At 68.6% G+C, this 56816-nt stretch carries 52 protein-coding genes and 1 pseudogene; 34 read left to right on the top strand and 19 right to left on the bottom strand.

Annotation, left to right across the window (positions count from 1 at the left end):
- The first annotated feature begins 294 nt into the window (after nucleotides 1-294).
- The 6 genes from FFS23_RS09580 to FFS23_RS09555 all read left to right on the top strand — a co-directional run bounded on the left by FFS23_RS09580 (nucleotide 295) and on the right by FFS23_RS09555 (nucleotide 7509).
- Nucleotides 295-1068 carry a DNA-binding response regulator gene (locus FFS23_RS09580; RefSeq protein WP_137898430.1) on the top strand — a complete coding sequence of 258 codons (774 nt, stop codon included), beginning with the start codon at nucleotides 295-297 and terminating at the stop codon, nucleotides 1066-1068.
- Nucleotides 1065-1652 (top strand): hypothetical protein, encoded by a 588-nt coding sequence (locus FFS23_RS09575; RefSeq protein ID WP_137898429.1) that lies wholly within the window; start codon nucleotides 1065-1067, stop codon nucleotides 1650-1652. The genes FFS23_RS09580 and FFS23_RS09575 overlap by 4 nt, the downstream gene beginning before the upstream one ends.
- Before the next feature lie 3 nt (nucleotides 1653-1655).
- Complete coding sequence (locus tag FFS23_RS09570) at nucleotides 1656-5060, top strand: ATP-dependent helicase (protein WP_137898428.1); 3405 nt, start codon at nucleotides 1656-1658, stop codon at nucleotides 5058-5060.
- An 82-nt stretch (nucleotides 5061-5142) separates the two neighbouring features.
- On the top strand, nucleotides 5143-5895 hold the full coding sequence (locus tag FFS23_RS09565) for a multiubiquitin domain-containing protein (RefSeq protein ID WP_137898427.1): 753 nt from the start codon (nucleotides 5143-5145) through the stop codon (nucleotides 5893-5895).
- The gene (locus FFS23_RS09560; protein ID WP_137898426.1) at nucleotides 5870-7051 is read left to right on the top strand and encodes a ThiF family adenylyltransferase; all 1182 of its coding nucleotides are present in this window, start codon (nucleotides 5870-5872) and stop codon (nucleotides 7049-7051) included. The genes FFS23_RS09565 and FFS23_RS09560 overlap by 26 nt, the downstream gene beginning before the upstream one ends.
- Entirely contained in the window at nucleotides 7048-7509 is a 462-nt protein-coding gene (locus tag FFS23_RS09555; RefSeq protein ID WP_137898425.1) for a ubiquitination-like system serine protease family protein, read from the top strand. The genes FFS23_RS09560 and FFS23_RS09555 overlap by 4 nt, the downstream gene beginning before the upstream one ends.
- A 181-nt stretch (nucleotides 7510-7690) precedes the next feature.
- Here FFS23_RS09555 and FFS23_RS09550 read toward each other — a convergent pair whose 3' ends face one another.
- A complete protein-coding gene (locus tag FFS23_RS09550) occupies nucleotides 7691-8662 on the bottom strand; it encodes a glycosyltransferase (protein WP_249340608.1) in 972 nt (323 codons plus the stop codon).
- Between the two features lie 372 nt (nucleotides 8663-9034).
- Nucleotides 9035-9529 carry an outer membrane protein assembly factor BamE gene (locus FFS23_RS09545; RefSeq protein WP_038667428.1) on the bottom strand — a complete coding sequence of 165 codons (495 nt, stop codon included), beginning with the start codon at nucleotides 9527-9529 and terminating at the stop codon, nucleotides 9035-9037.
- 123 nt (nucleotides 9530-9652) lie between these two features.
- On the opposite strand from FFS23_RS09545, the gene FFS23_RS09540 reads away from it, so the two are divergent.
- Nucleotides 9653-10159: a ubiquinol-cytochrome C chaperone family protein gene (locus tag FFS23_RS09540; protein ID WP_249340607.1), complete on the top strand. Its 507-nt coding sequence runs from the start codon at nucleotides 9653-9655 to the stop codon at nucleotides 10157-10159.
- Nucleotides 10156-10674 carry a YceD family protein gene (locus tag FFS23_RS09535; RefSeq protein WP_137898424.1) on the top strand — a complete coding sequence of 173 codons (519 nt, stop codon included), beginning with the start codon at nucleotides 10156-10158 and terminating at the stop codon, nucleotides 10672-10674. The genes FFS23_RS09540 and FFS23_RS09535 overlap by 4 nt, the downstream gene beginning before the upstream one ends.
- A 142-nt stretch (nucleotides 10675-10816) precedes the next feature.
- On the opposite strand, the gene FFS23_RS09530 is transcribed toward FFS23_RS09535, so the two are convergent.
- From FFS23_RS09530 to FFS23_RS09520, 3 genes are all read right to left on the bottom strand, one after another.
- Nucleotides 10817-11887 (bottom strand): AI-2E family transporter, encoded by a 1071-nt coding sequence (locus FFS23_RS09530; protein ID WP_137898423.1) that lies wholly within the window; start codon nucleotides 11885-11887, stop codon nucleotides 10817-10819.
- Between the two features lie 396 nt (nucleotides 11888-12283).
- On the bottom strand, nucleotides 12284-12823 hold the full coding sequence (locus FFS23_RS09525) for a SixA phosphatase family protein (RefSeq protein WP_137898422.1): 540 nt from the start codon (nucleotides 12821-12823) through the stop codon (nucleotides 12284-12286).
- A complete protein-coding gene (locus tag FFS23_RS09520) occupies nucleotides 12820-15549 on the bottom strand; it encodes an ATP-dependent DNA helicase (RefSeq protein ID WP_171009439.1) in 2730 nt (909 codons plus the stop codon). Before FFS23_RS09520 ends, FFS23_RS09525 begins: the two co-directional genes overlap by 4 nt.
- Nucleotides 15550-15645: 96 nt before the next feature.
- On the opposite strand from FFS23_RS09520, the gene FFS23_RS09515 reads away from it, so the two are divergent.
- From FFS23_RS09515 to FFS23_RS09485, 7 genes are all read left to right on the top strand, one after another.
- Nucleotides 15646-15954, top strand: coding sequence for a hypothetical protein (locus FFS23_RS09515; protein WP_038664126.1), 309 nt, complete (start codon nucleotides 15646-15648; stop codon nucleotides 15952-15954).
- Nucleotides 15955-16011: 57 nt separating this feature from the next.
- A complete protein-coding gene (locus FFS23_RS09510) occupies nucleotides 16012-17592 on the top strand; it encodes a lysine--tRNA ligase (protein WP_137898420.1) in 1581 nt (526 codons plus the stop codon).
- A gap of 335 nt (nucleotides 17593-17927) precedes the next feature.
- Entirely contained in the window at nucleotides 17928-19136 is a 1209-nt protein-coding gene (locus FFS23_RS09505; RefSeq protein WP_137898419.1) for an MFS transporter, read from the top strand.
- Nucleotides 19123-20352, top strand: a complete 1230-nt coding sequence (locus FFS23_RS09500) for an MFS transporter (protein WP_137898418.1) — start codon at nucleotides 19123-19125, stop codon at nucleotides 20350-20352. Before FFS23_RS09505 ends, FFS23_RS09500 begins: the two co-directional genes overlap by 14 nt.
- 133 nt (nucleotides 20353-20485) lie before the next feature.
- Entirely contained in the window at nucleotides 20486-21454 is a 969-nt protein-coding gene (epsC, locus tag FFS23_RS09495) for a serine O-acetyltransferase EpsC (protein ID WP_137898417.1), read from the top strand.
- Entirely contained in the window at nucleotides 21454-22233 is a 780-nt protein-coding gene (locus tag FFS23_RS09490) for a gamma-glutamyl-gamma-aminobutyrate hydrolase family protein (RefSeq protein WP_171009438.1), read from the top strand. The genes epsC and FFS23_RS09490 overlap by 1 nt, the downstream gene beginning before the upstream one ends.
- The gene (locus tag FFS23_RS09485) at nucleotides 22230-22466 is read left to right on the top strand and encodes a hypothetical protein (RefSeq protein WP_038664143.1); all 237 of its coding nucleotides are present in this window, start codon (nucleotides 22230-22232) and stop codon (nucleotides 22464-22466) included. Before FFS23_RS09490 ends, FFS23_RS09485 begins: the two co-directional genes overlap by 4 nt.
- A 157-nt stretch (nucleotides 22467-22623) precedes the next feature.
- Here FFS23_RS09485 and FFS23_RS09480 read toward each other — a convergent pair whose 3' ends face one another.
- The 3 genes from FFS23_RS09480 to sucC form a co-directional block, all read right to left on the bottom strand.
- On the bottom strand, nucleotides 22624-23553 hold the full coding sequence (locus FFS23_RS09480; RefSeq protein ID WP_137898416.1) for an electron transfer flavoprotein subunit alpha/FixB family protein: 930 nt from the start codon (nucleotides 23551-23553) through the stop codon (nucleotides 22624-22626).
- On the bottom strand, nucleotides 23550-24296 hold the full coding sequence (locus tag FFS23_RS09475; protein ID WP_137898415.1) for an electron transfer flavoprotein subunit beta/FixA family protein: 747 nt from the start codon (nucleotides 24294-24296) through the stop codon (nucleotides 23550-23552). The genes FFS23_RS09480 and FFS23_RS09475 overlap by 4 nt, the downstream gene beginning before the upstream one ends.
- Nucleotides 24297-24508: 212 nt before the next feature.
- The gene (gene sucC, locus FFS23_RS09470; protein ID WP_137898414.1) at nucleotides 24509-25708 is read right to left on the bottom strand and encodes an ADP-forming succinate--CoA ligase subunit beta; all 1200 of its coding nucleotides are present in this window, start codon (nucleotides 25706-25708) and stop codon (nucleotides 24509-24511) included.
- Between the two features lie 131 nt (nucleotides 25709-25839).
- Between sucC and FFS23_RS09465 the strand changes: the two genes are divergently transcribed.
- On the top strand, nucleotides 25840-26358 hold the full coding sequence (locus FFS23_RS09465) for a sterol desaturase family protein (RefSeq protein WP_137898413.1): 519 nt from the start codon (nucleotides 25840-25842) through the stop codon (nucleotides 26356-26358).
- Between the two features lie 24 nt (nucleotides 26359-26382).
- Complete coding sequence (locus FFS23_RS09460; protein ID WP_137898412.1) at nucleotides 26383-26718, top strand: PilZ domain-containing protein; 336 nt, start codon at nucleotides 26383-26385, stop codon at nucleotides 26716-26718.
- A 71-nt stretch (nucleotides 26719-26789) separates the two neighbouring features.
- Here FFS23_RS09460 and FFS23_RS09455 read toward each other — a convergent pair whose 3' ends face one another.
- The gene (locus tag FFS23_RS09455; RefSeq protein ID WP_137898411.1) at nucleotides 26790-27725 is read right to left on the bottom strand and encodes a ribose-phosphate pyrophosphokinase; all 936 of its coding nucleotides are present in this window, start codon (nucleotides 27723-27725) and stop codon (nucleotides 26790-26792) included.
- A 117-nt stretch (nucleotides 27726-27842) separates the two neighbouring features.
- Between FFS23_RS09455 and gltX the strand changes: the two genes are divergently transcribed.
- From gltX to ribH, 7 genes are all read left to right on the top strand, one after another.
- Nucleotides 27843-29171 carry a glutamate--tRNA ligase gene (gene gltX, locus FFS23_RS09450; protein WP_137898410.1) on the top strand — a complete coding sequence of 443 codons (1329 nt, stop codon included), beginning with the start codon at nucleotides 27843-27845 and terminating at the stop codon, nucleotides 29169-29171.
- A gap of 138 nt (nucleotides 29172-29309) precedes the next feature.
- Complete coding sequence (locus FFS23_RS09445; protein WP_137898409.1) at nucleotides 29310-29984, top strand: energy transducer TonB; 675 nt, start codon at nucleotides 29310-29312, stop codon at nucleotides 29982-29984.
- Nucleotides 29985-30058: 74 nt separating this feature from the next.
- Nucleotides 30059-30406, top strand: coding sequence for a hypothetical protein (locus FFS23_RS09440; protein ID WP_038664169.1), 348 nt, complete (start codon nucleotides 30059-30061; stop codon nucleotides 30404-30406).
- Nucleotides 30407-30429: 23 nt separating this feature from the next.
- Nucleotides 30430-31461, top strand: coding sequence for a bifunctional diaminohydroxyphosphoribosylaminopyrimidine deaminase/5-amino-6-(5-phosphoribosylamino)uracil reductase RibD (ribD, locus tag FFS23_RS09435; protein ID WP_137898445.1), 1032 nt, complete (start codon nucleotides 30430-30432; stop codon nucleotides 31459-31461).
- On the top strand, nucleotides 31446-32063 hold the full coding sequence (locus FFS23_RS09430; RefSeq protein ID WP_137898408.1) for a riboflavin synthase: 618 nt from the start codon (nucleotides 31446-31448) through the stop codon (nucleotides 32061-32063). Before ribD ends, FFS23_RS09430 begins: the two co-directional genes overlap by 16 nt.
- Nucleotides 32053-33192 carry a 3,4-dihydroxy-2-butanone-4-phosphate synthase gene (gene ribB / locus FFS23_RS09425; protein WP_137898407.1) on the top strand — a complete coding sequence of 380 codons (1140 nt, stop codon included), beginning with the start codon at nucleotides 32053-32055 and terminating at the stop codon, nucleotides 33190-33192. The genes FFS23_RS09430 and ribB overlap by 11 nt, the downstream gene beginning before the upstream one ends.
- A gap of 1 nt (nucleotide 33193) precedes the next feature.
- Nucleotides 33194-33613 (top strand): 6,7-dimethyl-8-ribityllumazine synthase, encoded by a 420-nt coding sequence (ribH, locus tag FFS23_RS09420; protein WP_137898406.1) that lies wholly within the window; start codon nucleotides 33194-33196, stop codon nucleotides 33611-33613.
- A 356-nt stretch (nucleotides 33614-33969) separates the two neighbouring features.
- On the opposite strand, the gene FFS23_RS09415 is transcribed toward ribH, so the two are convergent.
- The 3 genes from FFS23_RS09415 to FFS23_RS09405 form a co-directional block, all read right to left on the bottom strand.
- Complete coding sequence (locus FFS23_RS09415) at nucleotides 33970-35331, bottom strand: ammonium transporter (protein WP_137898405.1); 1362 nt, start codon at nucleotides 35329-35331, stop codon at nucleotides 33970-33972.
- A gap of 13 nt (nucleotides 35332-35344) precedes the next feature.
- On the bottom strand, nucleotides 35345-35683 hold the full coding sequence (locus tag FFS23_RS09410) for a P-II family nitrogen regulator (RefSeq protein WP_137898404.1): 339 nt from the start codon (nucleotides 35681-35683) through the stop codon (nucleotides 35345-35347).
- Nucleotides 35684-35815: 132 nt separating this feature from the next.
- A complete protein-coding gene (locus FFS23_RS09405) occupies nucleotides 35816-36022 on the bottom strand; it encodes a putative signal transducing protein (RefSeq protein WP_038664189.1) in 207 nt (68 codons plus the stop codon).
- A gap of 77 nt (nucleotides 36023-36099) precedes the next feature.
- Here FFS23_RS09405 and FFS23_RS09400 point away from each other — a divergent pair, with 77 nt between their 5' ends.
- Both FFS23_RS09400 and FFS23_RS09395 read left to right on the top strand, forming a co-directional pair.
- On the top strand, nucleotides 36100-36336 hold the full coding sequence (locus tag FFS23_RS09400; protein ID WP_081974439.1) for a type II toxin-antitoxin system CcdA family antitoxin: 237 nt from the start codon (nucleotides 36100-36102) through the stop codon (nucleotides 36334-36336).
- Nucleotides 36336-36632, top strand: coding sequence for a CcdB family protein (locus FFS23_RS09395; protein ID WP_038664191.1), 297 nt, complete (start codon nucleotides 36336-36338; stop codon nucleotides 36630-36632). Before FFS23_RS09400 ends, FFS23_RS09395 begins: the two co-directional genes overlap by 1 nt.
- Nucleotides 36633-36640: 8 nt before the next feature.
- Here the strand turns inward: FFS23_RS09395 and tldD are convergent, their stop codons facing one another.
- On the bottom strand, nucleotides 36641-38071 hold the full coding sequence (gene tldD / locus FFS23_RS09390; protein WP_137898403.1) for a metalloprotease TldD: 1431 nt from the start codon (nucleotides 38069-38071) through the stop codon (nucleotides 36641-36643).
- Between the two features lie 18 nt (nucleotides 38072-38089).
- Complete coding sequence (locus FFS23_RS09385) at nucleotides 38090-38323, bottom strand: zinc-finger domain-containing protein (RefSeq protein ID WP_038664196.1); 234 nt, start codon at nucleotides 38321-38323, stop codon at nucleotides 38090-38092.
- A 116-nt stretch (nucleotides 38324-38439) separates the two neighbouring features.
- On the opposite strand from FFS23_RS09385, the gene FFS23_RS09380 reads away from it, so the two are divergent.
- Both FFS23_RS09380 and nadB read left to right on the top strand, forming a co-directional pair.
- The gene (locus FFS23_RS09380; protein WP_137898402.1) at nucleotides 38440-39363 is read left to right on the top strand and encodes an ABC transporter ATP-binding protein; all 924 of its coding nucleotides are present in this window, start codon (nucleotides 38440-38442) and stop codon (nucleotides 39361-39363) included.
- Entirely contained in the window at nucleotides 39360-40952 is a 1593-nt protein-coding gene (gene nadB / locus FFS23_RS09375) for an L-aspartate oxidase (protein ID WP_137898401.1), read from the top strand. The genes FFS23_RS09380 and nadB overlap by 4 nt, the downstream gene beginning before the upstream one ends.
- Nucleotides 40953-40970: 18 nt before the next feature.
- Here the strand turns inward: nadB and FFS23_RS09370 are convergent, their stop codons facing one another.
- Nucleotides 40971-42755 (bottom strand): thiamine pyrophosphate-requiring protein, encoded by a 1785-nt coding sequence (locus FFS23_RS09370; protein WP_137898400.1) that lies wholly within the window; start codon nucleotides 42753-42755, stop codon nucleotides 40971-40973.
- A gap of 209 nt (nucleotides 42756-42964) precedes the next feature.
- Here FFS23_RS09370 and FFS23_RS09365 point away from each other — a divergent pair, with 209 nt between their 5' ends.
- The 3 genes from FFS23_RS09365 (at nucleotide 42965) to FFS23_RS09355 (ending at nucleotide 48580) form a co-directional block, all read left to right on the top strand.
- Nucleotides 42965-44044, top strand: coding sequence for a serine hydrolase (locus FFS23_RS09365; RefSeq protein ID WP_137898399.1), 1080 nt, complete (start codon nucleotides 42965-42967; stop codon nucleotides 44042-44044).
- A 131-nt stretch (nucleotides 44045-44175) separates the two neighbouring features.
- The gene (gene polA / locus FFS23_RS09360; RefSeq protein ID WP_137898398.1) at nucleotides 44176-46932 is read left to right on the top strand and encodes a DNA polymerase I; all 2757 of its coding nucleotides are present in this window, start codon (nucleotides 44176-44178) and stop codon (nucleotides 46930-46932) included.
- A 133-nt stretch (nucleotides 46933-47065) separates the two neighbouring features.
- Complete coding sequence (locus FFS23_RS09355) at nucleotides 47066-48580, top strand: lipopolysaccharide biosynthesis protein (protein WP_137898397.1); 1515 nt, start codon at nucleotides 47066-47068, stop codon at nucleotides 48578-48580.
- A 38-nt stretch (nucleotides 48581-48618) separates the two neighbouring features.
- On the opposite strand, the gene purH is transcribed toward FFS23_RS09355, so the two are convergent.
- From purH to FFS23_RS09335, 4 genes are all read right to left on the bottom strand, one after another.
- Complete coding sequence (purH, locus tag FFS23_RS09350; RefSeq protein ID WP_137898396.1) at nucleotides 48619-50181, bottom strand: bifunctional phosphoribosylaminoimidazolecarboxamide formyltransferase/IMP cyclohydrolase; 1563 nt, start codon at nucleotides 50179-50181, stop codon at nucleotides 48619-48621.
- 58 nt (nucleotides 50182-50239) lie between these two features.
- Nucleotides 50240-51994 (bottom strand): heparinase II/III family protein, encoded by a 1755-nt coding sequence (locus FFS23_RS09345; protein WP_137898395.1) that lies wholly within the window; start codon nucleotides 51992-51994, stop codon nucleotides 50240-50242.
- Nucleotides 51991-52662 (bottom strand): ribulose-phosphate 3-epimerase, encoded by a 672-nt coding sequence (rpe, locus tag FFS23_RS09340; protein ID WP_137898394.1) that lies wholly within the window; start codon nucleotides 52660-52662, stop codon nucleotides 51991-51993. The genes FFS23_RS09345 and rpe overlap by 4 nt, the downstream gene beginning before the upstream one ends.
- Before the next feature lie 391 nt (nucleotides 52663-53053).
- A complete protein-coding gene (locus FFS23_RS09335) occupies nucleotides 53054-54337 on the bottom strand; it encodes an RsmB/NOP family class I SAM-dependent RNA methyltransferase (RefSeq protein WP_052075677.1) in 1284 nt (427 codons plus the stop codon).
- 60 nt (nucleotides 54338-54397) lie between these two features.
- Between FFS23_RS09335 and FFS23_RS09330 the strand changes: the two genes are divergently transcribed.
- The 3 genes and pseudogenes from FFS23_RS09330 to FFS23_RS09320 form a co-directional block, all read left to right on the top strand.
- Nucleotides 54398-54559 carry a DUF1674 domain-containing protein gene (locus FFS23_RS09330; protein WP_137898393.1) on the top strand — a complete coding sequence of 54 codons (162 nt, stop codon included), beginning with the start codon at nucleotides 54398-54400 and terminating at the stop codon, nucleotides 54557-54559.
- A 93-nt stretch (nucleotides 54560-54652) separates the two neighbouring features.
- Nucleotides 54653-56494: an AsmA family protein gene (locus FFS23_RS09325; RefSeq protein WP_283214450.1), complete on the top strand. Its 1842-nt coding sequence runs from the start codon at nucleotides 54653-54655 to the stop codon at nucleotides 56492-56494.
- A gap of 71 nt (nucleotides 56495-56565) precedes the next feature.
- Nucleotides 56566-56816 (top strand): annotated as a pseudogene (locus FFS23_RS09320) (hypothetical protein); the annotation flags it as partial.

Raw genomic sequence — 56816 nt, 5'->3', positions numbered from 1 at the left:
TGCCGCGCCTCCGTGACCCAGTTTCGGTCGTTCGGCGCCGGTTGAAGGCGTCTCGAAAGCGGTCGCTCGTTCAGGTGAAACGGTGCGGCAGGAAGTGGGCCGATTGCCGACAGTCCGGTCCTCGGTGCTTCTCCGCGGAAAGCTGCCGTTGAGTTGTCAGCGCAAGAGGTGCGATGATCTGGTCGGGCACACGCCGACGCGTTCCAAATAATCCATTCTGCCGTTCCGGTTTCAGTTTCCATGGCGATTACCCCTGAAACGCAGTTATGCTGATGCTTCGAAAGGGAGGACAAGTTGATCGCCCCGCTCACCCGGAAGAAGAAGGACGGGACGCTGTATACGCGCCCCGACAAAGTCGAGGCGCTCCTCCCCGCCCTTGGCGTCCTGTCGCGCGATGGACTGCTCGAGCGGGCCCGGATCCGCAATCGAAAGGATCCTGGCTACGTGCCCAGCGAATGTCTGGTTCATTTCATCCGCGCCAGTCGTTGCGAAAACTCCGACGCTTCGTTCGAGCGCCTCTACAAGGCGCTCGCCGAGCGCGTCATGCGGGCGGTGCCGATCGCTTCGGGCGGCACCGTGTCCGCCACTGACGAGCGCATCCGCGACGCGGTCTTCGACAACTTCGTCGACTTGCTCGCCAAGGACCGCGCGGAGCCCGACGACAGGCTCGACTTCTTTGAGGCGCGGTTCGATCTCGCCATCAAGCGGCTCCGGCTCGACGCCCAAGAGCGGGTGTGGCGCGAAGCGAACCGCGGCGTTTCCATGGACGACGAGGAGGGCGGCGCCGCTGAGGCGGCAGCCTCCGCCGGCACGACCGACCCGCTGGACGCCGAAATTTTTTCCGATCCGCTTTTCCGGGAGAGGCTCTACGTCGCGATTGACGCCCTGCCACCAGAACAAAGCAGGACCATGCATCTCCTGCTGATCGGGTGGCAGATCCATTCGAGCGACCCGTCGGTCATGACGATCGCTAGGGCCCTGGACTGCTCGGATCGGTCAGTTCGCAACTATCGGGACCGGGCGCTAAAGACGCTTGGCGCCCTTTTCAATCCTGGGGACGACGAATGACCGCCACCAACCCGCCGCTCGCGCTCGACGCCGTGCTCGACCTGTTCCAGATGGAGGAGGTCCACGACGGCGATGTCCTCGCCCGCTACGTCGCGGCCCATCCTCAGTTCGCGCTGCAGCTGATCGACTTCTCCCGTCTAATCGCCACGCCCGACACCGAGGACGAGGGCGGCCTGACCGCGACCGAGCAGTCCCGCGTCGACGCGGCGTGGATCAGGCATCAGGCAGCCCGGCCCAAAGCCGCGACTGACGCCGATCCCTTGGCTCGCCTTTCCGGCGACGTGGGCAAGGCTCTCGCCGTTAAGCTCGGCGTGCCGCGGCAGGTGATCACCTGCATCCGCGAGCATAGGGTGCTCGCCTCCAGCGTCCCGACGCCCGTGACGCGCGAGCTGTCCGTGGCGCTGGGCGTTCCTCAGCCGCACGTGATCGCCGCAATGGCGCGACCTCCGGCGGGGATGGCGGCGACCAGAAGCTACAAGTCGAACGGTCCACCCGGGTCCGTCGCGCAGACCACGTTCGAGCAGGTGCTGACGGATGCCGGCGTATCCGAAGCCGACCGCGTTCGGCTGATGGCCGACGGCTGACCCGTGGACGCAACTGAGCTAGGACGCCGACGCGCGGCGGAACTGCACGCCAGCGCGGTCGCGCGGGGACTCGATCCGACGGATCCCTACGCCTTCGCGGTCGCGATCGCGAAGGATCGCGGCCTCGACGTCGATTCAGCGAATCCGGGTGCCACGGTCCTCGACAACGGACGCGCGACGCTGGTTCCGGAGGATGACCTCATCATCCATGAGAACATCGGGTCGCCCTTCGAGCGGGCGTTCCTCGTCGCTCATGAGATCGGGCATCACGAGCTGGGGGACGGAACCTCGTCCCCGACGGTCACTGAGGCGGATCCGGCCCGTGGCTCGGAGCCCTCGCCGACCGGCATCGACCGCGTGGTGGACTACGGCCGCCGGCAAAGGCGCGAGGTCCAGATGGACCTCTTCGGCCGGGAGCTCCTCCTACCCCGTGAAGTGGTGTGCCGCCTCCACCTCGAAGATGGTCTGACCGCGTCTGACATCGCCGAGCGGATGCAAGCCCCGTTCGACGTCGTGGCGCAGCAGCTGTTCGACGGTCTCCTACTCCCCGTGATCGAACCCGACGACAAAGTCCGCGAGTTCCATCCGCTGAATGAGGCCCAGGCGATCGCTGCGGCCCATCGCGGCGGCCCCTACTTGCTCGAGGCAGGGCCCGGCACCGGCAAGACTCAGACCTTGACCGCGCGGGTCGTTCAGCTGCTCGACGAGGGCGTCGATCCCAAGCGGCTCCTCGTGCTCACCTACTCGAACAAGGCAGCCGGGGAGATGGCCGACCGCATTGCGGCCGAGTGTCCCGAGAAGGCAGCGGCGATGTGGATCGGCACGTTCCACGCCTTCGGGCTCGACCTCATCCGACGCCTCAGCGCCGAATTCTCGCTTCCCGACAATCCGCAGTTGATGGACAGGGTCGAGGCGGTCGAGCTGCTCGAGCGGGAGTTCCCGAAGCTGGCGCTCGAACACTATCAGGATCTTTATGACCCGACGCGGCTGATCGGCGACATCCTCGCGGCGATCTCGCGAGCGAAGGACGAGGTGGTCACCGCCGAGGAATATGCGCGGCACGCGGAGGCCATGCGCGTCGCTGCGGTCGGAGACGAGGCACGGACGACCGAGGCGCTCAAGTCCACCGAGGTGGCGCGGGTCTATGCGCTATACGAGAGGATCAAGCGCGAACGGCGGGCGGTCGATTTCGGCGACCTGGTATCGCTCCCCGTCGAACTCCTCGAGCGGCGCACTGACATCGCCGCGAAGCTCGGCGGAATGTACGACCATCTGCTCGTCGACGAGTATCAGGACGTCAACCGCGCCAGCGTTCGGCTACTCAAGGCGATCCGCCCAACCGGCGATAACCTCTGGGTCGTCGGCGACGCTCGGCAGTCCATCTACCGGTTCCGGGGAGCGTCCCCGATCAGTACCTCCAAGTTCACGACGGAGGATTTCCTTGGTGCCGCGTCGGGCAGGCTGAAGGTCAACTACCGCTCGTTCGACGAGATCGTCACGGCCTACTCCGCCTTCGCGGTCAGAATGACGGCGAGCAAGACGGAGACGCTGCTTAAGGCGGACCGTGGTCATTCTGGGATCCCGATCGAGCTCAGGACCCGCGCCATGAAGGACGAGCAGTCGGTCGCGATCGCCGACTGCGTCGCCGAGATGCACGAGGCCGGCTTCGCCTACCGCGACCAAGCCGTGCTGTGCACCGGCAACGAGCGGCTCGGCGTGATCGCCCGGGACCTCGAGCGCATGGGCGTCCCAGTTCTATTCCTCGGCAGTCTGTTCGAGCGCGGCGAGGTCAAGGACCTTATGTCGATGTTGTCGCTGCTCGCCGACCGCCGGGCGATGGGCCTCGTTCGCGCCGCAGGCATGACTGAATTTGCCATGTCGCTCGACGACGTCGGCGCCATACTCGCGACTCTGCGCGACGACGAGCGGGAGCCGCTCGATTGGCTTGCCGCGCGACGGGACCTGCCGATCTCCGCGGACGGCCATGCCGCGTTGGACAGCCTCGCGGAGGCGCTTGAGGGCTTCGACGCCGACACGCCGCCTTGGCGAGTCCTCGCCGTGATCCTCCTCGACCGAACCCGCATCGCCGCCACTATCGCCGTGGCGCAGTCGGTCGGCCAACGCAGCCAGGGCATCGCGCTTTGGCAGCTGATGAACTTCCTCCGCGTGCAGCCGCGCGAGCAGGGAAAGGCCGTTCCCCGCCTATTGGACCGGATCAGGCGGCTCGTGGCGATCGGCGACGATCGCGACCTTCGCCAGCTACCTGCCGCCGCGCAGGGACTGGACGCGGTGCGGCTCATGACGATCCATGGCGCTAAGGGCCTCGAGTTCCGGTGCGTCCACCTCCCGGGCCTCAACCAGGACACGCTCCCAAGTCAGTCAAAGGCGCCCGCATGCCTCCCGCCGGAGGGCGTCATCGCGGGATTGACCGGCGATGTGAAGACGGCCTTGCGCGATGGGGACGCGGAGGAGCGGGAGTGCCTATTCTACGTCGCGCTGTCGCGCGCGCGCGACCGACTCGTCATGTATGCGGCCACGGAGAAGGCCAACCACTCTGCCAGACCCCTGTCCGAGTTCCTCAACCGCCTCGGGGCGGCCGTTGCGCGGTCCACGCCCGATCTGCTCCGCAAGCTGCCTCCCGCCCCGGAGGACGAGCGGGTCACGCTCGTGATCGACGGGACGATCCGGCTGCGGGATTCGCAGGTGGCGATGCTGGACAAGGACAAGTGCAGGCGACGCTTCTTCTACACACACGTGCTCGGCATTGGGGGGCGCCGGACCGAGACCGACTACATGAGGATGCACGAGGCGGCTCGGTCCGTCGTCCGCGCGGCGGTGCGGGAGGGGCTCGACGTGTCGGATGACGCGCACCTCCGTGCCGCCGTCGAACAGGCCTGCGACGATCATGGTCTCGACACGCCCGGCAGCTTTGCGGAGCTGCGGACGATGGCGATCACGCTGGTGACGCGGTTCCGGCAGTCTCGCTTGGCCCACCCCGCCGAGATCCCGGCAGCGGTGCCGCTCAATATCGGCTCCGATCAGATCGTCTTCAACGCCGACGATGTCCTTGTCGACGCGCGGGGCGTCCGGATCTACCGGCGCATCCGAACGGGAGCTTACCGCAAGTCGGACACCGAGAACCTCGGCGTAGCCACCGCGCTGCTCGCCCTCGCGGAGAGTGCACCCGGCGCGGCCGCGGAGGTGGTGCACCTGATGAGCGATCAGGTCACCGCGCTCGACATGACGACGCGCGTGCTCGGCAACCGACGTGAGCTGCTGGATAAGGTCGTCGCGGGAATCCGCGACGGTTCGTTCCCCGCATCCCCGTCACAGCGCATCTGCCCGGGGTGCCCCGCCTTCTTCATCTGCGGGCCCGTCCCCAGCGGCTCGCTGCAGAAAGTTTTCTGATCGCCTTTCCGGTCGGCAGTGTCCGTTCCGATTGTCCCTTCGTGACCGGGTTGACCCGGCTAGACACGAAGGAAAAAGCAAGATGAACACCCCCGAACTCCCCGAATACGACGACGTCGGCGACGCGATCCGCGAGGGCCGCCCCCTGCTGGCGGCAAAGGCCTACCGCATCCAGTTCGCGCTCGACGGCCTCGACTTCCGCCCGCTCGGCATCGCCGACCCGATCCCGGTGGGCCGCCAGATCCTCGAGGCCGCGGGCCTCGAGCCCGAGCGCGGCTACAGCATCTTCGCGATCCTCGACACCGGCGATTTCGAGGATGTGCGCCTCAACGAGACGTTCGACCTCCGCGGGGCCGGCGCGGAGCGCATTGTCGCCTTCCTGACGGACCGCGACTTCAAGTTTGAGGTCAACGACCACGAGGAACGCTGGGGCAAGCCGACGATCAGCGGCCGTATCCTCGAGCAACTCGCCAAGCCGGGCCCCGACGAAGCAGTCTTCCTCGAGGTTCGCGGCGGGACGGACGTCCTGATCGAGCCCGCGATGCTGGTCGACCTCAGCGCGCCGGGCATCGAGCGCTTCTACAACGCGAAGCGCCCGACGGTGGAGATCGAGATCATCGTCAACACCCGTCCGCGCACCGTGCCGGGGCCGGAGGTGACCTTCGAGCAGATCGTCGAAATGGCCTTCCCCGGTCCGCACGAGCCGAACGTCGTATTCTCCATGACCTACCGCAAGGCGGCCTCGACGCCGCATGCCGGGGAGCTTGGCGCCCACGGCTCGGTCACCATTAAGCAGGGGACGGTCTTCAATGTCACGCGCACTGTTCAGTCGTAACGCCGACCTCGCGAAGCTGCGCGAGGAGGGCTATTTCGTCCAGATCGTCGGAGGGTTCCTCGTCATGCGCGAGGTCCCCTACGTCGACGCCGACCGCAAGGTGCGCAAGGGGACCTTGATCTCAAGCCTGGCGCTGGCCGGCGACCAGACCAGGCCGCCCGACACGCACGTCGTGCATTTCGACGGCGAGTACCCTTGCTTTGCCGATGGGGCCCGCATCGCCGCGATCGCCAACCAGACGACCCACTTCGACCTCGGCCACGGTCTGACCGCCGAGCATGCGTTCTCGAGCAAGCCCGACGGCGGCTATCGCGACTATCACCACAAGATGACGACATACGCGTCGATCATCGCGGGGCCGGCCGCGGTGCTCGATGCAACTGCGACACCCCGGCCCTATCGCGCGCTCGACGAGGAGGACGCCGACAGCGTGTTCAACTACGTCGAGACCGCGTCGGACCGCGTCGGCATCGGCGCGTTGACGGCGAAGCTGGCGGGGCACCGTATCGCAATCATTGGGCTCGGCGGCTCGGGCAGCTATATCCTCGACATGGTCGCGAAGACGCCGGTGGCGGAGATCCGCATCTTCGATGCCGACGAGTTCCTCCAGCACAATGCTTTCAGGGCACCTGGCGCGCCGAGCCTCGACGAACTCCGCGAGGCGCCGCTCAAGGTGGACCACTTCAAGGGGATCTACGAGCGCATGCATCGCGGCATCACCGCGGTGCCAGTCGCGATCGCGCCGGGTAATCTCGACCTGCTCGACGGCATCGACTTCGCGTTCCTGAGCCTCGACGCAGGCGAGGCCAAGGCGGCGCTGGTCGAGCGGCTCCACGCGCGAGGCGTCGGTTTCATCGACATCGGCATGGGGCTGGAGCTAGGCCACCGAGGCCTCAGCGGGATCCTTCGCGTGACGACCAGCACCCCGGAGACGCGGGAAACCGTCGCGTCGCATGAACGGATCCCGCTCGCCGGGGGCGGTGCCGGCGACATCTACGCGTCCAACATCCAAGTCGCCGACCTCAATGCGCTGAACGCGGTGTTCGCGGTCATCAAGTGGAAGAAGCTGTGCGGCTTCTACTGCGACCTCGAGAACGAGCATCATTCGACCTATACGCTCGATGGAAACATGCTGCTGAACGAGGATCAGTCATGATGCGGCATTCCGACCTCGAACACCGGTTCGTCGAGACGTTTCCGGAAACGCTTGAACCTGGCGTGCTCTACGTGTCGATGGAGTTCGGAAGCGCTGCGCACAGCTGCTGCTGCGGCTGTGGCGAGGAGGTCGTGACACCGCTCACGCCGACGGATTGGAACATCAGCTACGACGGCGAGACGATCACGCTGCACCCGTCGGTCGGTAGTTGGACGCTCCCATGCCGATCGCATTACGTGATCCGCCGCAATCGGGTGATCGAAGCGCCTCCTTGGTCGGATGCGGAAGTTGCAGCTGAACGTCGACGCGACCGTTGGGCGAAGGCGGCGCATTATGGTTTGAATGAAGTTTCCGAGGTGGCCGTATTAAAGGTGAATGTCGAACGTTCTCAAACACTACCAGCCGCCTCCGGATGGAAAAAGCGCTTCCTCGGTTGGCTGATGGGATCAAAATCTTAGGCGACCGCTTGTCAGGGTTCTGCGCGCTTCAACCGCGCGCAGAACCCAACCAATTTTCATTCGATGAGTCGATCCAAGCGACCGGAGCGAATGGCAGCTTTAGGACACGTTCACAGAAGCGGCGCGTGACCGAAATTGGGGCGCGTAGCTGCCGTCGCGAGCTTTATGAACAAGCGTCCGCTTACGTTGTCTGCGCGCCCGAAAGCGGACCGGCGGCTCTCCACCAATTTTGGCGGCGCCGAACCGCATTATCGGCAATTATTATATGGAACGGCTGCAGCCCGCATCGGGCTGTTGGCCTCAAGACGAGCTGCCAAGTCGGTATAAATATCTTGCCGACATAATACGTTTTATCTTGGACTCCATATAGCTCATAATCCTCGGTGAGGCAGGACGCATCGAACGGCGCGCCGCCCCGCTCGATGGCGATCTCGCCGAGGACGTCGGCGCGGATCGCGCATCCGGTTCCCGCCAGCGGCAAGGGCGCACCCAGCATCGCGCGCACGGGCTGCTGCATGCCATGCGCGTAGGCGAATTCGTCGGCGTAATGGCCCGACACCAGCGATCCCGATCGGATCAGCGGCAATACCGGCACCTGCACCACCGCATAGCTCTGCAACAATGCGTCGAAGACCCGCAGTTCCGCCGGATGAACCACGTCCTCGGCATCGTGGATGACGATCGCCTCGGTTCGCCGCTCCGCCGCGGCATCGTCCCGTTCCAGCGCAGCCCACAAGATATTGAGGCAATCCGCCTTGGTCGTCGGGCCATCGCGCGGGCCGACGATCATGCGAATGCGCGGATCACGTTCGACGAGTTCTCGCGCCGCCTCGATCGTCGCGGGATCGTTGGGATAGACCCCGACGTACACGCGATAGCCGGAATCACCGAACCGCGCCGTCGTCGCCGCCAGCATCGCGCCGATCACCGCCTCCTCGCGCCAGGCCGGGACGAATATCGCGAACGATGCGGGCACCGCCCGTCCGGGCAGATCGCTCACCCACCGGCGCGGTGCCTGCCAGTGTCGCAGCCGATCGACGAAAAAGCAGAGGTCGACACCGAGATCGTCGACCCCGCCGATCAGGAACCAGGTCGCCGCGAACAACATCGACTCGCGCACGGCGCCGTCCAGGACGACCATCAGAAAATCCAAGACCCCCGCCCCGCATTTCTAGGCGACAACATCCGCAACGGATGCTTTTGAGCAAGGAGAATTCGTCAAGCCATTAGGAATATTGAGGTCGCACGGCCAACCCCGCATGCAAATCGCACTACGGCGGCATGGATATTTCGACTTATCAACAGGATGCCTGACGGGGCGGGAAATATGGGTCACGCAAGCGGCGCCGGACCCGTCCTGCCGCGCACATAAATCGCGCCCGCCCATCGTAACGGTGCGAACCATTCCGTGGTCGGCGCGTTACTCGCCACTGATCCCTTTTCCCCTTTCGGGATCAGTGCCGGTCCAAGCACGGCACGGTCGCGCCGATGCGTAGCAGGCGGCGCGGCCAACGTGCTGGGCGGGTTACGGCGTGTCGCGACCGCCGCCGGTGCCACGGCCCGCGCCGCCACCCGCACCCGCCGCACCGACCGTGCCGATGTTGCCGAACAGATCCTCGAAGAAGCCGCGCTTGCGACCCAGCGTCGGCGTCGTCTTGCCATACGGATCGATGCTGGCGATCTGCTCGACGCCGGTGCGCGTCACCGACTTGACCGTGCCGTTGGGATCGAAGCTGATCTTCAGCGCGATCTGGTCCTTCGCCTTGGGCTTCTGGAAGTTGAGGTTGCGGCTGTCGCGCGCGACATAATACCAATCGCGCGTGCCGAACTGGCTGGCGATCGTCGGCTGGCCGAGCGTGCTCGCCACCGACTGGCGGTTGTCGACACCCGGCTGCACCGAATTCACCAGATCGGCATCGATGATATAGCCCTGATGCGACCGCAGCGGCGCGCAGGCGCCCATGGCGACGGTCAGCCCGAGGGTCAGCCCGAGGCCGATACGGGCAAAGGATACGCTCATCACTATCTCCAGCGGCAGCGCCACGCCATGTCGATTGCATCGCCCGCCGATCGCCTCGATATGCGAAGCACGGGCGGGCTTCAAGCGCCGGGGCCATGTTGGCGCGAATGGTGAGGATATGCCGTGGGTTGGTGGGGACGATTGTTTGGCGAACGCCGTGAAGAGGCGTTGCCGCTGTACAATGCGGTGGTGACGCGCGGACGCGCCGAACATTGGTATCTGGCCGGCGGCGTACCCGACACGGTCGACGGCCGCTTCGACATGATCGCCGCGGTGCTGGCGATGGTGCTGCTGCGGCTGGAGCGCGAGCTCGCCGCGGCGGCGCTGTCGGCGCATCTCACCGAGCGGTTCGTCGACGATATGGACGGGCAATTGCGCCAGATGGGCATCGGCGACATCGTCGTCGGCAAGCATATTGGCAAGATGATGAGCATGCTCGGCGGCCGGATCGGCGCCTATCGCGACGGGCTGGCGAGCGGCGATCTCGGTCCGGCGCTGGTCCGCAATCTCTATCGCGGCGTGGCTCCGGCGCCGCAGGCACTGGCCGCAGTCGCCGCCGACCTGATCGCGCTGCACGACGCGCTCGCCACCGCCCCGCTCGACCGCCTCGTTGCCGGAGACCTGCCATGACCCCCGAATTCAGCCGCCTGGAACGACTCGATGCGATCGGCGCGGGCGAACGTGAAGTGCGCATCGCCGCGACCGAGGCCGAACGCGCCGCGCTGGCGGTGCGCTTCGGCGTGCTGGCGGTCGAACGGCTCGACGCCACGCTCCGGGTCAAGCGCGAGGCGGCAGGGATCGTCGTGCGCGGCCGCGTCACCGGTGCGGTGGTCCAGGCCTGTTCGGTCACCGACGTGCCGCTCGACGCGACGATCGACGAGCCGGTCGCGCTGCTGTTCGTCGAGGCGCTCGACGAGCAGGAGGAGGTCGAGCTCGACGCCGGCGCGCTCGACACGGTCGAGATCGAGGGCGGCGCGGTCGACCTCGGCGAGGCGGCGGCGGAGACGATGGCGCTGGCGCTCGATCCTTTCCCGCGCAGTCCGGATGCCGAGACGGTGCTGCGCGAGGCCGGCGTGATCAGCGAGGACGATCATCGCCCGTACAGCGCGTTGCAGGACCTCAAGTCGCTGCTGGGCAAGGGGTAGCGCTTCCGCCCCTTCGTCATCCCGGCGAAGGCCGGGACCCATGGACACGGGCGGCAGATAGAACGCACCGCACCAGCGTCCCCGCATCCGTAGGTCCCGACTTTCGTCGGGATGACGAGAGGGCGGGTGGTGCGGGCGCCCCCTACGCTTCGCCGCCGCGCCCGCCATGGCGCTGCTCGGTGAGGATCTGCCAGCCGGTGATGAACAGCGCCGCGACCAGCGGGCCGACGACGATGCCGCTGATCCCCGCCACCTCGATCCCGCCGAGCGTCGTCACCAGCACCAGCCAGTCGGGGATGCCGGTATCGCGCCCGACGAGGACCGGCCGCAGGATATTGTCGGCGAGCCCGATCACCGCGACGCCCGAGACGATCACCACGACGCCCTGCCACACAGCGCCGGTGGCGAGCAGGTAGATCGCGACCGGCACCCACACCAGGGCCGGCCCGATCGCGGGCAGCAGCGCCGCCAGCGCCATCAGCAGACCCCAGAGCAGCGCCGCCGGCACCCCGACGATCCAGAAGGTCACCGCGCCCAGCGCACCCTGCACGAGGGCAACGACGACCGACCCCTTGATCGTCGCGCGGACGACGGCGACGAACTTGTCGATCAGCCGGTCGGCGACCGGCCGTTCCAGCGGCAGCGCGTCGCGGATCACCGGCCCGAGCCGGTCGCCGTCGCGCAGCAGGAAGAAGGTGACGTACAGCCCGACGCCGAAGGCGAGCAGGAACGCCGCGGCATTGCGCCCGATCGACAGCGCCTGCGACGCGATCGACTGAAAGCTGCTGCGCAGGCCCTGCGCGATCCGCGCCTGTGCGGTGTCGAAGCTGCCGAGCCCGGCGCGGTCGAGCGGATGCTGCACCCATTGCGGCAGCGCGTCGTGCACCTGTTCGAAATAGCGCGCGAAATCGATCTGGCCGCTCTGCACCTTGGCATAGACGCCCGCCGACTGGTCGACGACCATGCCGGTGATCGCCAGCGCCGGGATGATCACCGCGACGAGGATGATCAGCAACGTCGCCGCCGCCGCCCAGTTGCGCCGCCCCGGCATCTTGGCGAGCAGCCAGTGGAACAGCGACTGGAACAGGATCGCCGCGAGCAGGCTCCACAGCAGCGCCGCGACGAACGACGACACGACGAGCAACAGCCCGCCGGTGATCAGCGCCAGGAACAGGATCAGCCCGCCCGATTCGAGCCGTCGTCTATCGATCACGTCATTCCCCTTCGTCGTCCGTCCCCGTGCGGACCGGGGCAAGAACCCGTCAGGACCGTTTCGGGTCCGTCTCGGTCCTGCGGTGAATCACGCAAAGGCGCGAAGGCACGAAGAAGAAGGAAGATTTGGTTCGCGCAGAGGCGCGGAGGCGCGGAGAGGTTGCGCCTGTGGAACGGTCACCGCGTACCACAAGCGTGGTCGTGACCAAATCGGCGCGCGAAGGCGCAGAGGAACGAGCGCGATGCCGATCTGCGCCGGAAAGATGAAGCGCCTTCGGCGCAACGGGCGCGCCTCTCGGCGCCTCTGCGCCTCTGCGCCTCTGCGCGCAAAACCTACTTCTCTCCGCGCCTCCGCGCCTCAGCGTGAACCGGTCTTCTTCGCGCCTTCGCGTGAAAATCAGCGCTCGTCGGGTCCGAGGCTCGGATCGAGGTCGCGCGGCCGTACGAACCGGCGCAGATCGCCGCCGCCCTCCGCCACCGCCGACCAGTCGGCGATATCGAAGGTCATCTCCGCCAACGTCGCGGTCGGATATTTCTCTTCGACCAGCACCCGCAACCCGTCCGGCGCCGCCGGCACCAGCATCAGCACCAGATCCTCGAGCCCCGGATTGTGCCCGACGAGCAGCACCCGCTCCGCCTCCGCCGGCAGGTCGTGCACCACGTCGAGCAGCGTCGCCGCCGAGGCGAGATAGATACGCCGCTCCCACGCAGGCGCCAGGTCGCGGCCATAGCCCGCCACCACCGCATCGAGCGTCTCGCCGACGCGCACCGCCGGCGAGGCGACGACGTGATCGAAGGCGAGGTCGAGGCTGCGCATCTTCCGGCCCACCGTTTCGGCGGCGCGCCTGCCCTTGGCGTTGAGCGGGCGGTCGAAATCGCGGCTCACCGGATCGTCCCAGCCGGACTTGGCGTGGCGCAGCAGCGTCAGCGTCTTCAACCGGCGTCTCCGTGATGTGTCGCGAGCGCCGCCTCATGCCCGATGTGAGTCGGTAAGGAAAGCCGCGCCTGCACCCGCGCCACCGCCTCGTCGAGCGTCACCCGCGCGATGCCGACGCCGGGCGGAAACGCCGACAACAGCCGCGACGGCATCGCCGACGACAGCATCACGAACGCGCCGCGATCGTCGGCGCGGCGGATCAGCCGCCCGAACGCCTGCGCCAGCCGCGCCCGCACGATGCGATCGTCATAGGCCGACCCGCCCCCCGCCAGCCGCCGCGCGGCGTGCAGCACGCTCGGCTTGGGCCAGGGCACGCCCTCCATCACCACCAGCCGCAGCGACGATCCCGGCACGTCGACGCCGTCGCGCAGCGCATCGGTGCCGAGCAGCGAGGCGTGCGGGTCGTCGCGGAAGATATCGACGAGCGTGCCGGTATCGATCGGATCGACGTGCTGCGCGTGCAGCGGCAGCCCCTCGCGCGCCAGCCGGTCGGCGATGCGGCCATGCACGCCGCGCAGCCGCCGGATCGCGGTGAACAGACCGAGCGTGCCCCCGCCCGCGGCGACGATCAGCCGCGCATAGGCGTTGGCGAGCGCGGGCAGGTCGCCACGCTTGACGTCGGTGACGATCAGCACCTCGGCATTGGCGGGATAGTCGAACGGGCTCTTCGCCTCGAACCGTGAGGCGGCGCGGGCGAGATGCGGCGCCCCGACGCGCGCCTCCGCGGTTTCCCAGTCGCCGCCGCCGGTGAGCGTCGCCGAGGTGACGAGCGCGCCATGTGCCGGCTTCAGCACGATCTCGGCGAACGGCCGCGTCGGGTCGAGCCAGTGGCGGTGCAGGCCGATATCATATTCGCGCCCCTCGACCCGGTCGACCGCGAGCCAGTCGACATGCGCCGGATCGACCGGGCCGCCGACGCGCGCGAGCAGCGACAGCCACGCCGCCACCGTCTCGGCGCGCCAGCCGATCGAGGCGATCGCCCCCTCGACGCGCGCGCGCGCCGGCGCATCCATCCAGTCGGGCGCCTCGGCGAGCACCGCCTCCAGCCGCCGGCCCAGCGTCACCAGCGGCCGCACCAGCGCATCGAGCGCCGCCGCGGCGGGCGCCGCCGCCTCGATCAGCTCGGGGGTCGGCTCGGCGAGTTCGGTCTCCAGCCCGTACCCGGCGTCGCCCGGCTGTTCGGCGCGCGCATAGGTCAGGCCGCGCACCGCGGCGAGCAGATGCTCGATCGGCCCGAACGGCGCGCCTTCGTTGATCCGCCCCAGCCAGCCGTCGCTGGCGAGATGCCGCGACGCCTCGATCGCATCCTGGATCGCGATCCCGCCCTGTTCGTCGTAGCTGGCGACGTCGGACAGCCGCGCCTGCAGCCCGCGTCGCCGGCCGCGCCCGCCACTCTCCGGCCCGAGGATCCAGCGCCGCAGCTCGATCGTCTCCTGCCCGGTCAGCGCGGTGGCGAACATCGAATCCGCCGCCTCGAACAGATGATGGCCCTCGTCGAAGACGTAGCGCGTCGGCCGTGTCGTCGTCTCGCGGCCGCGCGCCGCATTGACCATCACGAGCGCGTGATTGGCGATCACCACGTCCGCCTCCGCCGAGGCGCGCGCGGCGCGCTCGATGAAGCATTTGCGGTAATGCGGGCAGCCGGCATAGACGCATTCGCCGCGCCGGTCGGTCAGCGCGGTCGGGCCGTTGCGCCGGAACAGCGTCGGCAGCCAGCCGGGCAGGTCGCCGCCGACCATGTCGCCGTCGGCGCTATACGCCGCCCAGCGCGCCACCAGTTGCGCGAGGATCGCGGCGCGGCCGGCGAAGCCGCCCTGCAACGCATCCTCCAGATTGAGCAGGCACAGATAATTCTCGCGGCCCTTGCGCGTCACCACCTTCTGCCGGCGCAAGGCAGAATCGGGGAACAGCCGCTCGGTCTCCTTCGACAATTGCCGTTGCAGCGCCTTGGTATAGGTGCTGATCCACACCGCGCCGCCGGCCCGCTCCGCCCACAGCGAGGCGGGTGCGAGATAGCCCAAGGTCTTGCCGATCCCCGTCCCCGCCTCGGCGAGCACCAGATTGGGCGCGTCGCGTATCGCGCGCGGGGCGAAGGCATCGGTCGCCGCCGCGGCGAAGGCGCGCTGGCCGAGCCGCTCCTCGGCGCCATGGCCTGTGAGGTCGGCGAGCCGCGCCTCGGCGTCGGCGGGTGGGATCGCGACGGTCAACGGTGCCGGCCGCGGCGCCTGTTCCTCCCATTCGGGCAAGGTGGAGAACAGCCAGCGCTCGTTGACCTGCGGCTTGGCGAGCAGCGGTGCGAGCGCGGGTCCCCACGGCCAGCGCAGCCGGGTCAGCGACTGTGCTGCGGTCCACGCGCCCTCGCGCTCGGGCCAGTCGCCTTGCGTCACCGCGAGCAGCGCCGCCGCCGCCTCGCGCAGGAAGGCGGCGACGCCCTCGTCGGTGTCGGGCGGCGACAGATCGACCGCGCGCGCCAGCCCCCTGGGCGTCGGCACCGCGAACCGCGCCGGATAGAGGAAGGCGAACAGCTCGAGCAGGTCGAGCCCCGACAATTCGGGATAGCCGAGCCTTTGCCCCACCAACGGCGCGTTGAGCAGGATCACCGGCGTGTCGGCGGCGATGCGGATCGCCTCGCCGCGCCCGATCGGCCGCGTTCCCTCCGCGGTGGCGATCCAGATGCCGCCATGGCTGGCGTGAAGGGCGGGATAGGGGATCACCCGTGCCGCCATAGCCCGCCGGAACAGAATGGCAACCGGACGGCGGTGCAACTCGGCGGCGCATCGCACGTTCGGCACGGGTCATCCGCCTGATAAGGATCAGTCTTCATGCGTACTCTGCTGTTCGCGCTCGGCGCCGTCTCGCTCGCCCTTCCCGCCAGCATCGCGCTGCCGGTCAGCAAGGCCGAGGCACGCCATCATTACCGCAATTCGCACGAGCGCGGCTATCGTCACGTCAAGCGCTGCCGCCATTCGAGCGGCACCACCGGCCTCGTCGCGGGCGGCGTCGGCGGCGCCTTGCTCGGCAATTCGGTGCTCGGCCATGGTGCGCTCGGCACCGTCGGCGGCGCCGTCGGTGGCGCTTTCGCCGGCCGCGCGATCGACCGTACGATCACCGCGAAGGACCGCTGCCGCTAAGTCCCGCTGTCAAGAGAGTTGCCGTGAGCGCGCGGGGTGCTTAGTCCCGCGCGCACCATGACCGATATCGACCTGCGATCCGCCGCCCTCGACTCCAAGGCTTGGCCCTATGAGGAGGCGCGCAAGCTCCTCAAGCGCTATCCCGACGGCAAGGCGGATGGCAGTCCGATCCTGTTCGAAACCGGCTACGGCCCGTCGGGCCTGCCGCATATCGGCACGTTCAACGAAGTGTTACGCACGACGATGGTGCGCAACGCCTTCCATGCGCTCTCCGACCAACCGACGCGGCTGATCGCGTTCAGCGACGATATGGACGGCCTGCGCAAGGTGCCAGACAATGTCCCCAACGGCGACATGCTGCGCGAACATCTCGGCAAGCCGCTGACCCGAATCCCCGATCCGTTCGGCAAGTTCGACAGCTTCGCCGCGCACAACAATGCGATGCTGCGCCAGTTCCTCGACCGCTTCGGCTTCGATTACGACTTCGCCTCGTCCACCGACTATTACGAGGGCGGCCGCTTCGACGACGCCATCAAGGGCGTGCTGCGCCACTATCGGGGCATCCTCGACGTCATGCTGCCGACGCTGCGCGCCGAGCGCCGCGAGACCTATTCGCCGGTGCTGCCGGTCAGCCCGATCACCGGCATCGTGCTGCAGGTGCCGGTCGAGGTGGTCGACCCGCAAGCCGGCACGATCGCCTTCACCGACGAGAGCGGCGAGCGCATCGTCCAGTCGGCGCTCGGCGGTCTTTCGAAGCTGCAATGGAAGGTCGACTGGGCGATGCGCTGGGTCGCGCTCGGCGTCGATTACGAGATGGCGGGCAAGGACCTGATCGATTCGGTGACGCAAAGCTCCAAGATCGCACGCGTGCTCGGCGGCCGTCCGCCCGAGGGCTTCAACTATGAGATGTTCCTCGACGAAAAGGGCGAGAAGATCTCCAAGTCGAAGGGCAACGGCCTCAGCCTCGACCAGTGGCTGACCTACGGCCCCGAGGAGAGCCTCGCCTTCTTCGCCTATCGCGAGCCCAAGAAGGCCAAGGCGCTGCATTTCGGCGTCATCCCGCGCGCGGTCGACGATTATTGGCAGTTTCGCGGCAATTACCCGACGCAGGAGATCGCGCAGCGGCTCGGCAATCCGGTGCATCATATCCACGACGGCAAGGTGCCGACCGCGACACTGCCGGTCACCTTCGGCCTGCTGCTCAACCTCGTCGGCGTGATGGGCGAGGCGAGCAAGGAGCAGGTCTGGGGCTATCTGCGCAACTACGTCCCCGACGCGACGCCGGAGCGCGACCCCGAACTCGACCGGCTGATCGGCTATGCGCTGGCCTATGCCCGCGATTTCGTCGCGCCGACGCTCAAGCGCCGTGCGCCGGAAGGCGTCGAGGTCGCAGCGCTACGCCGGCTCGACGCCGATCTCGCCGCCTTGCCCGCCGAGGCGAGCGCGGAGGATATCCAGAACGTCGTCTACGAGATCGGCAAGACCGCCGGCTTCGACACGCTGCGCGACTGGTTCAAGGCGCTCTACGAAACGCTGCTGGGGTCCGAACAGGGTCCGCGGATGGGCAGCTTCATCGCGCTGTACGGCATCGCCAACAGCCGCACGCTGATCGCCGAGGCATTGGCGAAGACCTCTTAATTCCTCCTCCCCGCTAGGAGTGCCGGGTTGAACGGCCCCCGGCCGTTCAAGATCATGCCGGGGGCATGATCGACCCGGCACTGTGGCAGGCCCAAGGCCTGACGGAGGGGGAGGATACGGCGAACGTGGTCGTATGCGGAGACGCCCCCTCCACCACGGCCTGCGGCCGCGGTCCCCAGTGCAAGGTCGATCATGCCCCCGGCATGATCTTAGATTGCCGGGGGCAATCCAACCTTGGACTCCCGCTAAAGCGAGGAAGGATTTCCTCACGGAACCACCCCCGCCCGCCGGCCGTTGATTTGCTGCAACGCAGCAACGGCGGCTAAAAGATCCACATGACCCTACGCCAAACCGCCGAGGCCCATCCGGGCCTCGTCCATCTCGCGCTCGCCGTCGGCGGCTTCGCGATCGGTACGACCGAATTCGCGGCGATGAGCCTTGAACCCGATCTCGCGCGCGGGCTCGGCATCGATGCGCCGACCGTCGGTCACGTCATCAGCGCCTATGCGCTCGGCGTCGTCGTCGGCGCGCCGACGATCGCGGTGCTCTCAGCGAAGATGTCGCGACGCACGCTGCTGATCGGGCTGATGGCCTTGTTCGCGATCGGTAATTGCCTGTCCGCCCTCGCGCCGAGCTATGGCTGGATGCTCGTCTTCCGCTTCCTCGCCGGCCTGCCGCACGGCGCCTATTTCGGCATCGCCTCGCTCGTCGCCGCGTCGCTGGTGCCCGCCGACCGGCGGACGCAGGCGGTCGGAAGGGTCATGCTCGGCCTCACCGTCGCGACCATCGTCGGCGTGCCCTTCGCCACCTTGCTCGGCCAGATCGCCAGCTGGCGCTGGGTGTTCGGGCTGGTCGCGCTGCTCGCGCTCACCACCGCCGGCCTCGTCGCGTTGCTCGCGCCGGTCGACGCGCCCGATCGCGATGCCAGCCCGGTGCACGAACTCACCGCGCTGCGCCGCCCGCAGGTGTGGCTGACGCTCGGCATCGGTGCGATCGGCTTCGGCGGCATGTTCGCGGTCTACACCTATCTCGCCGCGACATTGGTCGAGGTCACCGGCCTCACGCCGCGCAGCGTGCCGCTGATGCTCGCCGTGTTCGGCACCGGCATGACGCTCGGCAACCTCGTCGTGCCGCGCTTCGCCGACCGCGCGCTGATGCCGACCGCAGGCGTGCTGCTGCTCTGGTCGGCGGCGGCGCTGTTGCTCTACCCGCTCGCCGCCGGCAACGTCTGGACGATGACCCTCGACGTCTTCGCGATCGGCCTCGGCGGCGCGCTTGGCGCGGTCCTCCAGACGCGGCTGATGGACGTCGCCGGCGATGCCCAGTCGCTCGCCGCCGCGCTCAACCATTCGGCGTTCAACACCGCCAATGCGATCGGACCATGGCTCGGCGGCCTCGCCATCGCCGCCGGCTTCGGCTGGACCTCGACCGGCATCGTCGGGTGCGGGCTGGCGCTCGGCGGCCTGGCGATCTGGGTAATCGCGCTGATCGTCGAGCGCGGCCTGCCGGCGTTCGCGATCGGGCGGCGTCATGCCCGCCAGTGACCCGCGGCTGGCGAAGGGGACGCCCGCCTACCGGCGGCTGACCCTCGCCATGCTGTTCGCCGGCTTCTCGACCTTCTCGCTGCTCTATTCGGTGCAGCCGCTGCTGCCGCTGTTCGCCGCCGATTATCACCTCAGCGCCGAGGCGGCGTCGCTGGCGGTGTCGCTCGCCACCGGGCCGCTGGCGATCGGCATCCTGTTCGCCGGCATCCTCTCCGATCGCGTCGGGCGGCGACCGTTGATGGTCGCCGCGATGTTCGCCGCCGGCGCGCTGACCCTCGCCGCCGCGCTGGTGCCGGGCTGGACGACGTTGCTCGCGCTGCGGCTGCTCACCGGCGTCGCGCTCGCTGGCGTGCCCGCGGTGGCGATGGCCTATGTCGCCGAAGAGGTCGACGTCGCCTCGGTCGGTGCGGCGATGGGCCTCTACATCGGCGGCAGCGCGATCGGCGGCATGGGCGGGCGCCTCGTCGCCAGCCTCGTCGCCGATGTCGCCGACTGGCGCTGGGCGCTGGGCAGCGTCGGTCTCGCCGGCCTCGTCATGGCCGAGGCGTTCCGCCGCCTCGCGCCGCCGTCGCGCGGCTTCGTCGCCGGCGCCGGCGGCAGTCCGCTCGCCGGCGCCGCGGCGCTGTTCCGCGACCGCGCATTGCCGCTGCTCTATGCCGAGGCGTTTCTGCTGATGGGCGTCTTCGTCACCATCTACAATTACGCCGGCTTCCGCCTGCTCGCCCCGCCCTACGGGCTCAGCCAGGCGGCGGTCGGCGGCGTCTTCCTCCTCTATATCCTCGGGTCGGCGAGTTCGGCGCTGTTCGGATCGTTCGCCGGCACCGTCGGGCGGCGGCGCGTCTTCTGGCTGCCGATCGTGCTGCTGATCGCCGGCGTCGCCGCGACCGAGGCACGCGCACTGGTCCTCATCATCCTCGGCATTGCTTTGGTCACGATCGGCTTCTTCGGCGCGCATTCGATCGCGAGCGCTTGGGTCGGCCGCCGCGCGCGGGCCAATCGCGGCCAGGGCGCCGCTTTCTACCTGTTCTTTTATTATCTGGGGTCGAGCGTGCTCGGCTCGGCCGGCGGCTTCGCCTGGACGCACGCCGGCTGGCCGGGCGTCGCGCTCTTCTGCCTCGCGCTCGGCGGCCTCGCGCTGCTGCTCGGCGTCGTGCTCGCGCGCATCCCGCCGCTGCCCGACCCCGAAATAAGCCAGCCTGCCGCGGTCGAGCCGTGAACCGATGAGTCGTTCTTGGCGACGGGATAGCTTTTCTTCCTATTCCCACTAAGCCGATGGGATATCTTCCACGCTGGAGGTATCGGACGATGACGACGCTGTATTCCGCCGATCGACCGCGCAGGGTGCGCCGGTGACGGCCGCTGCCGCCCCGCTGCCGTCGCGCACCCCCGGCGCCACGCTCGGCGAGGCGGTCGATGCGTTGCGCGCCGCCCGCGCCGATTGGCGCACGCGGCAGACCCCGGCCCGCGCCGCCGCCGCCTTCCCCTCGCGCGGCGCGATCGAGCGAATCGTCCTGCTCCTCGCCGAGGCGCTCTATCCCCGCCGTCTCGGCCTGCAGCAGATCGCACCGGCGGACGAGGACCGGTTCGTCGCCGCCAAGCTCGGCAGCGCCTTCACCGAGCTGGAGCGCGAGATCGGCCATGAGCTCGGCTATTGGCAGACGGAGGCGCGCACCGCCTTCGATCCCGACCAGGCCGCGACGATCGTCCGCCTGTTCGCCGACACGCTCGGCGACATCCGCCGGCTGATCGACAGCGATGTCGAGGCTGCCTTCCTCGGCGACCCCGCCGCGGGCAGCACCGACGAGATCCTCGTCTGCTATCCCGGCGCGATCGCCAGCCTGCACCATCGCATCGCGCATCAATTGTACGACCTCGGCGCGCCGATCGTCGCGCGGCTGATCTCCGAACTCGCCAACGAACGCACCGGGATCGACATCCATCCGGGCGCGCGGATCGGCGAACGCTTCTTCATCGATCACGGCACCGGCGTCGTCATCGGCGAAACCGCGATCGTCGGCACCGGCGTGCGCCTCTACCAGCATGTCACGCTCGGTGCGCGCAGTCCGCTCGGCGCCGCGCGGCGCGGTCCGCGCGAACGTTATGCCCGCCATCCGATCGTCGGCGACGACGTCGTCATCTATGCGGGGGCGACGATCCTCGGCCGGGTGACGATCGGCGCGGGCGCGACGATCGGCGGCAACGTCTGGCTGCTCGACGACGTGCCGCCCGGCGGCGTGGTGGTGCAGCCCGAAGCGAAGTTGCTCGCGCCCTCCGCCGGCCATGCGTTGCGCGACACGCTCGTCGCGGCGGTGGTGTGATGGGACGCCGCGCCGATCCAGAACGACGCCCGGTCATCGGCGTGCTCTGCTGCAGCGAGATGGCGGAGCGTCCGGTGCAGGCCGTCGCCAGCCGCTTCGTCGCGCCGCTTACCCGCCTCGCCGGTGCGACGGTGCTGCTCGTCCCCGCCCTGCCCGACGCCACCGATGTCGCGACGCTCACCGCGGTGCTCGACGGGCTGCTGCTGACCGGATCGCGCTCGCACGTCGCGCCGTGGCGCTATGGCGCGCGGCCGCTGCCCGACGACCAGATCGTCGACGAGGATCGCGACGAGGTCGCGCTGGCGCTCGCCGGCGGGATGATCGAGGCGGGCAAACCCGTGTTCGGCATCTGCCGCGGCCTGCAGGAGATCAACGTCCTGTTCGGCGGCAGCCTGTGCGCCGCCGCCGACGCCGGCCGCCATCATCGCGGCGCCTGGTCGGGCGATTACGATTCGCTGTTCCACCACGGCCACGACGTCGAACTGTGCGCGCGCGGCCGGCTGGCCGACGCCACCGGCGTGCAGCGGGTGCGGGTCAATTCGGTCCACCAGCAAGGCATCGACCGTCTCGGCAGCGGCCTGACGGTGGAGGCGATCGCGGCGGACGACGGGCTGATCGAAGCCGTCTCGGCGCGGCCGTGCGGGGCCGACGTGCTCGGCGTCCAATGGCATCCCGAATGGGATACGGCGAACTCTCCTGCGAGCCGCGCCTTCTTTTCCCTGATCGGCGCCGGCCTGCGCGGCGGCACCGACCCAGTTTCAACACGGAGGACTGAATGAAGATCACGATCCTGGCTCCGGCGCTTGCGCTCGCTGCCCTGAGCCTCGCCGCCTGCGGCCCCAAGACCGACGCCGGCAACAATGCCGCCGCCACCGACACGCTGACCCTCAACGAGGAAGGCGACGCCGGCTTGAGCAACAGCGGCGACTTCGCCACCGGTAACGACATCACGCTCGCCAACGACGCGGCCGCCGACAATGCGCTCGCGCCGGCCGCGGGCAACGCACTCTAGGCTTTCGGTTCGACGAACACGCCAGGTCAGCTCCCTAGGCGTAGACTGCGGCTCGACATTGCTGGTGTCGGGCCGCTTTTTTGCGTGCGACGCCGCTCCGTGTCACGGGCGGGCGCATCGCAGCGGCGAGCAGCCTTCGCTGCCCGCCGCCTTGGCCTCACAGTTTCTCGGTCAGCTCCGGAACGACCTTGAACAGGTCGCCGACCAGGCCGATGTCCGCGACCTGGAAGATCGGCGCATCCTCGTCCTTGTTGATCGCGACGATGACCTTCGAATCCTTCATCCCCGCGAGATGCTGGATCGCGCCCGAAATGCCGACCGCGATATAGACTTCCGGGGCGACGATCTTGCCGGTCTGGCCGACCTGATAGTCGTTGGGGACATAGCCCGCATCGACCGCGGCGCGGCTCGCACCGACGCCGGCGCCGAGCTTGTCGGCGAGCGGCTCGATGATCGAATGGAAGTTCTCGCCATTCTGCAGCGCCCGGCCACCCGAGACGATGATCTTGGCGCTCGTCAGCTCGGGCCGCGCGTTCTGCGCGATCTCGGCGTTGACGAAGCGCGACACGCCGGTGTCGCCCTGCGACGCCACCGCCTCGATCTCGCCCGATCCGCCCTCGGTCGCCGCCTTTTCGAAGGCGGTGCCGCGAACGGTGATCACCTTCTTGGCGTCCGACGACTGGACCGTCGCGATCGCATTGCCGGCGTAGATCGGCCGCGTGAACGTGTCTTCGCTCTCGACCGACAGGATGTCGCTGATCTGCATCACGTCGAGCAGCGCGGCGACGCGCGGCGCGACGTTCTTGCCGGTGGTGGTCGACGGCGCGACGAAGGCGTCGTGATGCCCCATCAGCTCGACGACGAGCGGCGCGATATTCTCGGCCAGCGCATGCGCGTAGGCGGCATCGTCGGCGACGTGCACCTTGCCGACGCCGGCGATCTTCGCCGCCGCCTGCGCGACGCTGTCGACGCCCTCGCCGGCGACCAGCAGATGGACCTCGCCGAGCTGCGACGCGGCGGTCACCGCGGCGAGCGTGGCATCCTTGACGGCGCTGCCGTCGTGTTCGACCCAGACGAGCGTCTTCACTTGGCAATCCCCATCGCATGCAGCTTGGTGACGAGTTCGTCGACATCGGCGACCTTGACGCCCGCCTGGCGCTTGCCCGGCTCGACGACCTTCAGCGTGGTCAGCCGCGACGTGACGTCGACGCCGTAATCGGCGGCGGTCTTCTGCGCGAGCGGCTTCGACTTGGCCTTCATGATGTTGGGCAGCGACGCATAGCGCGGCTCGTTGAGGCGCAGGTCGGTGGTGACGATCGCCGGCAGCGGAAACGAATCGGTCTCAAGCCCGCCGTCGACCTCGCGCGTCACCGTCACGGTGCCGTCGCCCAGCTCGACCTTCGACGCGAACGTGCCCTGGCCCCAGCCGAGCAGGCCGGCGAGCATCTGGCCGGTCTGGTTGTTGTCGTCGTCGATCGCCTGCTTGCCGAGGATGACCAGCTGCGGCTGCTCCTCCTCGACGATCTTGGCGAGGATCTTGGCGACGCCGAGCGGCTCGACCTTGGTGTCGCTATTGACGAGGATCGCCCGGTCGGCGCCCATCGCCAGCGCGGTGCGCAGCGTCTCCTGCGCCTTGGGCTCGCCGATCGAGACGACGACGATCTCGGTGACGCCCTTGTCCTTCAGGCGGATGGCTTCTTCCACGGCGATCTCGTCGAACGGATTCATGCTCATCTTGACGTTCGCCAGATCAACACCCGTCCCGTCCGCCTTCACGCGGGGCTTCACGTTGTAGTCAAGCACGCGCTTGACCGGCACCAGCACCTTCATCAGCTTCCTTCCGATTGCGCCCTCGACACCCGTTTCCGGCGTCGCATCGGCGGGTGAGATGGCTATTTTCCGCGGCTTTCGCAAGTCCGGTACGGGAAATGCCGCTTGCCGTAGCGGCAGTCTTCCTATGCCAAACGAATCGGGCCCGGACATGATGCCCGGGCCCGAAGATTTTTACGCATCTTCTTCCCCGCGCGGGGAAGCGCGACGGATCACGCCGCCTTCTGCACCTCGGCGACGATCTTCTTGGCGGCATCGCCCAGGTCGTTCGCCGGCACGATCGCGAGGCCCGAATTGGCGAGGATGTCCTTGCCGGCCTGCACGTTGGTGCCTTCGAGGCGGACGACGAGCGGCACCGACAAATTCACTTCCTTCGCCGCGGCAACGATGCCCTCGGCGATGATGTCGCACTTCATGATGCCGCCGAAGATGTTGACGAGGATGCCCTTCACCGCCGGATCGGCGAGGATGATCTTGAACGCCGCAGTCACCTTCTCCTTGTTGGCGCCGCCGCCGACATCGAGGAAGTTGGCCGGGAACATGCCGTTGAGCTTGATGATGTCCATCGTCGCCATCGCGAGGCCGGCGCCATTGACCATGCAGCCGATATCGCCGTCGAGCTTGATGTAGGCGAGGTCGTACTTCGATGCCTCCAGCTCCATCGCATCCTCTTCGGTGGTGTCGCGCAGCTCCATCAGGTCCTTGTGACGGAACATCGCGTTGCCGTCGAAGCCGACCTTGGCGTCGAGGACCATCAGCTTGCCGTCGTCGGTGACGGCGAGCGGGTTGATCTCGATCTGCTCGGCGTCGGTGCCGAGGAAGGCGTCGTACAGCTTTGACGCGACGTTGGCGGCCTGCTTGGCGAGGTCGCCGGTCAGCTCGAGCGCGGCGGCGACGGCGCGGCCGTGATGCGGCATGAAGCCGGTCGCGGCGTCGATGTCGATGCTGTGGATCTTCTCGGGCGTGTCGTGGGCGACGGTTTCGATGTCCATGCCACCCTCGGTCGAGGCGACCATCGAGACGCGGCCGGTTGCGCGGTTGACGAGCAGCGCGAGGTAGAATTCCTTGGCGATGTCGACGCCGTCGGTCACGTACAGGCGGTTGACCTGCTTGCCGGCGTCGCCGGTCTGGATCGTCACCAGCGTGTTGCCGAGCATGTCGGTCGCCGCGGCGCGAACCTCCTCGGCGGTCTTGGCGAGGCGTACGCCGCCCTTGGCGTCCGGGCCCAATTCCTTGAACTTGCCCTTGCCGCGGCCGCCGGCGTGGATCTGCGCCTTGACGACGTAGAGCGGTCCGGGAAGCTTCTCGGTGGCTGCGACGGCCTCTTCGACGCTGAGCGCGGCGAAACCGGCGGGAACGGGGACGCCGAACTTGGCGAGCAGTTCCTTGGCTTGATATTCGTGGATGTTCATGGCCTGCCTCGCGTTATGCTATGAAGAGGAGATTGGTGCGGCCTTTTGCACAGGCGGCGCGCCGAATCCACCCCGGATCGACAACCACGTTCGATCGTTATTGCAATCGCATCGCATTAGACGGAGCGCTTATGCCCTGGCTCCACGGCATCCCCCTCTTCCTCGTCACCGTGATTGGCATGGAGGCGTTCGCTTATGCCGCGCACCGCTGGGTGATGCACGGCCCGGGCTGGTTCCTGCACGCGAGCCATCATCGCAAGCGGACAGGCGTATGGGAGCTCAACGACCTCTATGCCGCGATCTTCGCGGTGCCGTCGTTCGTCCTGCTGCTCGGCGGGCTGCAATGGGGCTGGTGGCCGGGATTCGTCTGGATCGGCGCGGGGATCGCCGCTTACGGCGCGATCTACTTCGGTTTCCACGACATCATCGTCCACCAGCGGATCCCGACGCGCTATCTGCCGAGATCGGCGTACATGCGGCGCATCGTCCAGGCGCACCGGCTGCATCACGTCGTCGAGACGCGCGAGGGCAACGTCAGCTTCGGCTTCCTCGTCGCGCCGCGGCCCGAAGACCTCAAGGCCGAACTCAAACGGCGTGGTCGCCAGGGGGTGCGCGCACCGGCCGCGGAGCAGACGTTGGCAGAAAAGTAACCAATCGCTGCCAGTGTCCGGGTCATGGAACAGCCGACTTTCACGCCACCCTATGATCCGGCCGAGCCGGGTGAGGAAGCCCGTCAGGCGCTGCGCAAGTCGGTCAAGATGCGGGCGCATCTGCGCGACCGCGGCCAGACGCGATTCGAGATCGAGGTGACCGATCTGTCGCTCTCGGGCTTCCGTGCCGAGACGAGCTTCACGCTCTGGCCGGGCACGGTGGTGTGGCTGACGCTGCCGGGCCTCGCGGGGCTTGAGGCGGTGGTCGCGTGGCGCGACAAATTCAAATACGGCTGCGCCTTCGCCAAGCCGCTGCATCCGGCGGTGTTCGACCATATCGTCGCGCTCTCGCAGCGCTGAGCGGCACGCAACAACGGGGGCTGTCGCTTACTCCGTGCTGCCCTGGCACAAACGAGACAGCGCGGCGGCCGTCAATCGAACAGCGATGACACGCTGGTCTCGTCGGCGATTCGCTTGATCGCCTCGCCGAGCAGCGGCGCGATCGGCAGGTGGCGGATCTTGGCGGCCTTGCCGATCGATTCGTGATTGCCGATCGAATCGGTGATCACCAGCTCGCGCAGCGCCGAGCCCTCGACCCGCGCCACCGCGCCGCCCGACAGCACGCCATGCGTGACATAGGCGACGACATCCTCCGCCCCCGCCTCGCGCAGCGCCGCGGCGGCGTTGCACAGCGTACCCGCCGAATCGACGATATCGTCGATCAGGATGCAGAAGCGCCCCTCGACGTCGCCGATGATGTTCATCACCTCCGATTCGCCGGCGCGTTCGCGCCGCTTGTCGACGATCGCCAGCGGCGCATTGTCGAGTCGCTTGGCGAGCTGGCGCGCGCGCACCACGCCGCCGACGTCGGGCGAGACGACCATCAGGTTCTTGCCCTTGAAGCGCGCGTTGATATCCGCGCTCATCACCGGCGCGGCATAGAGATTGTCGGTCGGAATATCGAAAAAGCCCTGGATCTGACCGGCATGCAGGTCAACCGACAGCACGCGGTCGGCCCCGGCGACGGTAATCAGATTGGCGACCAGCTTGGCCGAGATCGGCGTGCGCGGGCCCGGCTTCCGATCCTGCCGGGCATAGCCCATATAGGGGATCACCGCGGTGATCCGCCGCGCCGACGCGCGCTTGAGCGCGTCGATCATGATGAGCATTTCCATGAGGTTGTCGTTGGCCGGGAAGCCGGTCGACTGGAGCACGAAGACGTCCTCGCCGCGTACGTTCTCCTGGATCTCGACGAAGATCTCCTCGTCGGCGAAGCGGCGGACCAGTGCATCGGTCAGCGGGATCTCGAGATAGGCCGCCACCGCCCGCGCGAGCGGAAGGTTCGAATTGCCGGTCATCAATTTCATTGGTCAGCTCCCGCCCGTATCGCCCCGCGCCTTAGAGCCACCGTCACAAAATCGAAAGCATCGAGACGCGAAGGCCACATGCTTGTCGCCGCGCGGCCGACTGACTAGGCCCCGCCCATGACCGTCACCACCCGCTTCGCTCCCTCGCCCACCGGCATGCTGCACGTCGGCAACATCCGGGCGGCGCTGCACAATTGGATGTTCGCGCGGGGTCAGGGCGGGCGTTTCGTGCTGCGCATCGACGATACCGATGCCGAACGGTCGGAAGAGCGATTCGTCGCGGCGATCCGCGCCGATCTCGGCTGGCTCGGCCTGACGCCCGACACCGAGGTGCGCCAGTCGGAGCGATTCGCGCTCTACCAGCAGCGGTTCGACGCGCTGGTCGCGGCGGGGCGGATCTATCCCGCCTATGAAACCGCGCAGGAGCTCGACCTCAAGCGCAAGATCCTGCTCGGCCGCGGCCTGCCGCCGGTCTACGACCGCGCCGCGCTCGCGTTGGACGCAGCGGCGCGCGCAGCGCTCGAAGCCGACGGCATCCGCCCGCACTGGCGCTTCAAGCTCGACCATGACGCGCCGATCGCCTGGGACGATCTGATCCGTGGCCCGCAGAGCTTCGATCCGAAGACGATGAGCGATCCGGTGATCCGCCGCGCCGACGGTTCGTGGCTGTATATGCTGCCCTCGGCGATCGACGACGCCGATCTCGGCATCACGCATGTCGTCCGCGGCGAGGACCATGTCTCCAACACCGCGCTGCAATTGCAGATGTTCGACGCGATGGAAGTGACGCCGCCCCGCTTCGCGCACGAGGCGCTGCTGACCGGTGCGGAGGGCAAATTGTCGAAGCGGCTGGGCTCGCTCGGCGTCGATCATTTCCGCGAGGCGGGGATCGAGCCGCAGGCGGTGATCGCCCTGCTCGCGCGGATCGGCACCAGCGATCCGGTCGAGCCGCTCGCCGATCCCGCGCCGCTGATCGCCGCGTTCGACTTCGCGCGCTTCGGCCGGGCGCCGGCGCGGTTCGACGAAGCGGAACTGGCGCAGGTCAATGCGCGCATCGTCCATCAATTGCCGTTCGATGCCGTCGCCGATCGCCTGCCCGCCGGCATGGGCGCGGCGGAATGGGATGCGGTACGCCCCAATCTCACCCGCGTCGCCGAGGCGGCGGACTGGTGGCAGGTGATCGAGGGGCCGATCGCCGCACCGGCGTTCGACGACGAGACGCACGCCTATCTGGCGCAGGCCGCCGCCGCCGCGGAGGCGATCGACTGGGCGGGCGACCCGTGGCACGCGCTCACCGCCACGCTCAAGGACACGACCGGCCGCAAGGGCAAGGCACTGTTCCTGCCGTTGCGGCAGGCGCTGACTGGCCGCGATCACGGCCCGGACATGGCGGCGCTGCTGCCGCTGATCGGGCGCGAGCGCACGCTGGCGCGGCTGTCCGCCTAAGCCGGCAGCTTACCAACCATCCGTCATGGCGAGGTCATCCGCACCGGTGCAGGATCACTTGACGTCGTAACGATACAACGTACCATCCCCTTACTGCAGGAGAATCGATCGAGTCGCACCCCTTCAAGGAGACGGACGATGTACGCCGACCGCTACGCCCAGCCGACCCGTTTCAACCCCGGCGGCCTCACCGCCGCGATCGCGATCAACGCCGCGCTGGTCGCCGCGCTGATGTTCGCCGGTCCGAAGATCCTGCCTGGCGCTCCCGAGCATGTGCTCGAAACCCGCAACATCCCGCTCGACCCGCCGCCGCCCGAACGACCGGTGCCGCAGCCCCGGCCGCAGGAGCGGGTCGCCAACCATCCGACCGAGCAGATCATCGCGCCGATCCCGCCGATCGCAATCCCGTCGACCTCGGACTTCACCACCAGCGCCGTCGACCCGACCCCGCCCGCCGGTCCGACGATCGGCACCGACCCCGGCCCGGCCGCCGCCGAGCCGGTCGCCCCGCCATTGCCGCCGCTGGTAGGGCCGCAGATCGACCCGCGCTATGCCGACGCCTTCCAGCCGGTCTATCCCGCCGTCGAGCGCCGCGCCAACCGCGACGGCCGCGTCACGGTGCGCGTGCTGATCGGCACCGACGGCCGGGTGAAGCAGATCGAGCGGCTCAGCGCGACCAGCGACGCCTTCTGGCAAGCGACGATGGAGCGCGCCACCCGCGCCTGGCGCTTCAAACCCGCCACCCGCGGCAGCGTGCCGGTCGAGGCGTGGCGGACGATGACGCTGACCTTCCGCATGGAGGATGCGGACTGAGGCGCGCGGTCGTCCCACCCGTCGCGTCCCCCGGGGGGCTGGCCTCGCCGCCCCCCGTCACCTATCTTGCCGCCATGCAGTTCTTCCGCCGCTTCTCGCCGCTCCACGCCTTTCGCGACCTGCGTTTCTTCCTGTCGCAGCGCGAGCCGCGCGATCTCGGCTTTCTGGTGGCGGCGATGGCGGTGACCGGCTTCTTCGTCTACGCCTTCATGCGCAACGACATCCCGCCCGAGCCGTATCAGCCCAACATCATCTACTTCAAGAATTACGCCGCCAATCGCACCGATGCGCAGATCAAGGCGCAGCAGGAGATCGACAAGGTCGAGCAGGACCAGCGCATCGCCGCGCAAAAGGCGCGCGAGGAGAAATTGCGCAGCCAGTTCAAGACGGTCGACGACGCGATGTCCAAGTGGGGGCTGTAAGTAGCGGCGACGACGCGCGCTGGATGGGCGCGGCGCTCGCGCTCGCCGAACGGACGCGCGGCCGTACCGCGCCCAATCCCAACGTCGGCTGCATCCTCGTCGCGGACGATCGCGTCGTTGGCCGGGGCTGGACGCAGCCCGGCGGCCGGCCGCATGCCGAGGCGATGGCGCTCGCCGCCGCTGGCGCGGCTGCGCGTGGCGCCACCGCCTATGTGACGCTCGAACCCTGTGCGCATGTCTCGCCGCGCGGCCCCGCCTGCGCCGACCTGCTCGTCGCCGCAGGCGTTGCGCGGGTGGTCGTGGCGCTCGGCGATCCCGATCCGCGCACCGACGGCGCGGGCATCGCGCGGCTGCACGACGCGGGGATCGCCGTCACGACCGGAGTACGCGCCGAGGACGCCGCGCGCAGCATGGCCGGCTTTCTGAAACGCCGGCGCCTCGCCCGGCCGTTCGTGACGCTCAAGCTCGCCACCTCGCTCGACGGCCGCATCGCATTGCCCGACGGCAGCAGCCGCTGGATCACCGGCGCCGAGGCGCGCGCCCACGTGCATCTCGAACGCAGCCGGCACGAGGCGATCCTCGTCGGGCGCGGCACGTGGGAAACGGACGTGCCGAGCCTCGACGTGCGGCTGCCGGGGCTGGAAGAGCGCAGCCCGTTGCGGGTCATCCTGTCGTCTCGCCCTCACCCTTCCGCGCCTGCGGCGCTCCCTCCCTCTCCCAATGGGAGAGGGAAAAGGCGCGCAGCGCCGAAGGGCGAGGGTGAGCGCGAGACGGTATCGATCGACTCGCCTGTCGCCATCGCCACCCTCCCCGCCGACCATATCCTCGTCGAGGGCGGCGCGGCGACCGCCGCCGCCTTTCTCCGCGCCGATCTGGTCGATCGCCTGCTGCTCTACCGCGCGCCGATCCTGATCGGCGCGGGCAAGGCGGCGCTCGGCGACCTCGGCATAGCCGATCTTGGCACCACCCATGGTCGCTGGCGGTTGCACGATGCGCGCGACCTTGGCACCGACCGTCTCGAGGTCTACGAGCGCACCCCATGTTCACCGGCATAGTCAGCGATATCGGCACCATCGAGACGGTCGAGGTCCGCGGCGACACGCGCGTCCGCATCGCCACCGCTTATGATACCGAGACGATCGACCTCGGCGCATCGATCGCCTGTTCGGGCGTCTGCCTGACCGTCATCGACAAGGGGCAGGAGGGGGATCGCGGCTGGTTCGACGTGCAGGCGTCGGGCGAGACGATCGCGCGCACCGCCCGCGATCAATGGACGGCAGGTCGCCGCCTCAACCTCGAGCGCGCGATGAAGCTCGGCGACGAGCTTGGGGGTCATATCGTCACCGGCCATGTCGACGGCATCGCCGAGGTGTTCGACGTCACGCCGGACGGCGAATCGCATCGCATCGGCTTCGCCGTCCCGGCGGCGCTCGCGCCGTTCATCGCCCCCAAGGGCTCGATCACGATCGACGGCGTCTCGCTGACCGTCAACGGCGTCGAGGACGACGGCGCGACGACCCGCTTCTGGATCAACCTCATCCCCCACACGCAGGCGGTCACCACGCTCGGCGGCCTCACCGAGGGGCAGGCGGTCAATATCGAGATCGACGTGCTCGCCCGCTATCTGCAACGCATGGAGCATTATCGTGGCCGCTAAACCCGAGCTGGGGCGTCTGCGTCACGCCTTTCTGTCCTCGCCCGAGGAGATCATCGACGAGGCGCGCAACGGCCGGATGTTCATCCTCGTCGACGACGAGGATCGTGAGAACGAGGGCGACCTCGTCGTCCCCGCGCAGATGGCGACGCCCGAGAAGATCAACTTCATGGCCAAGCACGGCCGCGGCCTGATCTGCCTCGCGCTGACCAAGAAGCGCGTCGACGAGCTCGGCCTGACGCTGATGAGCCGCAACAACGGCACGCGCTACGAGACCGCCTTCACCACCTCGATCGAGGCGCGCGATGGCGTCACCACCGGCATCTCCGCCGCCGACCGGGCGCGCACCATCGCAGTGGCGATCGATTCGTCGAAGGCGCGCGACGAGATCGTCACCCCCGGCCACGTCTTCCCGCTGGTCGCACGCGACGGCGGCGTGCTGGTGCGCACCGGTCATACCGAGGCGGCGGTCGACGTGTCGCGGCTCGCCGGGCTCAACCCCTCGGGCGTGATCTGCGAGATCATGAACGAGGACGGGACGATGGCCCGGCTCGACGACCTCGTCACCTTCGCGCAGTTCCACAATCTCAAGATCGGCACGATCCGCGACCTCATCGCCTATCGCCGCCGCTACGACCATCTCGTCGAGAAGCGGGCCGAGGCGCGCTTCACCAGCGAATGGGGCGGCGAATGGACCGCGCTCACCTTCTGGAACAAGGCGACCGGCACCGAGCAGATCGCGCTGGTCAAGGGTAAGGTCGATCCGGCGAAGCCGACCCTGGTGCGGATGCACGCGCTGTCGCCCTTCGCCGACATCTTCGGCGAGAATGGCGCACGCGAGGGGCTGCTGCGCCGGTCGATGGAGATCATCGCGGAGGAGGGCGCCGGCGTGATCGTCGTCATCAACCGTCCGCGCGCCGACCAGTTCACCGTCGCGCTCCAGGCCAAGGCCGGGACGCTGCCGGCGGCCGACATGGAGGAATTGCGCGACTATGGCGTCGGCGCGATGATCCTGACCGAGCTCGGCGTCGAGGAAATGGTGCTGCTCACCAACACCCACCACACGTTGGTCGGGCTCGACGGCTATGGCCTGTCGATCGTCGGCGAACGGGCAATCGAGACGGACGACTGACATGGCGCATATCCTCATCGTCGAAGCGCGCTTCTACGACCATCTCAACGACATGCTGCTCGCCGGCGCCCGCGCGGCGATCGAGGCGGCGGGCCATAGCCACGAGACGGTGACCGTGCCGGGCGCGTTAGAGGTACCGGGCGCGATCGCGCTGGCGGCGGATACCGACCGGTATGACGCGTTCGTCGCGCTGGGCGTCGTGATCCGCGGCGAGACCTATCATTTCGAGATCGTCTCGAACGAAAGCGCGCGCGGCATCATGGCGCTGACGCTCGACGGTCTGGCGATCGGCAACGGCATCCTGACCACCGAAAACGAGGCGCAGGCGATCGCCCGCGCCGACCCGGCGGAGCTCGACAAGGGTGCCGGCGCGGCACAGGCGGCGCTGGCGATGCTCGCATTGCGCGAGCGGCTGGCGTAATTACGTAAGGGTTTTGGCGCGCAGAGACGCGGGGACGCAGAGGGGTTTCGCCCGCTACGGCGGCCACGGCCCCGGCAAAATTCCGCACCGCTCACTCTGCCCAGATGTCTTCTGAGCCTTCGCGCGAACATTGATCCACGCGAAGGCGCGAAGGTGTCGTCCTCGTGCCGACGCCATGCCCCGATCCGCCGTCATGCGACGAGCAGGCTGACGCCTGCGCCACCCACACCCCCTTCGCGTCTTCGCGTCTTCGCGCGAACCAAAAAAGACCCGGTACGTCGCCGTACCGGGTCAAGGTCGTCCGCAGGAGGAACATCGTGGGGGGCGGAGGTCTCATGCCCCCGCCCCCGATAGGATCAATTATAGGCGCGCTCGCCGTGCTCGCCGAGGTCGAGGCCTTCCTGCTCGACTTCGGGAGCGACACGCAGGCCGGTGATCGCCTTGGCGACGAGGATCGCGATGACGGTGCCGATCGACGCCCAGACGACGGTGGTGACCACCGCTTCGATCTGGACGAGCAGCTTGGCGCCCATCGCATAATCCGCCGCACCCGGCCCGCCGAGCGACGGCGCATAGACGATGCCGGTGCCGATTGCGCCGATCATGCCGCCGACGCCGTGCACGCCGAAGGCGTCGAGCGCGTCGTCATAGCCGAGCTTCGGCTTGAGCACCGAGACCGCGAAGAAGCAGACCACCGAGGCGACGGCGCCGAGCACGATCGCGCCGAACGGCCCCGAATTGCCCGCCGCCGGCGTGACGGCGACCAGCCCGGCGATGATGCCCGAGCAGAAGCCCAGCGCCGACCCCTTGTGACCGCGCGCCCGCTCGACCAGCATCCAGAACAGCCCGCCCGAAGCGGTGGCGACGAAGGTGTTGAGCATCGCCAGCCCCGCCGAACCATTGGCCTCCAGCGCCGAACCGGCGTTGAAGCCGAACCAGCCGACCCAGAGCAGGCCGGTGCCGACCCCGGTCAGCGTCAGCGAATGCGGCGGCATCGGCGTGGTGGGATAACCCATCCGCTTGCCGAGCATGATCGAGGCGACCAGCGCCGAGACGCCGGCGTTGATGTGGACGACGGTGCCGCCGGCGAAATCCAGCGCGCCTGCCTTGAAGAACACGCCCGACGACGCCCAGACCATGTGCGCGATCGGGAAATAGACGATCGTCAGCCACACCGCGGCGAACACCATCACGGCGCTGAACTTCATCCGCTCGACCACCGATCCCAGCACCAGCGCAACGGTGATCGCCGCGAAGGTCATCTGGAAGCAGATGAAGACATATTCGGGGATCTCGACCCCGGCGGTGAAGGTCGCCGCCTGCGACGAGGCGGTGACGCCCTTGAGGAACGCCTTGTCGAGGCTGCCGATGACGTTCGACAGGCCGCCGGTGACGTCGGGGCCGAAGGCGAGGCTGTAGCCGTACATCACCCACAGCAGCATCGCCAGGCAGGCAACCGCGCCGATCTGCGTCATCGTCGACAGCATGTTCTTGGAGCGGGTCAGACCGCCGTAGAACAGCGCGAGGCCGGGCAGGATCATCATCATGACGAGGACCGTCGAGGTCATCATCCAGGCGGTGTCGCCCTTGTTCACCGTCGCGGCCGGCGCGGCGGCGGCGGGCGCCTGCAAGGCGGCGTCCTGCGCCCAAGCGGGCAGAGCGGCGAACGCGAGGGCGGCAAGCCCCGCGGTGCCGGCGATCTTCAATCCGTGCTTCATCCTGTTACCCCCCTCAGAGCGCCGAATCGTCGGTTTCGCCGGTGCGGATGCGCACCGCCTGACCGACGTCGAGCACGAAGATCTTGCCATCGCCGATCGCGCCGGTGTTCGCCGATGCCTGCACCGCCTCGACGACGCGGTCGGCGAGATCACCCGGACAGACCACCTCGATCTTGATCTTGGGCACCATGTTGGTGCTGTATTCGGCGCCGCGGTAGATTTCGGTCTGGCCCTTCTGACGGCCGAACCCCTTGACCTCGGTAACCGTCATCCCCGCCACCCCCAACGTGGTGAGCGCTTCCCTCACCTCGTCGAGCTTGAACGGCTTAATGATCGCAATGACCAGCTTCATCCCTGCCCCCTCGATTGTCCGAGGGGTACGTCGCAATCATCGTGCCAATCGCTGAAAGGGGGATATAGGCGTGCTTTGTGACGCGTCGTGGGGTTTGCCCGTTAGATAATTGTGCAGATGCGAGAGACTGCCTTAAAATTGGGCAGCATCGACGATCGCTTTGGCGGCATCGACATCTTCGTCATCGACCATCACTCGTACCGGGATCAGCAGATAGCTGCCGTCGGCGATGCTCGCCCCGCCGTCGAAGGCGATCGCATCGATCCCCTCGGAGTCGAGCCGCCCGACGATGATATTGGCGAGGTTGCGATCGTAGCGACCCAGTTCGACGAGGCTCATGAGACATCCCTCTATGGTCGCACGGCCACCCCTTGACGTCCGTTGACCGGCAGACCCATCGTCCATATCATCAGGTCATGGCAAGTACGCTCGACCTGCCGCTGAAGAGCACGCGTCAAATGAGCGTGACTGAAGTTCGCGCCGAGGCCGCGCGCTTCGGCGTCGCCCATGACGACGATGTCGAGTCCCTACGCGCAGCCTTGAAACATGAACTCGATCATCGCTGGCGCGAGCAGAGTCGCGAGTGGGCGGAGGCCGTCAATCGCTGGGTGGAACAGAACGGGTTGCCGCTGGAAAAGTATCGGCTGTTCTGATGGCGCAGTTCGACGTGTATCGCACGCCGGACGGCCAGCTTATCCTCGATTGTCAGGCGGACTCGCTAGGGTTTCTCGGCAGCCGTCTCGTCGTACCGTTGATGCGGCTTGAGGAAGCGCCGCCTCGCCGTGCGCGTCTCAATCCGATGTTCGACATAGAAGGGGAACGCTATGCGATGGTCACGCAATTCGCCGCAGCATTGAGCCGCGGCGCGTTGCAAACCTACATAGCCGATCTCAGCGCTTATCGCTTCGACATTATCGGCGCATTCGACATGATGCTGACGGGGGTGTGACGCAGGAATTACCCCGTCGCCGTCCCGCCCACCGTCAGCCCGTCGACCAGCAGCGTGGGCTGGCCGACGCCGGCCGGCACGCTCTGCCCGCCCTTGCCGCAGACGCCGATCCCTTCGTCCAGCGCGAAGTCGTTGCCGATCCCGGCGACCTTGGTCAGCACCGTCGGGCCGTCCCCGATCAGCGTCGCGCCCTTGATCGGCGCGCCGATCCGGCCGTTCTCGATCAGATACGCCTCGGTGCAGGAAAACACGAACTTGCCCGAGACGATATCGACCTGTCCGCCGCCGAAGCTCTTGGCGAAGATACCACGCTTGACGCGGCTCAGCAGCTCGGCGGGATCGTCGGTGCCGCCCTTCATGAAGGTGTTGGTCATCCGCGGCATCGGCGCATGCGCGAAGCTCTCGCGGCGGCCGTTGCCGGTCGGCGCGACACCCATCAGCCGCGCGTTGAGCCGGTCTTGCATATAGCCCTTGAGGATGCCGTCCTCGATCAGCACCGTCTCCGACGTCGGCGTGCCCTCGTCGTCGATCGACAGCGAGCCGCGCCGGTCGGGAAGCGAGCCGTCGTCGACCACGGTGACGCCCGGCGCCGCGACGCGCTCGCCGATCCGCCCCGAGAAGGCGCTGGTGCCCTTGCGATTGAAGTCGCCTTCAAGGCCATGGCCGATCGCCTCGTGCAACACGATCCCCGGCCAGCCCGGCCCGAGCAACACGGTCATCTCGCCCGCCGGCGCCGCCACCGAGTCGAGATTGACCAGCGCATGCGCCAGCGCCTCATCGATGCCGCGGTTCCACACCGTCGCGTCGAACAATCGATCGTAGAGATAGCGCCCGCCGATGCCGAACGTGCCGGTCTCGCGGCGGCCGTTCTGTTCGACGACGATCTGGATGTTGAGCCGCACCAGCGGTCGCACGTCGGTGGCGACGAAGCCGTCGGGGCGGACGATCTCGACCACGCTCCACGTGCCGGACAGGCCGACCGAGACCTGCGCGACGCGCGGATCGCGCGCCCGTGCCGCGGCGTCGATCGTCTGGCACAGGTTCACCTTGTCGGCGAACGGCACGAGGTCGAGCGGATCGGCGTCGGTATAGAGGTGGCGATTGTTGCCCTGCGGTGGCGACGCCTTGGCGCTCGTCGTCGGATCGATCAGCGCCATCGTCTCGCCGGCGCGGCGGATCGCCGCTTCCGACAGTTCGTTGGCATGCGCGAAGGCGGTCATCTCGCCCGACACCGCGCGCAGGCCGAAACCGGCGTTGGTGTCGTAGCTCGCCGTCTTCAGCCGGCCGTCGTCGAAGCCGAACGCCTCGGCCTTGCGATATTGCAGGAACAGCTCGCCGTCATCGGCGCGGCCGAGCGCATCCGCGGTGAGGCGGAGCGCGGCGTCGGGCGACAAAGCGTCGCGGTAGAGGAACGAGCGGGGATCGGCGGCTACAGTCATGCCCCCGATATAGGGGCGTTAAACGCTGGCGCCATCCGGGTGATCGGGCAATTTCGACTGGTCGGCGCCGTCGGCGGGTCCGCCAATCAGCACGAAGCGCCGGTCGCAATAGCCGCAATCGACATAGCCCTCGTCGTCGATCTGCAGGAAGACGCGCGGATGGCCGAGCGCGGCACCACCCGGAATATCGGTAGCGCCGTCACAGGCGACACGGCGTTGCGAGACGCGGATGGTTTCGGGCGGCGGGATCATGCGGAGGCGGATAGCAAGACGCGCGAGCCGCTTCAATCCTCCCGACGCGGGGAGGGGGACCGCCGTGCCGGGGAGGAATGGGTTGCACCCCATCACGATCCGCGTATTCCGCCTGCATGACCGAGGCCGCGATCCGCATCCAGAACCTCTGCAAGACCTATCAGGGCGGCAAGCGCGCGCTCGACGGGGTCAGTTTCGACGTGCCGCGGGGCCAGATCTTCGGGCTGCTCGGCCCCAATGGCGCGGGCAAGTCGACGCTGATCAACATCCTCGCCGGGCTGGTCAACAAGACCGAGGGCAGCGCCGAGATCTGGGGCTTCGACATCGACGCGCAGCCGCGCAACGCCAAAGCGTCGATCGGCATCGTCAATCAGGAGATCCTGTTCGACCCCTTCTTCACGCCGATCGAGACGCTGGAGATCCAGGCGGGCCTCTACGGCGTTCCCAAGGGCCAGCGGCGCAGCATGGAATTGCTGCGCGCGGTGCATTTGGAGGACAAGGCGAAGGCTTATGCCCGCACCTTGTCGGGCGGCATGAAGCGGCGGCTGATGGTCGCCAAGGCGATGGTCCATTCGCCGCCGGTGCTGGTGCTCGACGAGCCGACCGCGGGCGTCGACATCGAATTGCGCCAGCAGCTCTGGGCCTATGTCCGCCAGTTGAACGACGCCGGCGTCACGGTGGTGCTGACCACGCATTACCTCGAAGAGGCCGAGGAATTGTGCGACCGGATCGCGATCATCAATCACGGCCGGCTGATCGCCAACGAGCCGACCCGCGAGCTGGTCGGCAAGGCGCAGGAGAAGGTGGTGGCGGTCACCGTCGACCGCGACGTCGCGACGCTGCCGGTCAACGCCTGTTTCGGCAAGATCGTGCTCAAGGGCGCGCGGACGCTGGAGATCACTTATGCCAAGGACCGGGTCAACGCCGGCGAGGTGCTCGCGGCGGTCCAGCACGACGGCTTCGGCATCGTCGACGTTTCGACCAAGGAGCCCGACCTCGAGGACGTGTTCCTCAGCCTGACCCGCGCCAGCAACGCGTGACCGAAGCGACCCGCAACAGCGATGTCCTCATCGTCGGCTCGGGCGCGGCGGGGCTCACCGCGGCGCTCAACCTCGCGGAACGGTTCAGGGTCACCGTGCTCGCCAAGGGCGCGCTCAACGAAGGGTCGACCGCCTGGGCGCAGGGCGGGATCGCCGCGGTGCTCGAACCCGGCGACACGTTCGACAATCACGTCGAGGATACGATGGTCGCCGGGGCCGGCCTCAACGACCGCGATATCGTCGAATTCGTCGTCGAGGGCGCCCCCGCCGCGATCGAGCGACTGACGCAGCTCGGCGTCCCCTTCGCCACCGAGGGGAATACGCTCCATCTCACCCGCGAGGGCGGCCACAGCCATCGCCGCATCGTCCATGTCGCCGACGCGACCGGCTGGGCGGTGCAGGAGGCGTTGCAACGCGCCGCCGAGGCGCATCCCAATATCACACTCGTCCCCGATCAGGTCGCGATCGACCTCGCCACCAGCCGCCACGAACAGCGCTATTCTGGCGCAGGCAACGTCTGGGGCGTCTATGCAGTCGATCGCGGCACCGGCCGCGTCACGCTCTACACCGCAAAAGCGACGGTGCTCGCCACCGGCGGGGCGGGGCGCACCTATCTGTTCTCCACCGCGCCGCGCGGCGCGACCGGCGACGGCATCGCGATGGCGTGGCGGGCGGGTGCGCGCGTCTCCAATATGGAGATGATGCAATTCCACCCGACCTGCCTCTACCATCTCGAGGTCAAGAACTTCCTGATCACCGAGGCGGTGCGCGGCGAGGGCGGGCGGCTGATCAACCCGACCACCGGCAAGCGCTTCATGTCCTATTACGATGCCGAGCGGATGGAGCTGGCGCCGCGCGACGTGGTCGCGCGCGCGATCGACGCCGAGATCAAGCGCTACGGCCTCGATTACGTCCATCTCGACATCAGCCACCAGCCCGCCGGTTTCGTCCGCGGCCATTTCCCCAACATCTATGAGAAGTTACGCGGCCTCGGCATCGACATGACGACGCAGCCGATCCCGGTGGTGCCGGCGCAGCATTACACCTGCGGCGGCATCGTCATCGACCGCGACGGCCGCACCGATCTGCCCGGCCTCTATGCCGCGGGCGAGTGCACCGAGAGCGGATTGCACGGCGCCAACCGGCTCGCCTCGAACAGCCTGCTCGAATGTTTCGTATTCGGCGAGGCCTGTGCCGATCATATCGCGGCGCATTGGGACGGGCTGCCGCCTGTCCCGGTGATCCGCCCGTGGGACGAGAGCCGCGTCACCGATTCGGACGAGGAGGTGGTGATCAAGCAGAACTGGACCGAGATCCGCCGCTTCATGTGGAATTACGTCGGCATCGTCCGTACCACCAAAAGGCTCGAACGCGCGCAGCACCGCATCCAGATGCTGACCGAGGAGGTGGCGGACTATTACGGCCATTTCCGCGTCACCCCCGATCTGATCGAGCTGCGCAACCTGTTGCAGACCGCCGCGCTGATCGTCCGCTCGGCGCTGCACCGGCACGAGAGCCGCGGCCTGCATTATACGCTCGACTATCCCGAGACGCTGCCGGAGGCGGTCGATACGGTGCTGGTCCCGTAAGGGAAGCGATCGCTGCTCTCAGCCGGTCACCTCCTTGAACAATTGCCGTGCCGTCTCGGCGATCACCCGGCCGGCGCCGCGGTCGCCCTTGGCCATCGACGACATGAATGCCTTGGCCTGCGCCAACGTCAGATGCGGCGGCAACGGCGCGACCTCGGGATCGGTCTTCACCTCGAGGATCACCGGCCGGTCGGAGGCCAGCGCCGCCGCCCAGGCACCCGCCAGATCCTCCGGCCGCTCGACGAAGATGCCCTTCAGCCCGATCAGCTCGGCGAAGCGCGCATAGGGCACGTCGGGCAGGTCCTGCGTCGTCGGGAAGCGCGGATTGCCCTCCATCACGCGCTGCTCCCACGTGACCTCGTTGAGGTCCTCGTTGTTGAACACGCAGACGATGAAGCGCGGATCGGCCCAACGCTGCCAATATTTCTGGACGGTGATCATCTCGGCGAGATTGTTCATCTGCATCGCCCCGTCGCCGACAAGCGCCACCACCGGCCGCTCGGGATGCGCGAACTTCGCCGCGATTGCATAGGGCACTGCCGCGCCCATCGACGCGAGCCCGCCGGACAGCGACGCGCGCTGCCCCTGCTTCAGCTTGAAGTCGCGCGCATACCAGTTGCAGCACGATCCGCTGTCCGAGGTGACGATCGCATCGGCGGGCAGCTGCGGTGACATCTCCCACACCACGCGCTGCGGGTTGACCGGTTTGGCATCGGCCATCGCACGGGCCTCCAGCGTCTGCCACCAGTCGGCGACGCCCGCCTCGATCGTCTCGCGCCAGCTACTTTCGGGCTTGGCGTGGAGCAGCGGGATCAGCGCCTCCAGCGTCTCGCGCGCGCCGCCGTGCAGATTGACCTCGGTCGGATAGCGCAGCCCGAGCATGCCGGCGTCGACGTCGATCTGCACCGCGCGGACCTTGCCGTCGGGCGGCAGGAACTCCGCCCAGGGAAAGCCGGTGCCGATCATCAGCAGCGTGTCGGCGCCCTGCATCATGTCCCAGGACGGCTTGGTGCCGAGAAGGCCGATCGCGCCGGTGACGAAGGGCAATTCGTCGGACAGCACGTCCTTGCCGAGCAGCGCCTTGGCGACGCCCGCGCCGAGCAGGTCGGCGACGCGCACCACCGCCTCGGCACCGTCGCGCGCGCCGGCACCGATCAGGATCGCGACCTTCTCGCCGGCATTGAGCACCTCCGCGGCGCGGGCGAGGTCGCGCGGCTGCGGTACGATCAGCGGCCGGCTGTAGCCGACGCCCGAGCGGGTGAAGCCGTGCTGGACCTTGGGGTCCTCATAGGGTTCGTCCTGCACGTCCTTGGGCAGCACGATCACGCCGACGCCATTGCCCGCCACCGCGATGCGGATCGAGCGGTCGGTGACGTGGCGGACCTGCGCCGGCGCGGTCGCCTCCTGCACGTAATCGGCGACGTCGGCGAAGATGCGGTCGAGGTTGAGCTCCTGCTGGTAGCTCGCGCCGCGCACCGTCGTCTCCGCCTGGCCGGCGATCGCCAGCACCGGCGCATGATCGAGCTTGGCGTCGTACAGGCCGGTGAGCAGATGCGTCGCGCCGGGGCCGCCGGTGGACAGGCAAACGCCAAGCTCGCCGGTGAACTTGGCGTGCGCGCTCGCCATGAACGCAGCCATTTCCTCGTGGCGGACCTGGATGAACTCGATGCCCTCGCCTGCCTTCTCCGCGCGTTGCAGCGCGCCGAGCACGCCGTTGATGCCGTCGCCCGAATAGCCGTAGATGCGGGTCACGCCCCAGGCTTTCAGCCGGTCCACGAAGAAGTCGCTGGTCATCTGTGCCATGGCGGTCGTCCTGATTGCCCGATTGCGGCAGTAACGGACGGGCCGCGGCAATGGTGCCCCGCGTTTCGCCGTACCGGTGCTGCGGTTCGTCGCAGCCGAACCGATCGCCGGTTCCTCCGCACCGTTCCTCCGATAAGGATCGTCGCCTTGCCAGCTGAGGCCCCTATTCCCGTATGATAGCGTATGGCCGTCCGGCCCGATCGATCCTCATGATCGCCAGTTGCGCCGCCCTCGCCGGCTGCGGCTCGACCTCGCGGCCGATCGGCAGCGGCCCCGCCCCTGCCGAGACTCCGGCGCTCGCGGTGTCGATCCCGATCCCCGCCGCCGCACCACCGCCGCGCCGGGTGGCACCGGCACAGCTGACCAGCGCGATCGATGCGCTCGCGCGCAATTTCGACGGCAAGTTCGGCATCGCGATCCGCGCGGTCGACGCGGGATGGACGGTGACCTCGCCAGGCGCGCGGACGCGCCTGCCGCAGCAGTCGGTAAGCAAATTGTGGGTCGCGATGACGCTGATGGACCTGCGCGACCAGGGCAAGGCGCGGCTTGACGATCCCGTCGTCGTCCGGCCCGAGGACCTGACGCTGTTCCACCAGCCGATCGCGATGCTGGTCAAGGGCGACGGCTATCACACCACCGTCGGCGAACTGCTCACCCGTGCGCTGACGCACAGCGACAATACCGCCAACGACCGCTTGCTCACCTATGTCGGCGGTCCCGCCGCGGTGCGTGCGATGATCGAGCGCAAGCAATTGGGCGACATCCGCTTCGGCCCCGGCGAGCGCTTGCTCCAGTCGAGGACCGCGGGGCTGACGTGGAGCCAGTCGATGGCAGTCGGCGGCGGCTTCGAGGCGGCACGTTCGCGCCTGTCGCCGGAGGCGCGCACCGCGGCGCTCGACGCTTATGTCAACGATCCGCCGGACGGCGCGGCACCACTCGCGATCGCTGACGCGCTGTCGCGGCTGGCGCGTGGCGAGCTGTTCACCGAGACCTCGACGCGCATCCTGCTCGATACGATGGGCGCCTCGGTCACCGGCCGCGCCCGGCTGCGCGCCGCCTTGCCCGCCGGCTGGCAGATCGCGCACAAGACCGGCACCGGGCAGGATCTCGGCGGTCGCAATGCCGGCTTCAACGACGTCGGCCTGCTCACCGCGCCGGACGGACGCCGCTATGCGATCGCGGTGATGATCGGGGATTCGCGACGGCCGATCCGCGAACGGCAGCAGCTGATCCAGTCGGTCGCGGCGGCGGTGGCGAATTATGCGGGGGGCGGGGCGACGGGAGCCTGACCCCTATCGTCATCCCGGCGAACGTCGGGATGATTAAGGCCCTGTTACCCCAAAGCCACACTCCGCCAAACCCGGCGTCCATCCCAAGCAGAGGTTGGTGCCGCCCGGCCGATCGGGTAAACGCAGCCACGATGCCCCATCTCTATCTCGTCGACGGCTCGGGCTATATCTTCCGCGCCTATCATCGCCTGCCGCCGCTCACCAACAAACACGGCGAGCCGGTCGGTGCCGTCTATGGCTATACCGCGATGCTGTGGAAGCTCGCCGACGAGCTGCACGCGGCGGAGGGGCCGACGCATATGGCGGTGATCCTCGACAAATCGTCGAAGACCTTCCGCAACGATCTGTACGATCAGTATAAAGCCCACCGGCCGCCGCCGCCCGAGGATCTGGTCCCCCAGTTCCCGATGATCCGCGACGCGACCCGCGCCTTCTCGCTGCCGTGCATCGAGACCGAGGGGCTGGAGGCCGACGACATCATCGCCTGCTACGCCAAGGCGGCGCTGGCGCAGGGCTGGCAAGTGACGATCGTCAGTTCCGACAAGGATCTGATGCAGCTCATCGAGCCCGGCCTCGACCTCTACGACACGATGAACAACCGGCGGCTCGGCGCGGAGCATGTCGCCGAGAAGTTCTTCGGCATCGCGCCGACGCAGCTCGGCGACGTGCTCGCGCTGATGGGCGACAGCGTCGACAACGTACCCGGCGTCCCCGGCGTCGGCCCGAAGACCGCCGCCAAGCTGATCCTCGAACACGGCGACCTCGAATCGGTCCTTGCCGCCGCGGAGGGGATGAAGAAGGGCAAGCTGCGCGACAATCTGATCGAGCACGCCGGCATGGCGCGGCTGAGCCGCGAACTCGTCTCGCTGCGCTGCGACGTCGCGCTGCCCGAACCGCTCGAGGATCTCGAACTCAAGGGCATCCCCGACGCGCCGCTGCGCGCCTTCCTCGAACATCACGGCTTCCGCACCCTGCTCGTCAAGCTCGGCCAGGTCGCCGACGATCCCGTCCCCGCACCCGCCTCGGTGCCCTATGAAGCCGATCCGCCGTGCGAGCATGACGCCTATGAAACCGTGGTCGACGTCGAGACGCTCGACCGCTGGATCGCGCAGGCGCAGCATCAGGGCTGGGTGGCGATCGACACCGAGACGACCGGCACCGACGCGACCGGCGCCGATCTGGTCGGCGTCAGCCTCGCGCTCGGCGCCAACAAGGCGTGCTATATCCCGCTCGGCCACGGCGGCAGCGACCTGTTCGGCGAGACGCCGCCGCAGATCGAGCGCGACGCGGCGCTCGCCCGGCTGAAGGTCCTCTGCGAGGACGCGTCGGTGCTCAAGATCGGGCACAATCTCAAGTTCGACATGATCGTGCTCGGGCTGCATGGCATCGCGATCGCGCCGCACGACGATACGATCGTGATGAGCTTCGACCTCGACGCCGGGCTGCACGGCCATGGCATGGACGAGCTGGCGGCGACGCACCTGTCGCATAGCTGCATCGCGTTCAAGGACGTGGTCGGCACCGGCAAGACGCAGCGCGGCTTCCACGAGGTCGATCTCAAGGCGGCGACGCGCTACGCCGCCGAGGATGCCGACGTCACCTATCGGTTGTGGAAGCGCTTCAAGGCGCGGTTGCCCGCCGAGGAGGCGACGCGCGTCTATGAGATGGTCGACCGGCCGCTGGTGCCGGTGATCGCGCGGATGGAAATGCGCGGGATCAAGGTCGATCGCGAGCGGCTGTCCGGCCTGTCCGCCGAATTCAGCGGCCAGATCGCCGGGCTGGAGACGGTGATCCACGGTCTTGCCGGCGCGCCGTTCACGATCGGTAGCCCCAAGCAATTGGGCGACGTGCTGTTCGAACGGATGGGCATCAAGGGCGGCCGCAAGGGCAAGTCCGGCGTCTATTCCACCGACGTCACCGAGCTCGAGCGGATCGCCGCCGACAAAGATTCGCCCGGCGCCGAGATCGCCGCGCGCGTGCTCGACTGGCGACAGCTCACCAAGCTCAAGAACACCTATACCGATGCGTTGCAGGCGCAGATCAACCCGCGCACCGGCCGCGTCCACACCAGTTACTCACTGACCGGGGCGCAAACCGGGCGCCTGTCGTCGACCGAGCCCAATCTGCAGAACATCCCGATCCGTACCGAGGTGGGGCGGCAGATCCGCGACGCCTTCGTCGCCGAGCCGGGCAACGTCATCCTCGCTGCCGATTATTCGCAGATCGAGCTGCGGCTGGCGGCGCATATGGCCGACGTACCGGCGCTGCGCGACGCCTTCGCCAATGGCGACGACATCCACAGCCTGACCGCGATGGAGCTGTTCGGCGAGGTCAACCGCGACACCCGCGGCCGCGCCAAGACGATCAACTTCGCAATCCTCTACGGCATCAGCCGCTGGGGGCTCGCCGGGCGGCTCGACGTCAGCGCCGAGGAGGCGCAGGCGATGATCGACCGCTATTTCGAGCGCTTCCCCGGCATCAACACGTATATCGCCGAGACGACGCAGAGCGTGCGCGAGCGCGGCTTCACTACCACCCTGTTCGGCCGCAAGACGCATTTCCCGCGCATCCGCAGCAAGGTGCAGCACGAACGGCAGGGCGCCGAACGCGCCGCGATCAACGCACCGATCCAGGGCACCAGCGCCGATATCATCAAGCGCGCCATGGTGCGGATGGAGCCGGCGCTGCGCGACGCGGGGCTGCCGAACGTCCAGATGCTGTTGCAGGTGCACGACGAACTGGTGTTCGAACTGCCCGAGGGCGACGTCGATGCGGCCAAGCCGGTGATCGAGCGGGTGATGGCCGAGGCGGCGCAGCCGGCGGTGACGCTGTCGGTGCCGCTCGGGATCGAGATCGGGACGGGCGCGAGCTGGGGAGCGGCGCATTGATCGCTGACGGCGCGCGCTCGCCCTCACCCTTCGCCGCCTTCGGCGGCTTTTCCCTCTCCCGGCGGGAGAGGGAGGGAGGCGCGCCGCGCCGGAAGGGTGAGGGTGGGTGCGAGACGCTCACGATCGTCAACCCGTGACCGAATCGAAGGACATCGACGCGCTCGCCAAGGGCGGGCGCACCAATATCGCCGGCTTCGTGCTGCGCCTCGCCGCGCGTATCCCGTTCCTGTTCATCGCCGGCCGCCTCTACGGCCCGGATCTGGTCGGCCGCTTCGCGCTCGCCGTCGTGGTGGTCGAGCTTGCCGCGCTTGTCGCGACGCTCGGCCTGAAGCGCGGCCTTGCGCAGGCGCTGTCGTCATCCGACCAGCCGCATGTCTGTGTCGTCTGGGATGCGCTGGCGCTCGCCTTCATCCTGTCGATCGCGGCGAGCGCGGTGCTGATCGCCTTTCCGGAGGTGATGTACGCCAATACGCAGGTGACCGGGCTCGACCGATTCCTGCCGTGCATCATCGTCGCGGTGGCCTGGTCCGACGTCAGCCTGTCGGCGCTCGCCTATCGCCACGACGTCAAGGCGGCGGTGACCGCGCGCGCCGTGGTCGAGCCGTGGACGATCTCGATCGCCGCCTGGGTCTTCTCCTTCTTCACGATCAAGGACGGGCTGGTCCTGTCCTATGTCGCGTCGATGACCGCGGCGCTGATCGCCAGCTTCGTCCCGTTCCTGCGCAGCTACGGGCTGCCGCGCGGCTGGTCGCCGCATCCCGGGCAATTGTTCGCGCTCGCCCGCGCCAACGCGCCGCTCGCCGGCGCCGACGCACTGGAATGGGGCAGCCGCAACGTCGACCGCTTCATCCTCGGCGTGATGTTCGAGCCGAAGATCGTGGGCATCTATTATATGGCGCAGCAGGTCGCGAGCCTGCCGCAGAAGCTCAAGACCAGCTTCGATCCGATCCTCGGCCCGGTTATCACCAAGAGCCTCGCGGTCAACGACCGCGCCGCGATCGCGCATCAGGTGCGGCAGGTGGCGTTCTGGATCATGGCGGCGCAGGCCGGGCTGGCACTGATGGGATCGATCCCCGCGGGGGCGGTGATGGGCGTGGTCGGGCCGCAATTCGTCGCGGGCAGTGCGGCGCTCGGCTTCCTGCTGACGGCGGAGGTGCTCGCCTCGACCGGGGCGGTGTGCGAATCGGCGCTGGTCTATACCGCGCGGCATCGCAACCTGATCATCTCGATCGTCATGCTGGCGGTGCAGATCGCGCTAAGCTTCGCGCTGATCGTCGCGATGCGGCGGCTCGGCTGGCCGACGACGTGGCAGGCGGCGGGGCCGGCGGTGGCGCTGATGGTCAGCGTGGCACTGACGTCGGTGGTGAAGGCGACGCTGCTCGGTCGCATCCTGTCCGCGCCGGTGTCGCCGTGGCGCTGGCCGCTGCTGTGGGCTGTGATCGCGGCGACGCTGGTCGGTGGCTTGTTCACCGCGCTGCCGCCGCGGTTCGAATGGCTCGAACTGGCCGGCGGCGAACCGGCGATTGCGGCGACCTATCTGTTCGTGCTGTGGAAATGGGCGTTCGGCCCGGCCGACCGGGCGTTGTTCGGCAAGATGCCCAATGCCGAGGAGGCCACCTTGCCGAACGTGGGATCGCCCGTCCGGTAGACTTGGAGCCCTTCCCCCGCAGGGGAGGGCTATAGGCGTTAGTGGCGGAAGTGGCGCATGCCGGTGAAGACCATCGCGAGGCCCGCGGCGTCGGCGGCGGCGATCACTTCCTCGTCGCGGATCGATCCGCCCGGCTGGATCACCGCGGTCGCCCCCGCCTCGACCGCGGCGAGCAGGCCGTCGGCGAAGGGGAAGAAGGCGTCCGACGCGACCGCCGAGCCGATCGTCCGCGGTGTCGCCCAGCCCGCCTTGTCGGCGGCGTCCTTCGCCTTCCACGCGGCGATGCGCGCCGATTCCAGACGGTTCATCTGGCCCGCGCCGACGCCGGCGGTGGCGCCGTCCTTGGCATAGACGATCGCGTTCGACTTGACGTGCTTGGCGACCGTCCAGGCGAAGCGGCAATCGGCGAGTTCCTGCTCGGTCGGCGCGCGCTTGGTAACGACCTTCAGTTCGCCCGGCGTGCCGGCGTCGCGGCCCTGCACCAGCCAGCCGCCGGCGATCGACTTGGCGAACAGGCCGGCGCGCGCCGGATCGGGCAGGTCTCCGGTGAGCAGCAGCCGCAGGTTCTTCTTGGCGGCGAACAGCGCCAGCGCCTCCTCGTCGGCGTCGGGGGCGACGACCACCTCGGTGAAGATGCCGGTGATCGCCTTCGCCGTCGCCGCGTCGAGCGGGCGGTTGACCGCGATGATGCCGCCGAACGCCGAGACGGTGTCGCAGGCGAAGGCCTCGGCATAGGCCGCTTCGAGGCTGGACGCGGTGGCGACGCCGCAGGGGTTGGCGTGCTTGACGATGACGCAGGTCGGCGCGGCGTCGCGGAACTCGGCGACCAGCTCGAGCGCGGCGTCGGCGTCGTTGAGGTTGTTGTAGCTCAGCTCCTTGCCCTGCACCTGGCGCGCCTGGCCGATGCCGCGGACGCCGTCGTTGCTGGCGTAGAAGGCGGCGGACTGGTGCGGGTTCTCGCCGTAGCGGAGCGAGGCGGCGCGGGTCATCGTCACCGGCAGCACCGCGGGGAAAGGCTCGGCCTGATCGACGGTGCCGAACCAGCGCGCGATCGCGCCGTCGTAGCTGGCGGTGGCGGCGAAGGCCTTGGCGGCGAACAGGCGGCGCTGGTCGAGCGTCGTCTCGCCGGCCGCGACGATGGCATAGTCGGCGGGATCGGTGACGATCGCGACATAGGCGTGGTTCTTGGCGGCGGAGCGGACCATCGAGGGGCCGCCGATGTCGATGTTCTCGATGACCGTGTCACGGTCGGCGCCACGGGCGACGGTTGCCTCGAACGGGTAGAGGTTCACCACCACCAGGTCGATCGCGCCGATCGCATGGTCGGCCATCGCCGCGGCGTGCTCGGGATCGTCGCGGACGGCGAGCAGGCCGCCGTGGACCATCGGGTGGAGCGTCTTGACGCGGCCGTCCATCATCTCGGGAAAGCCGGTAACTTCACTAACGTCGCGCACAGCAAGGCCGGCGTCGCGCAGCGCCCTGGCGGTACCGCCGGTCGAGACCAGCTCGACGCCCTTCGCGGCAAGTGCTTGAGAAAGCTCGACAATGCCGGTCTTGTCGGAGACCGACAGCAGGGCGCGCTTGATGGAGATGGTGGACATGGTCTTCCTTTGCGGCAGTCGCGCGTCCCCCTAGCGGCGGAACATGCGTCCGAACAGGTCAGATCGCGCGTTTCAATGCCCAGCTCACGTTGGCGCCGCCCGCCGGCGCCTCGCCGCTGACGACGAGCTGTTGCGTGGCGACCGGGTGGCCCTCGCCGTCGATCCACAGCGAATCCTCGATCGTCAGCGTGCCGCCACGGCAGCGGAACTGCCAGAGCGCGCCACCGGGCAGGCGGAGCAGCGCCGCCAGGCCATCGGCGGTCGGCGACGCCTCGACCTGCGCGCCGAGATGGAAGCGTACCGCGAACGGCACGACGCCGAGCTTGCGGCGCCGGCCCTGCGGCAGCAGCGCATCCTCGCCGCGCAATTCCTTGCCGTCGCCGGTCAGCATCAGCTGGCGGCGGTGGACGAAGCCCCAGCGACGGACATAGCCGTCGTGGCTCGCCTCGATCCGGCTGGCGACGTCCGATTCCTGCCGCGACAATTCGACCTCGGCGACGCCGCGGCCGAGCGTGCCGTCGGCGAGGATCGCGGTCGAGTTGGAATCGCCCACCACCAGCGTCGAATGCGCCGCGGTGGTGCGCAGCCCCTCGGCATAAGCGGCCGGCAGTTGCGGCACCGCGGCGCGCGCGCCGCCGCAATTGACGATCAGCCGGGTCTCGCCATCGGAGAATTCGAAGGCGAGCGTCGAGGCGCAGCCGCCCTCGACCAATTTGGCGATCGGCGGCGGCGCGGCATCGACGATCAGCACCGCGCCGCCCGCGGCGAGCCGCTGATAGCCCCAGTCGCGCGCCTGGCGCAGCGGCCGGGTGCGCACGCCGCTCGCGGCGATCACCGCGGCGAGCGCATCGGGCATCGCCGGGCCGCCGCCCTGCCAGCTCGACAGCATGCCGTCGCCATGGGTGACGCCGAGCAGCGCCGGCACGGCACGGGTCAGCGCAGTCTGCGCCACGGCGGGCATCTCCTCGCGCCGTGCCGCATAGGTCTCGCGCAGCATGGCGAGCAGCATGATCGTGTCGAGCAGCATCACCGGGCTGCGCGACACCGAACCGCCATCCTCGCTGAGCCCGTTGGCGAGCGCGCGGGCGAGCCCCGCCTCGCCGAAACTGCGGCGCGGATCGCCGCCGGGGATCAGCAGCCCGGCCGCGACGACGCCGCACCAGGCGGCGATGCGCGGCGCGCCCGGCGGCGCCTTGTCGGCGCCGCGATCGAGGTGGCGGGCACCGCGCGCCAGCGTGTTGAGCACGCTGGAGCGATAGACGAGATCGGTCGACGACAGGATCAGCGGCGCATGCGCGGTCCAGAACAGCAGGCGCCGGCCCCACAGGTCGGGACGCCAGGCGAGCGGATCGACGCGCTCGGCATAATCGCCGAGCCAGCGCGCCATCAGCGCCTCGGCGATCGGCGCGCCCTGCGCGCGCGTCGCCACCGTCGATAGGTCGCGCAGCCACGCGAAGCTGTGGACGTACTCGGCGAAGGGCTTGCCCCATTCGCCACGCTTGAAGGCGAGCGTGTCGATCGGATGCGTCTCGCCGCGGAAGCTGAGATCGCCGCGCAGCATCGCCTGACCGCGGCGGACGTCACCGATGACGGGGTCGTCGGGGACGGCGATCAGTTTGAGCGGGTAGCGACCCTTGAGGCGCATATTGTGGATCGGCGTGCGCCACGTCAGTTTGTGCAGCCGTTCCGAAAGGCGCTCGGCGAGGCTGAGCCCGCGCTCGCCGCCGACGCGCATCAGGCGCTTGCCCTCCTCGATCCCGTCGGGCGGCGATTCGGTGAGGGGGGCGTCGGTCGGCGGCGACAGGTCGTTCATCCCGCCGCCGGGGTGCCGCGCAGCGCGGCGATGTTGGCGGCATAACAGGACGGGCCGCCGCGGAAGGCGGCGGTGCCGGCGACCAGCGCGTCGGCGCCGGCGGCGACGCAGCGTGCGGCGTGGACCGGATCGACGCCGCCGTCGACCTCGAGGTCGATCGCGCGGCCGGTCTGGTCGATCATCTTGCGGATCGCGGCGATCTTCCTGAGCTGGCTGTCGATGAAGCTCTGGCCGCCGAAACCGGGGTTGACGCTCATCACCAGCACCAGATCGACCATGTCGATGAGGTAATCGAGCATCTTGGCAGGGGTGCCGGGGTTGAGCACGACGCCGGCGCGCTTGCCGAGCCCCTTGATGTGCTGGATCGTGCGGTGGATGTGCGGGCCGGCCTCGGGGTGGACGGTGATGCCGTCGGCACCGGCCTCGGCGAAGGCGTCGAGATAAAGGTCCACCGGCGAGATCATCAGATGGACGTCGAACGGCTTGCTCGTATGCGGCCGCAGCGCCTTCACCACCGCCGGGCCGATCGTGATGTTGGGGACGAAATGGCCGTCCATCACGTCGATATGGATCCAGTCGGCGCCCGCGGCATCGATCGCGCGGACCTCCTCGCCGAGTTTGGCGAAGTCGGCGGAGAGGATGGAGGGGGCGATACGGACCGGTTGCATGGCCTTTCTCTCTAACCGCCTGTCCTTCTATTACAATGCGCTTGGGGGTGGGGTTAACCAAATCTGCGGCGGTCGTGTTCCGGGTCCGCCGCAGGGTGGACCTTCGGAAAAGTCGAAACGTCGCGAACGTCCGCGTCGGCGGTGGAGACGCACGGTGCTGCTGCGAAAGCAGGAGCCCAGGGTCACGTAGAACAACGCCTTACGGCGTTCGGGACTCCTGGGCTCCTGCTTTCGCAGGAGCACTGGGGCAGGTTCGAAGGGGGCCCGGACACGTCCGGGGGGACGGATTTTTCGCGGTGATCCGCCGGCGTCGACGGCGTTGCGCGGGATCCCCCCTTGCAGGCACTGGAAGCGGCTGACCAAGTCCTCCCCCGCCAGGGGGAGGAATGGGTCAGCCGCGTTTCAGCCGGGCGATGAAGAAGCCGTCGCAGCCGCCTTCGCCGGTCAGCATGTTCGGCAGCGTGCGGACGTAGCCGTCGGGGTGGACGGGGATGCCCGCCGGGAGCAGCGCCGCGTCCGGTGCGTCGATCGCATAGTCCGGGCGTGCTGACAGGAAGCGGGCGAGCTGGTCCTCGCCTTCCTGCCGTTCGAGGCTGCACGTCGCGAAGACGAGCGTGCCGCCGGGCTTCACCCAGTCGGCGGCGCGGGCGAACAGGCGCGCCTGCAGTGCCGCCATCTCCTCGATGATCGGCGGGTGGACGCGGTGCAGCACGTCGGGGTGGCGGCGGAAGATGCCGGTGGCGCTGCACGGCGCGTCGATCAGCAGCGCGTCGGCCGGCTCGGCCGGCGCCCATTTGAGCACGTCGGCGGCGATCACCTCCGCCTTCAGCCGCGTGCGGAACAGGTTCTCGCGCAACCGCTTGATGCGCGCATTGGAGACGTCGACCGCCGCCACGGTGAAGCCGGCGGCGGCGAGCTGGAGCGTCTTGCCGCCGGGCGCGGCGCATAGATCGATCGCGCTGCCGTGCGCGGCATCGGCGAGCAGTCGCGCGGGCAGCGAGGCGGCGACGTCCTGCACCCACCAGCGCCCCTCGGCGAAGCCGGGCAGATCGGTGACCGAGCCGGCGTCCGCGATCCGGACATGGCCGGGCAGCAGGCTGGTGCCGCCGAGTTCGGCGACCCAATGATCGGTCTCGGCGGGATCGGCGAGCGTGACGTCGAGCGGCGGCGGCGCGGCGATCGCCAGCGCCGCGCCGTCGATCATCGCGGCGCCCCATTCACCCTCCCAGCGCGCCTCGGCGAGCGGCGGCAGCGCCGGGATTTCGGGAAGCAGCACGCCCGAGCGGACGATCGCGCCGAACACGCCATGGACGAGCTTGCGCGGACCGCCGTCGACCAGCGGCAGCACGGTGGCGATCGCGGCATGATGCGGCGTGCCGAGGACGAGCGCCTGGACCAGCGCGATGCGCAGCGCCATCCGCGCCTTGGCATCGTCGGGCAGCGGCCGTTCGGTGACCGAATCGATCAGCGCGTCGAGATCGGGCAGCCGGCGCAGCACCTCGGCGGCGATGGCATGCGCGAGGCCACGATCGGGGCCGTAGACGTGACGCGTCGCGGCGACGAGCGCCTGTTCGAGCGGCTCGCCGCGGCGCAGGACCGCATCGAGCAGGCGCAGCGCGGCGCGGCGGGAGGGGGTGCCGAGCGCATCGGAATCGGTATTGGAAGAACGGGGCAAACTTGTCTTACCTGACGGTGGGGACCATGTGGAATCCACCCCTTAGACCGGAGAGACGCAATGGGCCAACGTCCCGAGCATGTGAAGCCGCCCGCTTATCTGAGCCAGAATCCGCCGGTGCCGCAGCCGGAGGCGAAAAAGTCCGCACAGCCCGACCCGCTTGGCCTTGATCCGACGCGCTATGGCGATTGGGAGCTGAAAGGTATTGCGATCGACTTCTGACCATAACGGAACCATATCGGCCTGATGCGCGTCCATGATGCATGTTAGCGTGGCGTCAGGCTCGGGCCGAACGATGGGTGTGAGGCCGGGGTTTTGAGGCCCGACAGGCGCGTCCTCCTGCTGGTCCTCGTCGGGGCGATACCGCTGATGGCCCTCCTCGTCATCGCGGCCTTTCCGTTCGGGATGCTCAAGGGCGTCGTCGCCGACCGGCTGAGCAAGCGCTTCGGGCGGCCGGTGACGATCGCGGCGATGGCGCGGACCGACGGGTTCGGCTTCACGCCGACGATCGCGGTGCGCGGAGTGCGGATCGCGCAGGCGGACTGGGCGGGTGGCGGCGACTTCCTGCGGCTGCGCGAGGCGCGGGTCAGTTTTCCAGTGTGGCCGCTGCTCACCGGCACGTTCAAGCCGCGCGACATCGTCGTCGACGGATTGCAGCTCGCTCTGGTGCGGGCCGCCGACGGGCGCACCAACTGGTCGCGGCCGGGCGATCCGGAGCGCGGCGGATCGTCCAACGATCTCAAAGGGCTGACCGTAAGCGACAGCATCATCGCCTATCGCGACGACAAACGGCAGCGCAGCGTGCGCGTCGCCTTCGCGTCGGACGCGCAGGGGCTGCGCGCCAAGGGCAGCGGGACGATCCGCGGCACGCCGGTGCGGATCGCGCTCACCGGCGCCTCGGTCGCGCAGCCGGTGGCGGGGCCGTGGGCGTTCACCGCGACGATCGACGGCGCGGCGCTGCACATGCGCGCGACCGGCACGACCGACCGGCCGCTCGACACCGACGCGATGACGCTCGACGTCGCGGCGCGCGCCGCCGACCTGCGCCTGATCGACGCGGTGATCGAGGCGGGGCTGTTCGGGACGCAGCCGGTGGCGCTGACCGCGCACGTCCGCCATGCGGCGCCGCGGTGGATCGTCACCGGCCTCAAGGGCACGATCGGCCGGTCCGACATCGCCGGCCACGTCACCGTCGACAAGCAGGACGGGCGCACCAGGCTGGACGGCGCGGTGACGGCGAAACGCTTCGACTTCGACGATCTGTCGTCGGACGAGGGGCTCGCCAAGGGTGCCGCGCTGGAGCGCGCGATCGGGCCGCGGCTGGTGCCGAACACGCGGATCAACCTCGCCAACATCGACCGGACCGACGGGCGGATCGCGGTGCACGTCGCGCGCGTGTTCAGCCATGGCGGGGGCACGTCGGTGACGGGGATCGACGGCGTGCTGGCGCTCGACCACCAGCGGCTGCGGGTCGCGCCGCTGACCGTGCGGCTCGCCGGCGGGACGGCGCGGGGCAGCGTGACGGTCGACCAGCGCGGCGGGGCGAAGACGCCGATGCTGGCGGTCGACCTGCGGCTGGTCGGCACGCGGGTCGAGGCGTTCGACGGTGCCGCGGGCGCGTTCACCGGACGGGTCGAGGCGCTGGCGCGGCTGCGCGGGCGCGGCGACACGATCCGCGCGGCGGTCGGGCGGTCCGACGGCAAGATCGGCCTGACGATCCGCGACGGCAGCCTGCCGGCGCGCTATGCGGCGGCGCTGGGGTTCGACGCGGGGCGGGCGCTGCTCGCCGGCGGCGGCGACAGCGCGCGGCTGCGCTGCCTGGTGCTGGCGCTGCCGGTGCGCGGCGGGCGCGGCAGCGCGGCGCCGCTGGTCGTCGATACCAGCGCGAGCCAGCTGCACGGCGCCGGGACGGTGCGCTTCCCCGACGAGCGGATCGACCTGCGGCTGACCGGCGCGCCCAAGGGGCACAGCCTGCTGCGGCTGCCCGGATCGGCGTTCGTGACCGGCAGCCTCAGCGATCCCCGGCTGACCGTGCCGGCGGAGGTGAAGTCGGCCGGCAACATCTTCAAGGCGATCGGCCGCGCGATCACCGGCCGCCAGGGGCCGAGCGCGGTGGATGCCGATTGCGGCGGGCTGGTGGCGCGGGCGCTGCGATAAGGGGGGCGACGCTGCGATTCCGCTGACGTTTCCGCTCGCCGTGCCGTAGCGGCGCGGTTAGGGTCGGCGGCATGAACGACACCGCCTCCGCCACCGGCGCCAGCCTCCTGCCCGACAGCACCGACGCCTTCACCATCGCGCATCTCGCCGTTTTGGCGATCTTCGCGCTGCTGGTGATCGCCGCGATCGTCTGGGGGGCGCGGCTGAAGGCGCGGCGCAAGACCGCCGAACGCGATATCGAAAGCCGCAACGAGGACGTGATCGCCGCCGCCCCCGCCGAACCGACGCCGGTGCCGGCCCCGCCGCCGGCGCGGCGTCGGTT

The organism is Sphingomonas sp. 2SG (assembly GCF_005503285.1).
GTDB lineage: Bacteria > Pseudomonadota > Alphaproteobacteria > Sphingomonadales > Sphingomonadaceae > Sphingomonas > Sphingomonas taxi.
This window is presented reverse-complemented; position numbering and strand designations above follow the sequence as displayed.

Excerpts from the sequence above, each read along its gene's own strand:
- FFS23_RS09410 (WP_137898404.1), bottom strand. The coding sequence starts at position 35,683 with ATGAAGCTGGTCATTGCGATCATTAAGCCGTTCAAGCTCGACGAGGTG.
- tldD (WP_137898403.1), bottom strand. The coding sequence starts at position 38,071 with ATGACTGTAGCCGCCGATCCCCGCTCGTTCCTCTACCGCGACGCTTTG.
- FFS23_RS09555 (WP_137898425.1), top strand. The coding sequence starts at position 7,048 with ATGATGCGGCATTCCGACCTCGAACACCGGTTCGTCGAGACGTTTCCG.
- FFS23_RS09520 (WP_171009439.1), bottom strand. The coding sequence starts at position 15,549 with ATGGCGGCACGGGTGATCCCCTATCCCGCCCTTCACGCCAGCCATGGC.
- FFS23_RS09430 (WP_137898408.1), top strand. The coding sequence starts at position 31,446 with ATGTTCACCGGCATAGTCAGCGATATCGGCACCATCGAGACGGTCGAG.
- ribD (WP_137898445.1), top strand. The coding sequence starts at position 30,430 with ATGGGCGCGGCGCTCGCGCTCGCCGAACGGACGCGCGGCCGTACCGCG.
- FFS23_RS09445 (WP_137898409.1), top strand. The coding sequence starts at position 29,310 with ATGTACGCCGACCGCTACGCCCAGCCGACCCGTTTCAACCCCGGCGGC.
- rpe (WP_137898394.1), bottom strand. The coding sequence starts at position 52,662 with ATGCAACCGGTCCGTATCGCCCCCTCCATCCTCTCCGCCGACTTCGCC.
- FFS23_RS09405 (WP_038664189.1), bottom strand. The coding sequence starts at position 36,022 with ATGAGCCTCGTCGAACTGGGTCGCTACGATCGCAACCTCGCCAATATC.
- polA (WP_137898398.1), top strand. The coding sequence starts at position 44,176 with ATGCCCCATCTCTATCTCGTCGACGGCTCGGGCTATATCTTCCGCGCC.
- FFS23_RS09385 (WP_038664196.1), bottom strand. The coding sequence starts at position 38,323 with ATGATCCCGCCGCCCGAAACCATCCGCGTCTCGCAACGCCGTGTCGCC.
- FFS23_RS09505 (WP_137898419.1), top strand. The coding sequence starts at position 17,928 with ATGACCCTACGCCAAACCGCCGAGGCCCATCCGGGCCTCGTCCATCTC.
- FFS23_RS09400 (WP_081974439.1), top strand. The coding sequence starts at position 36,100 with ATGGCAAGTACGCTCGACCTGCCGCTGAAGAGCACGCGTCAAATGAGC.
- ribH (WP_137898406.1), top strand. The coding sequence starts at position 33,194 with ATGGCGCATATCCTCATCGTCGAAGCGCGCTTCTACGACCATCTCAAC.
- FFS23_RS09465 (WP_137898413.1), top strand. The coding sequence starts at position 25,840 with ATGCCCTGGCTCCACGGCATCCCCCTCTTCCTCGTCACCGTGATTGGC.
- FFS23_RS09330 (WP_137898393.1), top strand. The coding sequence starts at position 54,398 with ATGGGCCAACGTCCCGAGCATGTGAAGCCGCCCGCTTATCTGAGCCAG.
- FFS23_RS09365 (WP_137898399.1), top strand. The coding sequence starts at position 42,965 with ATGATCGCCAGTTGCGCCGCCCTCGCCGGCTGCGGCTCGACCTCGCGG.
- purH (WP_137898396.1), bottom strand. The coding sequence starts at position 50,181 with ATGTCCACCATCTCCATCAAGCGCGCCCTGCTGTCGGTCTCCGACAAG.
- FFS23_RS09455 (WP_137898411.1), bottom strand. The coding sequence starts at position 27,725 with ATGAAATTGATGACCGGCAATTCGAACCTTCCGCTCGCGCGGGCGGTG.
- FFS23_RS09460 (WP_137898412.1), top strand. The coding sequence starts at position 26,383 with ATGGAACAGCCGACTTTCACGCCACCCTATGATCCGGCCGAGCCGGGT.
- gltX (WP_137898410.1), top strand. The coding sequence starts at position 27,843 with ATGACCGTCACCACCCGCTTCGCTCCCTCGCCCACCGGCATGCTGCAC.
- FFS23_RS09415 (WP_137898405.1), bottom strand. The coding sequence starts at position 35,331 with ATGAAGCACGGATTGAAGATCGCCGGCACCGCGGGGCTTGCCGCCCTC.
- FFS23_RS09345 (WP_137898395.1), bottom strand. The coding sequence starts at position 51,994 with ATGAACGACCTGTCGCCGCCGACCGACGCCCCCCTCACCGAATCGCCG.
- sucC (WP_137898414.1), bottom strand. The coding sequence starts at position 25,708 with ATGAACATCCACGAATATCAAGCCAAGGAACTGCTCGCCAAGTTCGGC.
- FFS23_RS09560 (WP_137898426.1), top strand. The coding sequence starts at position 5,870 with ATGTCACGCGCACTGTTCAGTCGTAACGCCGACCTCGCGAAGCTGCGC.
- FFS23_RS09535 (WP_137898424.1), top strand. The coding sequence starts at position 10,156 with ATGACCCCCGAATTCAGCCGCCTGGAACGACTCGATGCGATCGGCGCG.
- FFS23_RS09440 (WP_038664169.1), top strand. The coding sequence starts at position 30,059 with ATGCAGTTCTTCCGCCGCTTCTCGCCGCTCCACGCCTTTCGCGACCTG.
- FFS23_RS09475 (WP_137898415.1), bottom strand. The coding sequence starts at position 24,296 with ATGAAGGTGCTGGTGCCGGTCAAGCGCGTGCTTGACTACAACGTGAAG.
- FFS23_RS09370 (WP_137898400.1), bottom strand. The coding sequence starts at position 42,755 with ATGGCACAGATGACCAGCGACTTCTTCGTGGACCGGCTGAAAGCCTGG.
- FFS23_RS09575 (WP_137898429.1), top strand. The coding sequence starts at position 1,065 with ATGACCGCCACCAACCCGCCGCTCGCGCTCGACGCCGTGCTCGACCTG.
- FFS23_RS09485 (WP_038664143.1), top strand. The coding sequence starts at position 22,230 with ATGAAGATCACGATCCTGGCTCCGGCGCTTGCGCTCGCTGCCCTGAGC.
- FFS23_RS09545 (WP_038667428.1), bottom strand. The coding sequence starts at position 9,529 with ATGAGCGTATCCTTTGCCCGTATCGGCCTCGGGCTGACCCTCGGGCTG.
- FFS23_RS09500 (WP_137898418.1), top strand. The coding sequence starts at position 19,123 with ATGCCCGCCAGTGACCCGCGGCTGGCGAAGGGGACGCCCGCCTACCGG.
- FFS23_RS09395 (WP_038664191.1), top strand. The coding sequence starts at position 36,336 with ATGGCGCAGTTCGACGTGTATCGCACGCCGGACGGCCAGCTTATCCTC.
- FFS23_RS09380 (WP_137898402.1), top strand. The coding sequence starts at position 38,440 with ATGACCGAGGCCGCGATCCGCATCCAGAACCTCTGCAAGACCTATCAG.
- FFS23_RS09565 (WP_137898427.1), top strand. The coding sequence starts at position 5,143 with ATGAACACCCCCGAACTCCCCGAATACGACGACGTCGGCGACGCGATC.
- FFS23_RS09515 (WP_038664126.1), top strand. The coding sequence starts at position 15,646 with ATGCGTACTCTGCTGTTCGCGCTCGGCGCCGTCTCGCTCGCCCTTCCC.
- FFS23_RS09490 (WP_171009438.1), top strand. The coding sequence starts at position 21,454 with ATGGGACGCCGCGCCGATCCAGAACGACGCCCGGTCATCGGCGTGCTC.
- FFS23_RS09510 (WP_137898420.1), top strand. The coding sequence starts at position 16,012 with ATGACCGATATCGACCTGCGATCCGCCGCCCTCGACTCCAAGGCTTGG.